The organism is Janthinobacterium sp. 64 (genome assembly GCF_002813325.1).
Classification (GTDB): Bacteria; Pseudomonadota; Gammaproteobacteria; order Burkholderiales; family Burkholderiaceae_D; genus Janthinobacterium.
Map to the genome: position 1 here is coordinate 4628497 of NZ_PHUG01000001.1, position 55283 is coordinate 4683779.

General features: G+C 62.5%; 60 protein-coding genes (2 of these 60 only partly in view). 33 read left to right on the forward strand and 27 right to left on the reverse strand.

Annotated features, from left to right (window positions below):
• Both CLU91_RS20365 and CLU91_RS20370 read left to right on the forward strand, forming a co-directional pair.
• Positions 1–3, forward strand: the 3' end of a protein-coding gene (locus CLU91_RS20365) for a TonB-dependent receptor plug domain-containing protein (protein WP_100875580.1). The gene continues 2550 nt to the left of window position 1, outside the view; 3 of the gene's 2553 nt are visible here — the last part of the coding sequence; its start codon lies off the left edge, out of view; its stop codon occupies positions 1–3.
• Between the two features lie 19 nt (positions 4–22).
• Positions 23–1177, forward strand: a complete 1155-nt coding sequence (locus CLU91_RS20370) for a cytochrome-c peroxidase (protein WP_232730816.1) — start codon at positions 23–25, stop codon at positions 1175–1177.
• Between the two features lie 45 nt (positions 1178–1222).
• Here the strand turns inward: CLU91_RS20370 and CLU91_RS20375 are convergent, their stop codons facing one another.
• The gene (locus CLU91_RS20375; RefSeq protein WP_070222612.1) at positions 1223–1777 is read right to left on the reverse strand and encodes a cob(I)yrinic acid a,c-diamide adenosyltransferase; all 555 of its coding nucleotides are present in this window, start codon (positions 1775–1777) and stop codon (positions 1223–1225) included.
• Between the two features lie 150 nt (positions 1778–1927).
• On the opposite strand from CLU91_RS20375, the gene CLU91_RS20380 reads away from it, so the two are divergent.
• The 3 genes from CLU91_RS20380 to glcF are packed head-to-tail and all read left to right on the forward strand — an operon-like array spanning position 1928 to position 5738.
• Positions 1928–3418: an FAD-linked oxidase C-terminal domain-containing protein gene (locus CLU91_RS20380; RefSeq protein WP_100875581.1), complete on the forward strand. Its 1491-nt coding sequence runs from the start codon at positions 1928–1930 to the stop codon at positions 3416–3418.
• Positions 3419–3433: 15 nt separating this feature from the next.
• Positions 3434–4504: a glycolate oxidase subunit GlcE gene (glcE, locus tag CLU91_RS20385; protein WP_100875582.1), complete on the forward strand. Its 1071-nt coding sequence runs from the start codon at positions 3434–3436 to the stop codon at positions 4502–4504.
• 4 nt (positions 4505–4508) lie between these two features.
• Positions 4509–5738: a glycolate oxidase subunit GlcF gene (gene glcF, locus CLU91_RS20390; protein WP_100875583.1), complete on the forward strand. Its 1230-nt coding sequence runs from the start codon at positions 4509–4511 to the stop codon at positions 5736–5738.
• On the opposite strand, the gene CLU91_RS20395 is transcribed toward glcF, so the two are convergent.
• From CLU91_RS20395 to CLU91_RS20410, 4 genes are all read right to left on the reverse strand, one after another.
• Positions 5731–7842 (reverse strand): putative bifunctional diguanylate cyclase/phosphodiesterase, encoded by a 2112-nt coding sequence (locus CLU91_RS20395; RefSeq protein WP_100875584.1) that lies wholly within the window; start codon positions 7840–7842, stop codon positions 5731–5733. The genes glcF and CLU91_RS20395 overlap by 8 nt on opposite strands.
• A 184-nt stretch (positions 7843–8026) precedes the next feature.
• Entirely contained in the window at positions 8027–8512 is a 486-nt protein-coding gene (locus CLU91_RS20400) for a glutathione peroxidase (RefSeq protein WP_100875585.1), read from the reverse strand.
• A gap of 1 nt (position 8513) precedes the next feature.
• A complete protein-coding gene (locus CLU91_RS20405) occupies positions 8514–9653 on the reverse strand; it encodes a PilT/PilU family type 4a pilus ATPase (RefSeq protein ID WP_198521372.1) in 1140 nt (379 codons plus the stop codon).
• Positions 9654–9657: 4 nt separating this feature from the next.
• Positions 9658–10701, reverse strand: coding sequence for a type IV pilus twitching motility protein PilT (locus CLU91_RS20410; protein ID WP_100875586.1), 1044 nt, complete (start codon positions 10699–10701; stop codon positions 9658–9660).
• Positions 10702–10771: 70 nt separating this feature from the next.
• Here CLU91_RS20410 and CLU91_RS20415 point away from each other — a divergent pair, with 70 nt between their 5' ends.
• Together CLU91_RS20415 and proC are read left to right on the forward strand one after the other, a co-directional pair.
• Positions 10772–11473 (forward strand): YggS family pyridoxal phosphate-dependent enzyme, encoded by a 702-nt coding sequence (locus CLU91_RS20415; RefSeq protein ID WP_100875587.1) that lies wholly within the window; start codon positions 10772–10774, stop codon positions 11471–11473.
• A 16-nt stretch (positions 11474–11489) separates the two neighbouring features.
• Positions 11490–12320: a pyrroline-5-carboxylate reductase gene (gene proC, locus CLU91_RS20420; protein ID WP_100875588.1), complete on the forward strand. Its 831-nt coding sequence runs from the start codon at positions 11490–11492 to the stop codon at positions 12318–12320.
• 3 nt (positions 12321–12323) lie between these two features.
• Here proC and CLU91_RS20425 read toward each other — a convergent pair whose 3' ends face one another.
• The 8 genes from CLU91_RS20425 to CLU91_RS20460 form a co-directional block, all read right to left on the reverse strand.
• On the reverse strand, positions 12324–13040 hold the full coding sequence (locus tag CLU91_RS20425) for an anti-sigma factor (RefSeq protein WP_100875589.1): 717 nt from the start codon (positions 13038–13040) through the stop codon (positions 12324–12326).
• Positions 13037–13594: a sigma-70 family RNA polymerase sigma factor gene (locus CLU91_RS20430; protein ID WP_198521373.1), complete on the reverse strand. Its 558-nt coding sequence runs from the start codon at positions 13592–13594 to the stop codon at positions 13037–13039. The genes CLU91_RS20425 and CLU91_RS20430 overlap by 4 nt, the downstream gene beginning before the upstream one ends.
• Positions 13595–13700: 106 nt before the next feature.
• Entirely contained in the window at positions 13701–14258 is a 558-nt protein-coding gene (locus CLU91_RS20435) for a DUF3455 domain-containing protein (protein WP_100875591.1), read from the reverse strand.
• 240 nt (positions 14259–14498) lie between these two features.
• Positions 14499–14846, reverse strand: coding sequence for a hypothetical protein (locus CLU91_RS20440; RefSeq protein WP_100875592.1), 348 nt, complete (start codon positions 14844–14846; stop codon positions 14499–14501).
• Positions 14843–15229, reverse strand: a complete 387-nt coding sequence (locus tag CLU91_RS20445) for a phage holin family protein (RefSeq protein WP_100875593.1) — start codon at positions 15227–15229, stop codon at positions 14843–14845. The genes CLU91_RS20440 and CLU91_RS20445 overlap by 4 nt, the downstream gene beginning before the upstream one ends.
• A gap of 56 nt (positions 15230–15285) precedes the next feature.
• Positions 15286–15642: a glycine zipper domain-containing protein gene (locus tag CLU91_RS20450; protein WP_046683402.1), complete on the reverse strand. Its 357-nt coding sequence runs from the start codon at positions 15640–15642 to the stop codon at positions 15286–15288.
• A 108-nt stretch (positions 15643–15750) separates the two neighbouring features.
• Complete coding sequence (ubiA, locus tag CLU91_RS20455; RefSeq protein WP_100875594.1) at positions 15751–16605, reverse strand: 4-hydroxybenzoate octaprenyltransferase; 855 nt, start codon at positions 16603–16605, stop codon at positions 15751–15753.
• A gap of 58 nt (positions 16606–16663) precedes the next feature.
• The gene (locus CLU91_RS20460) at positions 16664–17602 is read right to left on the reverse strand and encodes a hydrogen peroxide-inducible genes activator (RefSeq protein WP_100875595.1); all 939 of its coding nucleotides are present in this window, start codon (positions 17600–17602) and stop codon (positions 16664–16666) included.
• Between the two features lie 177 nt (positions 17603–17779).
• On the opposite strand from CLU91_RS20460, the gene rfaE2 reads away from it, so the two are divergent.
• The 7 genes from rfaE2 to CLU91_RS27945 all read left to right on the forward strand — a co-directional run bounded on the left by rfaE2 (position 17780) and on the right by CLU91_RS27945 (position 27568).
• On the forward strand, positions 17780–18262 hold the full coding sequence (gene rfaE2, locus CLU91_RS20465; RefSeq protein ID WP_100875596.1) for a D-glycero-beta-D-manno-heptose 1-phosphate adenylyltransferase: 483 nt from the start codon (positions 17780–17782) through the stop codon (positions 18260–18262).
• Between the two features lie 140 nt (positions 18263–18402).
• A complete protein-coding gene (locus CLU91_RS20470) occupies positions 18403–19911 on the forward strand; it encodes a hypothetical protein (RefSeq protein ID WP_157814746.1) in 1509 nt (502 codons plus the stop codon).
• Positions 19908–21377, forward strand: a complete 1470-nt coding sequence (locus CLU91_RS20475; protein WP_100875598.1) for a hypothetical protein — start codon at positions 19908–19910, stop codon at positions 21375–21377. Before CLU91_RS20470 ends, CLU91_RS20475 begins: the two co-directional genes overlap by 4 nt.
• Before the next feature lie 44 nt (positions 21378–21421).
• Positions 21422–21862: a hypothetical protein gene (locus tag CLU91_RS20480; protein ID WP_100875599.1), complete on the forward strand. Its 441-nt coding sequence runs from the start codon at positions 21422–21424 to the stop codon at positions 21860–21862.
• Positions 21863–21896: 34 nt separating this feature from the next.
• On the forward strand, positions 21897–25574 hold the full coding sequence (locus tag CLU91_RS20485; RefSeq protein ID WP_100875600.1) for a tubulin-like doman-containing protein: 3678 nt from the start codon (positions 21897–21899) through the stop codon (positions 25572–25574).
• Positions 25575–25607: 33 nt separating this feature from the next.
• On the forward strand, positions 25608–26804 hold the full coding sequence (locus tag CLU91_RS20495; protein ID WP_157814747.1) for a hypothetical protein: 1197 nt from the start codon (positions 25608–25610) through the stop codon (positions 26802–26804).
• A 17-nt stretch (positions 26805–26821) separates the two neighbouring features.
• Positions 26822–27568, forward strand: a complete 747-nt coding sequence (locus CLU91_RS27945) for a hypothetical protein (protein ID WP_157814748.1) — start codon at positions 26822–26824, stop codon at positions 27566–27568.
• Here the strand turns inward: CLU91_RS27945 and trmL are convergent, their stop codons facing one another.
• Entirely contained in the window at positions 27569–28039 is a 471-nt protein-coding gene (gene trmL / locus CLU91_RS20510; protein WP_034784868.1) for a tRNA (uridine(34)/cytosine(34)/5-carboxymethylaminomethyluridine(34)-2'-O)-methyltransferase TrmL, read from the reverse strand.
• Positions 28040–28063: 24 nt separating this feature from the next.
• Entirely contained in the window at positions 28064–28831 is a 768-nt protein-coding gene (locus tag CLU91_RS20515; RefSeq protein ID WP_100875604.1) for a ComF family protein, read from the reverse strand.
• 57 nt (positions 28832–28888) lie between these two features.
• Here CLU91_RS20515 and CLU91_RS20520 point away from each other — a divergent pair, with 57 nt between their 5' ends.
• The 7 genes from CLU91_RS20520 to CLU91_RS20545 all read left to right on the forward strand — a co-directional run bounded on the left by CLU91_RS20520 (position 28889) and on the right by CLU91_RS20545 (position 34954).
• The gene (locus tag CLU91_RS20520; RefSeq protein ID WP_232730817.1) at positions 28889–29812 is read left to right on the forward strand and encodes a methyltransferase domain-containing protein; all 924 of its coding nucleotides are present in this window, start codon (positions 28889–28891) and stop codon (positions 29810–29812) included.
• Positions 29813–30278: 466 nt separating this feature from the next.
• A complete protein-coding gene (coxB, locus tag CLU91_RS20525) occupies positions 30279–31487 on the forward strand; it encodes a cytochrome c oxidase subunit II (protein WP_100875606.1) in 1209 nt (402 codons plus the stop codon).
• A gap of 13 nt (positions 31488–31500) precedes the next feature.
• On the forward strand, positions 31501–33093 hold the full coding sequence (ctaD, locus tag CLU91_RS20530) for a cytochrome c oxidase subunit I (protein WP_071079424.1): 1593 nt from the start codon (positions 31501–31503) through the stop codon (positions 33091–33093).
• A gap of 53 nt (positions 33094–33146) precedes the next feature.
• Entirely contained in the window at positions 33147–33263 is a 117-nt protein-coding gene (locus CLU91_RS28545) for a cytochrome oxidase small assembly protein (protein WP_217494223.1), read from the forward strand.
• A gap of 1 nt (position 33264) precedes the next feature.
• On the forward strand, positions 33265–33837 hold the full coding sequence (locus CLU91_RS20535; RefSeq protein WP_099409817.1) for a cytochrome c oxidase assembly protein: 573 nt from the start codon (positions 33265–33267) through the stop codon (positions 33835–33837).
• 9 nt (positions 33838–33846) lie between these two features.
• The gene (locus CLU91_RS20540; RefSeq protein ID WP_071079423.1) at positions 33847–34053 is read left to right on the forward strand and encodes a DUF2970 domain-containing protein; all 207 of its coding nucleotides are present in this window, start codon (positions 33847–33849) and stop codon (positions 34051–34053) included.
• Positions 34054–34093: 40 nt separating this feature from the next.
• On the forward strand, positions 34094–34954 hold the full coding sequence (locus CLU91_RS20545; RefSeq protein ID WP_070305721.1) for a cytochrome c oxidase subunit 3: 861 nt from the start codon (positions 34094–34096) through the stop codon (positions 34952–34954).
• A gap of 123 nt (positions 34955–35077) precedes the next feature.
• Here the strand turns inward: CLU91_RS20545 and CLU91_RS20550 are convergent, their stop codons facing one another.
• A complete protein-coding gene (locus tag CLU91_RS20550) occupies positions 35078–35278 on the reverse strand; it encodes a twin transmembrane helix small protein (protein ID WP_034748996.1) in 201 nt (66 codons plus the stop codon).
• A 78-nt stretch (positions 35279–35356) separates the two neighbouring features.
• On the opposite strand from CLU91_RS20550, the gene CLU91_RS20555 reads away from it, so the two are divergent.
• The 6 genes from CLU91_RS20555 to CLU91_RS20580 are packed head-to-tail and all read left to right on the forward strand — an operon-like array spanning position 35357 to position 40480.
• Positions 35357–36064 (forward strand): SURF1 family protein, encoded by a 708-nt coding sequence (locus tag CLU91_RS20555; protein WP_332870896.1) that lies wholly within the window; start codon positions 35357–35359, stop codon positions 36062–36064.
• The gene (locus CLU91_RS20560) at positions 36045–36674 is read left to right on the forward strand and encodes an SCO family protein (RefSeq protein WP_100875608.1); all 630 of its coding nucleotides are present in this window, start codon (positions 36045–36047) and stop codon (positions 36672–36674) included. The genes CLU91_RS20555 and CLU91_RS20560 overlap by 20 nt, the downstream gene beginning before the upstream one ends.
• 18 nt (positions 36675–36692) lie before the next feature.
• Complete coding sequence (locus tag CLU91_RS20565; protein ID WP_100876835.1) at positions 36693–37868, forward strand: COX15/CtaA family protein; 1176 nt, start codon at positions 36693–36695, stop codon at positions 37866–37868.
• Positions 37869–38768 (forward strand): heme o synthase, encoded by a 900-nt coding sequence (gene cyoE / locus CLU91_RS20570; RefSeq protein ID WP_100875609.1) that lies wholly within the window; start codon positions 37869–37871, stop codon positions 38766–38768.
• Positions 38765–39358, forward strand: a complete 594-nt coding sequence (locus tag CLU91_RS20575) for an SCO family protein (protein ID WP_100875610.1) — start codon at positions 38765–38767, stop codon at positions 39356–39358. The genes cyoE and CLU91_RS20575 overlap by 4 nt, the downstream gene beginning before the upstream one ends.
• Before the next feature lie 42 nt (positions 39359–39400).
• Positions 39401–40480, forward strand: a complete 1080-nt coding sequence (locus tag CLU91_RS20580; RefSeq protein WP_100875611.1) for an AI-2E family transporter — start codon at positions 39401–39403, stop codon at positions 40478–40480.
• On the opposite strand, the gene CLU91_RS20585 is transcribed toward CLU91_RS20580, so the two are convergent.
• The 3 genes from CLU91_RS20585 to nhaR all read right to left on the reverse strand — a co-directional run bounded on the left by CLU91_RS20585 (position 40477) and on the right by nhaR (position 44321).
• Positions 40477–41817 carry a hemolysin family protein gene (locus tag CLU91_RS20585; RefSeq protein WP_100875612.1) on the reverse strand — a complete coding sequence of 447 codons (1341 nt, stop codon included), beginning with the start codon at positions 41815–41817 and terminating at the stop codon, positions 40477–40479. The two genes, CLU91_RS20580 and CLU91_RS20585, sit on opposite strands and share 4 nt — an antisense overlap.
• 130 nt (positions 41818–41947) lie before the next feature.
• Positions 41948–43282: an MFS transporter gene (locus CLU91_RS20590; RefSeq protein ID WP_100875613.1), complete on the reverse strand. Its 1335-nt coding sequence runs from the start codon at positions 43280–43282 to the stop codon at positions 41948–41950.
• A 124-nt stretch (positions 43283–43406) separates the two neighbouring features.
• The gene (gene nhaR / locus CLU91_RS20595; RefSeq protein WP_100875614.1) at positions 43407–44321 is read right to left on the reverse strand and encodes a transcriptional activator NhaR; all 915 of its coding nucleotides are present in this window, start codon (positions 44319–44321) and stop codon (positions 43407–43409) included.
• Positions 44322–44436: 115 nt separating this feature from the next.
• Here nhaR and CLU91_RS20600 point away from each other — a divergent pair, with 115 nt between their 5' ends.
• From CLU91_RS20600 to CLU91_RS20620, 5 genes are all read left to right on the forward strand, one after another.
• Entirely contained in the window at positions 44437–45510 is a 1074-nt protein-coding gene (locus CLU91_RS20600; RefSeq protein WP_100875615.1) for a DUF475 domain-containing protein, read from the forward strand.
• A 131-nt stretch (positions 45511–45641) separates the two neighbouring features.
• On the forward strand, positions 45642–46217 hold the full coding sequence (locus tag CLU91_RS20605) for a TerD family protein (RefSeq protein ID WP_100875616.1): 576 nt from the start codon (positions 45642–45644) through the stop codon (positions 46215–46217).
• Between the two features lie 72 nt (positions 46218–46289).
• The gene (locus CLU91_RS20610; RefSeq protein ID WP_100875617.1) at positions 46290–46997 is read left to right on the forward strand and encodes a TIGR00266 family protein; all 708 of its coding nucleotides are present in this window, start codon (positions 46290–46292) and stop codon (positions 46995–46997) included.
• A gap of 34 nt (positions 46998–47031) precedes the next feature.
• Entirely contained in the window at positions 47032–47613 is a 582-nt protein-coding gene (locus tag CLU91_RS20615; protein ID WP_035824768.1) for a TerD family protein, read from the forward strand.
• Between the two features lie 80 nt (positions 47614–47693).
• Positions 47694–47912, forward strand: coding sequence for a hypothetical protein (locus tag CLU91_RS20620; protein WP_010394888.1), 219 nt, complete (start codon positions 47694–47696; stop codon positions 47910–47912).
• Positions 47913–47982: 70 nt separating this feature from the next.
• Here CLU91_RS20620 and CLU91_RS20625 read toward each other — a convergent pair whose 3' ends face one another.
• Positions 47983–49635: a patatin-like phospholipase family protein gene (locus CLU91_RS20625; protein WP_100875618.1), complete on the reverse strand. Its 1653-nt coding sequence runs from the start codon at positions 49633–49635 to the stop codon at positions 47983–47985.
• 167 nt (positions 49636–49802) lie between these two features.
• Positions 49803–50255 carry a hypothetical protein gene (locus CLU91_RS20630; protein WP_100875619.1) on the reverse strand — a complete coding sequence of 151 codons (453 nt, stop codon included), beginning with the start codon at positions 50253–50255 and terminating at the stop codon, positions 49803–49805.
• Between the two features lie 177 nt (positions 50256–50432).
• Here CLU91_RS20630 and CLU91_RS20635 point away from each other — a divergent pair, with 177 nt between their 5' ends.
• The gene (locus CLU91_RS20635; RefSeq protein WP_100875620.1) at positions 50433–50696 is read left to right on the forward strand and encodes a hypothetical protein; all 264 of its coding nucleotides are present in this window, start codon (positions 50433–50435) and stop codon (positions 50694–50696) included.
• 28 nt (positions 50697–50724) lie between these two features.
• On the opposite strand, the gene CLU91_RS27950 is transcribed toward CLU91_RS20635, so the two are convergent.
• The 6 genes from CLU91_RS27950 to ftsY form a co-directional block, all read right to left on the reverse strand.
• Positions 50725–51027, reverse strand: a complete 303-nt coding sequence (locus tag CLU91_RS27950; RefSeq protein ID WP_157814749.1) for a hypothetical protein — start codon at positions 51025–51027, stop codon at positions 50725–50727.
• On the reverse strand, positions 51024–51686 hold the full coding sequence (locus CLU91_RS20640; protein ID WP_100875621.1) for a hypothetical protein: 663 nt from the start codon (positions 51684–51686) through the stop codon (positions 51024–51026). The genes CLU91_RS27950 and CLU91_RS20640 overlap by 4 nt, the downstream gene beginning before the upstream one ends.
• Before the next feature lie 86 nt (positions 51687–51772).
• A complete protein-coding gene (gene rpoH / locus CLU91_RS20645) occupies positions 51773–52666 on the reverse strand; it encodes an RNA polymerase sigma factor RpoH (protein WP_034784924.1) in 894 nt (297 codons plus the stop codon).
• 395 nt (positions 52667–53061) lie between these two features.
• The gene (gene ftsX, locus CLU91_RS20650) at positions 53062–53982 is read right to left on the reverse strand and encodes a permease-like cell division protein FtsX (RefSeq protein WP_100875622.1); all 921 of its coding nucleotides are present in this window, start codon (positions 53980–53982) and stop codon (positions 53062–53064) included.
• On the reverse strand, positions 53979–54722 hold the full coding sequence (locus CLU91_RS20655) for a cell division ATP-binding protein FtsE (protein WP_100875623.1): 744 nt from the start codon (positions 54720–54722) through the stop codon (positions 53979–53981). The genes ftsX and CLU91_RS20655 overlap by 4 nt, the downstream gene beginning before the upstream one ends.
• A gap of 8 nt (positions 54723–54730) precedes the next feature.
• Positions 54731–55283, reverse strand: the 3' portion of a protein-coding gene (ftsY, locus tag CLU91_RS20660) for a signal recognition particle-docking protein FtsY (protein WP_100875624.1). 506 nt of this gene lie beyond the right edge of the window; only the last 553 of its 1059 coding nucleotides appear in the window; its start codon lies off the right edge, out of view; its stop codon occupies positions 54731–54733.

Below are 55283 nucleotides of genomic sequence, written 5' to 3' on the forward strand. Positions count from 1 at the left end.
TAATCAACTCTTCGGCAGGCGCATGAATATGGCATCCCACCTGAAAAAAACCACCGTCGCCGTGGCCGCCTTGCTGGCGGGCGGCGCCTTGTTGCTCAGCCTCGATGGCCAGGCGCGCGAAGGCGCTCCATCCGCCGTTGAACCTTGCGTTGGCGCAAGCGGCTGGGACCTGGCCTGTCTGCGCCAGACGTATGCGCGGCCGATGGCCGGCTGGCCCCGGCCGCACCTGCCCGATGGCGTGACGGCTGCGGAAATGGCGCCCGTCTCCGCCATGCCCGTGCCCGTGCCGTCCTTGGCGCCGGCCGTCGTGGCGCTGGGGCAGCGCCTGTTCAACGACCCGCGATTGTCGCGTTCTAACGCTGTGGCTTGCCTCAGTTGCCACAGCCCCGCGCACAGCTTTGCCGACAGCAAGCCCGTTTCCGTCGGACACGAAGGGCGGCTGGGGCAGCGCAATACGCCGGGCTTGCTGGGCGTGGCGCAGATCAAGACGCTGTTCTGGGATGGCCGCGCCAGCACCCTGGAAGAGCAGGCGCTGGGGCCCTTGCAGCATGCCGACGAGATGGCCATGGACGTGCCGGCCCTGGCGGCCAAGCTGGCCGCGCTCGATGATTACACGGCGCAGTTCGATGCGGCTTTTGGCCAGGGCGCCGGCGTGACCCTGCCGCGCATCCTGACGGCGCTGGCCGATTATCAGCGCACGGTGCTGCCGCCCGTCACGCGTTTCGATACCTTCCTGGAGGGCGAGCGCACGGCCCTGAACGACCGTGAGCTGCTGGGCCTGCATCTGTTCCGCACCAAGGCGCGCTGCATGACGTGCCACAGCGGTGCCTTGCTGACGGACCAGCAATTCCATAACCTGGGGCTGACGTATTACGGCCGCAAGAAATATGAAGACCTGGGGCGCTATCTGGTGACGGGCAAGGATGGGGACGTGGGCAAGTTCCGCACGCCGGGCTTGCGCGGCGTGGCGCAATCGGGGCCGTGGATGCACAACGGCCTGTTTCCGCAGATGGTGGGCTTGCTGAACATGTATAACGCGGGCATGTCGCGCCCCGTGCCGCGCAACGCACAGCAGGCGGCCGATCCGAAGTTTCCCGTCACCTCGCCCCTGCTGCGACCGCTGCAGCTGACGTCGGACGAAATCATCGCCTTGAAGTCCTTCCTGGAAGTGCTGTAGGCGCGGCGCATCATGCCGGTCCGTGATCATCTGTCACTGCCTGTTTTATCCTCTGGTGCGGTCATGCCGCCACAGCACGTCGCTGCCGCCGGCAAAGCGGTTCAGCACGCGCGACAGCACGAACAACAGGTCCGACAGGCGGTTCACGTACTGGCGCGGATGCTCATGGAGGGGTTCCGCATTGGCCAGGGCGACGATGCTGCGCTCGGCGCGGCGGCACACGGTGCGGCATACATGCGCCAGCGAGGCGGCGCGCGAACCGGCCGGCAGGATGAATTCACTCAAGGCGGGCAAGTCCGCATTGTATTTCGCCAGTAAGTCATCGAGGCGCAGCACATGCTCTTCCTTGATCAGCTGGTAGCCGGGGATGCAGATTTCCCCGCCCAGGTCGAACAGATCGTGCTGGATGGCCACCAGTTCGTCGCGCAAGGCGTCGGGCATGGCTTCGCACAGCAGCAAGCCGATATTGGAATTGAGTTCGTCCACGTCGCCCATGGCGTGGATGCGGGCGCTGTCCTTGCTGGTGCGGCTGCCGTCGCCCAGGCCGGTGCTGCCATTGTCGCCCGTGCGCGTGGCGATTTTCGAGAGTCGGTTACCCATGATGTTGATCCTGTCAATGAAGAATGGGGGCAGCATACGACACTGCGTGCCGCCTGGCTGCGGATTTGGCTTCGAAATGGACAAAAAATGCGCTGCGCGCCACTTTTGTGCTTACAATCGTTGCACGCCCATGCCCTTTCCCCCCATCTTATGCTCAATGCTGCCCCTGAACCTGGATTGACCGCCGCGCGCCAGCAAGCCGTCGTCGCGGCCCTGCTGGCCGTGCTGCCGGCCCGCTGCGTGCTGTCCGACGCCGAAGATACGCGCCCGTACGAATGCGACGGCCTGGCCGCCTACCGCCAGCTGCCGATGGTGGTCACCCTGCCCGATACGGAAGAACAGGTCATCGCCATCCTCGGCGTCTGCCGGGAACTGAAGGTGCCGATCGTGCCGCGCGGCGCTGGCACGGGCTTGTCGGGTGGCGCCTTGCCGATTGCCGACGGCGTGGTGCTGTCGACGGCGCGCCTGAACCGCATCGTGCGCCTCGATGCGTATGCACGCATCGCCGTGGTGCAGCCGGGCGTGCGCAACCTGGCCATTTCCGAAGCGGCGGCGCCCCACGCGCTGTACTACGCGCCCGATCCATCGTCGCAGATCGCCTGCAGCATCGGCGGCAACGTGGCGGAAAACTCGGGCGGCGTGCATTGCCTGAAATACGGCCTGACCGTGCACAATGTGCTGCGCGTGCGCATCGTCACCATCGATGGCGACGTGCTGGAGCTGGGTGGCGAATGCCTCGACGCTCCGGGCCTCGACCTGCTGGCCGTCTTCATCGGCTCCGAAGGCATGCTGGGCATCGTCACGGAAGTGACCGTGAAACTGATCCCGAAACCGGCGACGGCCAGAGTCATCATGGCCTCCTTTGACGATGTCGTCACGGGCGGCAATGCCGTGGCCAACGTGATTGCCGCCGGCATCATCCCGGCCGGCCTGGAAATGATGGACCAGACCTCGTCGCGCATGGTCGAACCGTTCGTCAAGGCCGGCTATGACATCGATGCAGCCGCCATTTTGCTGTGCGAAGCGGACGGCACGCACGAGGAAGTGGAAGAGGAAATCGCCCGCATGACGGCCGTGCTGGAAGGGGCGGGCGCCAGCGCGATTGCCGTGTCGCAGTCGGAAGCTGAGCGCATGAAGTTCTGGTCCGGCCGCAAGAATGCGTTTCCCGCCGCCGGACGCATCTCGCCCGACTACTACTGCATGGACGGCACCATCCCGAGAAAAAAACTGGCGCAAGTCCTGACGGGCATCGCCGCCATGGAAACGACGCATGGCTTGCGCTGCGCGAATGTGTTCCACGCGGGCGACGGCAATCTGCATCCGCTGATCCTGTTCGATGCCAACAAGCCTGGTGAATTCGAGCGCGCCGAAGCGTTTGGCGCGGACATTTTGGCCCTGTGCGTGGCCGTCGGCGGCACCATCACGGGCGAGCATGGCGTGGGCATGGAAAAGATCAATTCCATGTGCGTGCAGTTTACGCGCGCCGAACTCGATGCCTTCTTTGCCGTCAAGCGCGCCTTTGACCCGCATACTCTGCTGAACCCGGACAAGGCGATCCCCACCTTGAACCGCTGCGCCGAATTCGGCAAGATGCATGTGACGGCAGGGCGCCTGCCATTCGCCAACCTGCCCCGTTTTTAACCACCGGAGACTCTTTTGCAAGCGATAGTGGAACAATTCAGGCAGGCCATCCTGGCAGCCAGTGCGGCGGGCAAACCCTTGCGCCTGCGCGGCGGCGGCACGAAAGACTGGTATGGCCAGCAGCTCGAAGGCGAGGTGCTCGACACGCGCGCCTATGCGGGCATCATCGACTATGAACCGACGGAGCTGGTGATCACGGCCCGCTGCGGCACGCCGCTCGCGGACGTCGAGGCGGCGCTGGCCGCGCGCAAGCAGATGCTGGCGTTCGAGCCGCCGCATTTCGGCGCTGGCGCCACCGTGGGCGGCGTCGTCGCCAGCGCCTTGTCCGGCCCGCGCCGCGCCAGCGCGGGTGCGCTGCGTGATTTCGTGCTGGGCGCCGTGCTGATGGACGGTCACGGCGAGCGCCTGGCCTTCGGCGGGCAAGTCATGAAAAACGTGGCCGGCTACGATGTCTCGCGCCTGCTGGCGGGGTCCCTGGGTACCCTGGGCCTGATCCTGGACGTGTCGCTGAAGGTATTGCCCTTGCCGCTGCGCGAAGCGACGTTGCGCGTGGCGTGCGCGGAAATCGCCGCCTTGCGCATGCTCAATGAGTGGGCGGGCAAGCCGCTGCCGATATCGGCCAGCTGCTGGCATGACGGCATCTTGAGCGTGCGCCTGTCCGGCGCCGAGGCGGCCGTGTCGGCGGCGCTGCAATCATTGAAAGGCGAACTGCTGGCAGACGATGAGGCGGCCGCCTTCTGGCTGGCCGTGCGCGAACAGACGCACGCTTTCTTTGCGGGCGCGGGCAGCTTGTGGCGATTATCTCTGCCGCCGCACGCCAGCGCCGTGATTTTGAAAGGGCGCCAGCTGATCGAGTGGGGCGGCGCGCAGCGCTGGCTCAAGCTCGATGGCGACGCCGATGCCGATGGCGCCCGGCACATCCGCCAGGCCGTGGCAGCGCTTGGGGGCCACGCCACCCTGTTCCGCGGCGGCGACAAGGCGGTGGGCGTGTTCCACCCGCTGGCGCCCGCCATCGCCACCATCCACCAGCGCCTGCGGCAGGCTTTCGACCCTGCCGGCATCTTCAACCCGCACAGAATGACTTGAGCGCATGCAAACCAATCTCGCCGATTTCATCAAGAATACGCCGGCAGGCGACGAAGCCGAAGCCATTCTGCGCGCCTGCGTGCATTGCGGCTTTTGCACGGCCACCTGTCCCACCTACCAGCTGCTGGGCGACGAGCTCGATGGCCCGCGCGGACGCATCTATTTGATCAAGCAAGTGCTCGAAGGCGCGCCCGTTACGGCCAAGACGCAGACGCACCTGGACCGCTGCCTGACCTGCCGCAACTGCGAGTCGACCTGTCCCTCGGGGGTGCAGTACGGGCGCCTGGTCGACATCGGCCGCAACGTCGTGGGACAGCGCGTGCAGCGCCCCTTGCGCGAACGCGCCTTGCGCTTCGCCCTGAAGGAAGCCTTGCCGCGCCGCTGGCTGTTTACGCCCGTGTACAAGGTGGGGCAGGCGCTGCGGCCCTTGCTGTCAAAAGGCTTGCAGGATAAATTGCGCCCCGGCGCCGCTGCCGGTGCCTGGCCCGCGCGCCAGCATGCGCGCAGCATGCTGCTGCTCGATGGCTGCGTGCAGCCGGCCATGTCGCCCAACATCAACGCGGCCACGGCGCGCGTGTTTGACGCGCTGGGCGTGCAATTGATCGTCGCGCCGAAGGCCGGTTGCTGCGGCGCGCTGCGCCATCACCTGAACGACCAGGACGCGGCGCTGGACGACATGCGCCGCAATATCGACGCCTGGTGGCCGTATGTCGACAGCGCCGAAGCCATCGTCATGACGGCCTCCGGCTGCGGCGCCACGGTGAAGGAATACGGCCACCTGCTGGCGCACGACGCGCAGTATGCGGACAAGGCGCGGCGCATCGCCGCACTGACGCGCGATCTGTCCGAGATCATGCCGGCGTTTGAAAACGAGCTGGTGGCGCTGCTGCAAGGGCGCATCGGCAAAAAAGTCGCGTATCACCCGCCGTGCACCCTGCAGCACGGCCAGCAAATCCGCGGCAAGGTGGAGCAGGTCTTGCGCGCCGTCGGCGTCGACGTGCGCCTGTGCGCCGACAGCCATTTGTGCTGCGGTTCGGCGGGCACGTATTCGATTTTGCAGCCGGCCCTGTCGCAGCAGCTGCGCGACAACAAGGTGGCCAACCTGGAAGCGTGCGAACCCGATGAAATTGTGTCGGCCAATATCGGCTGCCTGAGCCACCTGCAGTCGGGCACCGAGACGCCCGTGCGGCACTGGATCGAGCTGATCGACTCCGCTTTGCCCCAGGTCAGATAGACACTTCGCTATATTGCGCGGTTTTCCATTGCGGCGCCGGGATGAAATTGTTCGCCCACTCCAGCACGGCGTCGGCCGGCATGGGGCGGGCGATGCCGTAGCCTTGCGCCAGGTCGCAGCCCAGCTGGATCAGGCGCGCGCCATGTTCGACGCTTTCCACGCCTTCGGCAATCACCGTCAAGCTGAATGAACGGGCCAGGCCGATGACGGCGCGCACCAGGTGCAGGTCGTCGCGGTCGTTGAGCATGTTGCGCACGAAGCTTTGGTCGATCTTGACGATGTTCGCCGGCAGGCGCTTCAAATACGACATCGACGAGTAGCCGGTGCCGAAATCGTCGAGCGCGAACGTGATGCCCAGCGCCTGGCAGGCGCGGATGATGCGGCGCACGTCCTCGATGTCGTGCAGGGCCGACGATTCGAGGATTTCCAGTTCCAGCATGCTGGCGCGCACGCCGGGAAATTCGCCGAGGATGGTTTCCAGGCGCGAGACGAAATCGGCTTGCTGGAAGTGGCGCGCCGCGATGTTGACGCTGACCACCCAGTGCTTGCCGACTGCACTCCAGCGCTGCATCTGCCACAGGGCCTGGCGCAGCACCCATTCGCCGATGTCGATGATCAGATCCGTCTGCTCCACCAGCGGCAGGAATTGCGCCGGTGCCAGCACGCCGCGGCGCGGATGCTGCCAGCGCAGCAGCGCTTCCATGCCCACCACCGTGCCGGCGCGCATGTTCACCTTAGGCTGGTAGTACAGCCGCAGTTCGCCGTTGATCAGGGCGTGGCGCACTTCCGTGCGCTGGTTGTGGTGGGTGCGCACTTCTTCATCGAGGTTGGTGTCGAAGAAGTGATACTGGTTGCGCCCCGTCAGTTTCGCCTGGTAGACGGCGTGGTCGGCGTGGCGCAGCAGGCTTTCCGTATTCAAGTCCTTGCCCGCATAGACGGCGATACCGGCGCTGGCCGTCATGTGCAGCGCCTGCTGGTCGCACTGGTAGGGGCGGCTCAGTTCCTGCATCAATTGGGTGACGTTCTGTTCGATGCTGGCGATATTGGCCTGGCCGCACAGCAGCATGACGAATTCATCGCCGCCCAGGCGCGCCGCGTAGTGGACCTGGCCCGTAAAGCCGTGCAGACGGCCCGCCACCTGCTTGAGGATTTCATCGCCCGCTTCGGCGCCGTAGCGGTCGTTGATGGCCTGAAAGTGGTCGAGGTCGAACAGGCAGACGGCCAGCAGGCGCTGGCGTTCGCGCGCCAGGAACAGTTCCTGTTCGAAGCGGGCGGCCAGCGCGGCACGGTTGGGCAAGCCCGTCAGCACATCATTATAGTTTTGCCATGACAGTTTTTGCAGCGCCTGCTGCATGTGCACGGTTTCGTTCAGCTGCTCGCCCAGCTGGCGCTGGCTGGTCTTCAGCGAGGAAAACAGTTCTTCGACATCGCCGGCCATGCTGTTGAACGAGTGCGACACGGCTTGCGCTTCGGGTGTGGCGCCAGCGGCCAGGCGCACGGCGAAGTCGCCTTCGCGGAAGCGGTCGGTCGCTTGCACCAGCCGCCCCAGCAGCCGGCGGTGCATGGCCAGGATCAAGCCCAGCAAGAGGAAGACCAGCACGATATTGATGGTGCTGAGAACGGCCTGTTCGCGCACCCGCAGCCATACCTGCGCCAGGGGCAGTCCTGGCGTGTAGTGCAGGGCGAGGATGCCGTCGCCGCCGTCCGGCAGCGCCACCGTCAGTCGGCTGCGGATGGCCGTGATGCCGGCCAGGCGCCGGAACCACGCGGGCACGTCGTCGGCCACAGTATCGGCACGCTGCTGGTCGGCCTGCACCTCGACATGCCCGCCAGCCGTGTCCCAGCGCGCGGAAACGAGGCTGCGGTTCAGCGGCAGGGCGCCGCGCAGCACCTGGCGCACGCTGTCTTGCATCGCGTGACTGTCCGTGTGGACGGTCAGCGGCAGCACGCTATTGGCCAGGAACAGGTCGAGTTGCCGCGCATCGCTCTGGTAGCGCGCATTGGCCAGTGCCGTTTCCGTACCGAGCAGGGCGTGATAGCGAACGGCGGAAACGGCGAGTATCAGGAAGAAAATAGGAATGAAGAGGCGGGGATAAATGCCCATCCGCATCCATGAAGATATTATTTTCCCAAAGACTGGCATCGTTTTTTTGATCGATATCTGCGAATAATTATGTCAACATTATCACTCAAATTTGCTATTGGAAACACAATATTAATATCAAGCATGAAATAAATACGGATAGTTTGATTTCATCGTTTGTTGTTTTAAATCAAAGCGTCGCGTGCTATTCCTGTAGCAATTGCCGAATGTCGGCCGCCAGGCTGGCCGGTTTGCTGGCCGTCGCGTAGCGGCGAAATACGCTGCCATCCTTGCGCACCAAAAACTTGGTGAAATTCCATTTGATCGCTTGCGTGCCGAATATGCCGGGCGCCGCCTGTTTTAATTGCGCAAACAGGGGATGGGTATGCGGACCATTTACGTCGATCTTGGCAAACAGGGGAAAGGTGACGCCGAACTTTTTCTCGCAAAAGTCTTTGATTTCCCCATTCGAGCCCGGTTCCTGCTGGCGGAATTGATTGCAGGGAAATCCCAGCACGACCAGGCCCTGCTCGTGAAATGCGCGGTACAGCGCTTCGAGCCCCTGGTATTGCGGCGTGAAACCGCAGGCGCTGGCCGTGTTGACGATCAGCAACACCTTGCCCTTGTAGCGTGCCAGGTCGACCGGCGTGCCGTCCAGCGCCTCGGCCTGGAAAGCGTGGATGCTGGTCATGTCAGAGCAGCCCCAGCTTGGTGGTGCCCGTTTGCGGGGCCGGTTCCGGCGCCGTTGCGCCCTTGAGCTTGATCGTCAGGCGCAGGTCGTTGACGGAATCGGCATTGCGCAGCGCGTCTTCATAGCTGATGGCGCCCGCTTCGTGCAGGTCGAACAGGGCCTGGTCGAACGTCTGCATGCCAAGCTCGCGCGATTTTTTCATCAATTCCTTGATCTCGTGCACCTGGCCCTTGAAGATCAGGTCGCTCATCAGCGGTGAATTGAGCAGGATTTCCAGCGCCGCCTTGCGTCCGCCGCCTTCCTTGCTGGGGATCAGCCGCTGGGAAATCATGCCCTTCAAATTGAGCGACAGATCCATCAGCAGCTGCTGGCGCCGCTCTTCGGGGAAGAAATTGATGATGCGGTCCAGCGCCTGGTTGGCGTTGTTCGCGTGCAGGGTCGCCAGGCACAGATGGCCCGTCTCGGCGAATGCGATGGCGTGGTCCATGGTGTCGCGGTCGCGTATCTCTCCGATCTGGATCACGTCGGGCGCCTGGCGCAGGGTGTTTTTCAGGGCCGTGGCCCAGTCGTCCGTATCGACGCCCACTTCGCGCTGAGTGACGATGCAGTTGCCGTGCGGATGGATGAATTCCACGGGGTCTTCGATGGTGATGATGTGGCCATGGCTGTGCGCGTTGCGGTGGCCCACCATGGCCGCCAAGGTGGTCGACTTGCCGCAACCCGTGGCGCCCACCATGATGACGAGGCCTCGCTTGCTCATGACGATGTCTTGCAGGATGGCGGGCAAACCGAGCCCATCAAGGGTGGGGATGGCGGTATTGATCAATCGCAAGACCATGCCTGCCTGGCCCATCTGCACGAAGGCGGACACGCGGAAACGCCCGAGGCCGTCCGGGCTGATGGCGAAATTGGCTTCGCGGCTGGATGCGAATTCGGCTGCCTGGCGTTCGTTCATGACGGCGCGCACGTAGCCGGCCGCCTGCTGCGCATCGAGCGCGGCGGTCGCCAGCGGCGTCAGCTTGCCGTCGAGCTTGATGGCGGGCGGAAAGCCGGCCGTGATGAACAGGTCCGAGCCGCCGCGTGCGCGCATCTGCGCCAGCAGCGCGTGCATGGCGCCATAGTATTCGTGCGTCGTTTGCATGGGCTTATCCAGGGAAGTTTTCAGGCGATTTGGCGGCTGCGCGGGCCGCTTCGGCCGAGATCGTGCCGCGCCGCACCAGGTCGCTCAAGCACTGGTCCAGCGTCTGCATGCCGACATTGCTGCCCGTCTGGATGGCCGAATACATTTGCGCCACTTTCGCTTCGCGGATCAGGTTGCGCACGGCGGGCGTGGCCAGCATGATTTCATGCGCGGCGACGCGTCCCGCGCCGTCCTTGGTTTTCAGCAAGTTCTGCGAAATGACCGCTTGCAAGGATTCGGACAGCATGGCGCGCACCATTTCCTTTTCCTCGGCGGGGAAGACGTCGATGATGCGGTCGATCGACTTCGCCGCCGACGAGGTATGCAGGGTGCCGAACACCAGATGGCCCGTTTCGGCCGCCGTCAGCGCCAGGCGGATGGTTTCCAGGTCGCGCAATTCGCCCACTAAAATCACGTCCGGGTCTTCGCGCAAGGCCGAGCGCAGGGCGTTGCTGAACGAATGCGTGTGCGAACCGACTTCGCGCTGGTTGATCAGGCATTTCTTCGGTTCGTGCACGAATTCGATCGGGTCTTCGATGGTCAGAATATGGTGGTTCAGGCGCTCGTTGACGTGGTTCACCATGGCCGCCAGGGTGGTCGACTTGCCCGAACCGGTCGGCCCCGTCACCAGTACGAGGCCGCGCGGACGCATGGCCAGCTCGCCGAAGATGCGCGGGGCGTTGAGCTCTTCCAGGGTCAGCACTTTCGACGGAATCGTGCGCAGCACGGCCGAGGCACCCCTTTCCTGGTTGTAGGCGTTGACGCGGAAGCGGGCCAGGCCGGGAATCTCGAACGAGAAATCGCATTCCAGCGCTTCTTCATAGGCCTTGCGCTGGCTGTCGTTCATGATGTCGTAGATCATGCTGTGCACTTCCTTGTGCTCGAGCGGCGCCACGTTCAGGCGGCGCACGTCGCCATGGACCCGTATCATCGGCGGCAGGCCGGAAGACAGGTGCAAGTCGGAAGCCTTGTTGTTGACGGAGAAAGCGAGTAGTTCGGAGATGTCCATTTATAATCCCTGTGCCTGCATTGATGGGCTGGCGCACTGTGCCGCCGCCCCTATACACTAGAAAATGATTATGTCCACAATCGAACAGAACTTGCAAGCCGTGCGCGACAGTATTGCGCAGGCCGCCGTGGAGGCGCAGCGCGCCCCGACCGACGTGACCCTGCTGGCCGTGTCGAAAACCTTCGGCGCGGACGCCGTGCTGGACGCCATGCGCGCGGGCCAGGCGGCGTTTGGCGAAAACTATCTGCAGGAAGCGCTCGACAAGATCGCCTTTGTAAAAGCGGCCGCACCGCAGCACGTCCCGGCATGGCACTTCATCGGCCCCATCCAGAGCAACAAGACGCGCCCCATCGCCGAGCACTTCGATTGGGTGCACACGGTGGAACGGGAAAAGATCGCCGCGCGCCTGTCCGAGCAGCGCCCGGCCGGCTTGCCGGACCTGAATATCTGCCTGCAAGTCAATATCAGCGGCGAAGCGAGCAAGAGCGGTGTGACGCTCGCCGAACTGCCGGCGCTGGCGCGCGCCGTGGCGCAATTGCCCCGCTTGCGTTTGCGCGGCCTGATGGCGATTCCCGAACCGGAAACGGATGTCAACCTTCAGCGCGCTGCCTTTGCGCAATTGCGCGTGCTGTACCAACAATTGAAGGCGGACGGCCTGGCGCTCGATACCCTGTCGATGGGCATGTCGGCCGACTTGCGCGCCGCCGTGCTGGAAGGCGCCACCATCGTGCGCGTGGGCAGTGCCATTTTCGGTTCCCGCAACTATTCCTGATAAAGAGAGAACAAGCATGACGACAGAACTGAACATCGCCTTCGTAGGCGGCGGCAACATGGCGGCCGCCCTGATCGCCGGCCTGGCGGGCAAATTGACCCTGGGCGGCAACATCCACGTGATCGACCCGCATGCACCCGCGCTGGAAAAACTGCAGGCGCAATTCGGCGTCACCACGGCGACCTCCGCCAGCGACGCGCTGCGCGCCGTGGACGTGATCGTGCTGGCCGTGAAACCGCAAAGCATGCGCGAAGTGGCGGCGCAATTGCTGCCCTTCCTCGATGGGGAAAGGGCGCCATTGATCCTGTCGATCGCCGCCGGCATCCGCGCGCAAGACCTGTCGCGCTGGCTTGGCGATTATTCCGCCATCGTGCGCTGCATGCCGAACACGCCGGCCCTGATCGGCATGGGCATCACGGGCATGGTGGCCAGCAGCGGCGTCAGCGACGAGCAGAAAAAGACGGCGGACGCCATCCTGCGCGCCGTCGGCCAGACCGTCTGGCTCGACGACGAAGCCAAGATCGACCCCGTCACGGCCGTGTCCGGCAGCGGCCCGGCCTATGTGTTTTACTTTATCGAAGCGATGCAGCAGGCGGCCGCCGAGCTGGGCTTGACGCCGGAGCAGGGCACGCAGCTGGCCATTGCCACGTTTACGGGCGCGGCGCAGCTGGCGGCGAACTCCAGCGAACCCGTGTCGCTGCTGCGCGAGCGCGTCACGTCGAAAGGCGGCACGACGTATGCGGCCCTCACCAGCATGGAAGAGAGCGGCGTGAAGGCGGCCATCGTCAAGGGCATCAAGGCGGCCGCGCAGCGGGGGCGCGAGATGGGGGACGAGCTGGGCAAATAAACGCTACATCACTTTGACGGCGCGGCCGATATACAGGATCGGCCCCGTCGGCCGGCCCGTGGGCGAGCCTGTTTGCGGCTCCAAGGTGATTTCAAACAGTTGATCGGGCTGCAGCGGCGGCAGCTTGTCCAACGTCAACTTGAGGCTCTGGCCCGGCTTGACGAGGCCCAGCGAGACGGGTGCGCCCCAGTCCTTGCCCTTGGTCCAAAATTGCAGGGCTTTCTGCTGCGGCACGGTTGTTGGGCCCAGCGGGATCAGGCTCAGGTCGCGGTTCTTGCCGCCGCGTCCGCCCGCCTGCACGATCCAGCCCGGCGATTTATCCTGCGGCGCCACCAGCACCACCAGATAGCCGGGTCCGCTGGGCGCCTGCAGTTGCATAGTGACCAGCACGGCCAGCACGGCCGTGGCCGCCAGGCCGCCGCCGGCCAGCACTCGCCAGAAGGCCAGGCTGTTCCACCACGCCTGCCAGCCGCCCGCCTGCCGCACGGCTTTTGGCGTAAACAGGCTGGCGCCGATGCGCGGCCACAGTTGCGCCGAGGGCGTTTCGGGCGGCGCCAGCGTCGTCAAGGGCAGCAGACGCCGTTCCCAGGCATCGACGGCGTCGCGCAAGGCGGCGTCGCGCGGTAAACGCTGTTCCACGTCCGCCCGTTCGGCCAGGTCCAAGGTACCCAGCACGTATTCGCTGGCCAGCCTTTGCAAGTCTTCGTCGCTGTCGATCATCCCATGCACTCCCGCAAGGCGGCCAGGCCCCGCTTGACCCAGGCTTTGACGGTTCCCAGCGGCGCTTGCAGTCGCTGCGCGATTTCATTATGGGAACAGCCATCGACATAGGCGTACAGGATGCTGTTGCGTTTGGATTCGTCCAGATGACCGAGGCAATCGTGCAGCTTGCCCATGTTCGCCTGAAGCGCGTAGGCATCGCCGGCATCATGGCCTTGGCGTTCGTGCAGCAGGGTTTCCACGGTATCCTCGTCGGCCGAAATTTCATGGGCGCGGGCGCGCGCCACGTCCAGCGCCTGGTGCCGCACCACCACATAGATCCAGCCCTTGCCGCTGCCGCGCGTGGCGTCGAAGCTGCCGGCGCGGCGCCAGATATTCAGGAAGGCGTCGTGCAGTACGTCTTCGGCCAAGTCCCGCTGACGCACGATGCGCAGGGCTACGCCCAGCAGATAGCGGCTTTCCTGCTGGTACAGGCCGTGCAATGCCTGCTGCTCGCCCCTGGCGCAGGCGCGCAGGGCGGCATCGTAATCGAACGGAGTGGCTAGCGTTGGCAAGGTCGGTGCAATCGTTTGGACGCAATTGTCAGGAGTGAACGGTTAGCAAGTTTTCAAGACCGAGTATAGGCCAGAAACCAGCTTGCCAACCGTCACATCCATGGTTTTATAGTGATTTCCAGAAGATGTAGTCAGCCTGGTAAGGCACCCATTGTTTGGCGCCGATGGACTCCATGCCGCAGGGGCTGCTTGGCGCCACGCCGCCGCTGGTGGCCACGCGCTGGATGTAGCTGACGCCCTGCATGGCGCCGCTGCCCGTGGCCGGATTGGCTTTCACCAGCTGATACGGGATGTTGCCCGCGCCGGCCGGCGCCACGGCCACTTGCGTCGCCGTCACTTTCGAGCCGTCCAGGTTGGCCCAGGTGGCAGGCGGGCCGACATACGTGCCGACCTGCATGCCGCCGCGGTCGTTCAAGGCCGCGTCCGGTCCCACGAAGACCCATTCATGGCCCGTCATGTCTTTCTTGGCCTTGCATTCGTAGGCGATCTTGCCCACGCCCACCGTTTGCATGGCGACCTGGTGGCCATCGGGCACTTTCACGGCATTCGGCAATTGTTCCTGCGAATAGCGCGCGCTCATGGGGGCGCAGGCCGTCAGCAGCAGGGCGGCGCCCAGCAAAGTCAGTGCGGGAACGGTATGGCGTGGGGCGATGTTGGCATGCATGGCAAGCTCCTGGTAGTTGGCTCAACCGGCTGGTTGATGTCATTACTACGCATGGGGCAGCCATTTGGATGCAGCCAGGAAAAAATATTTTAGAACGCCTATCAAAACCTACTGCGCGTCGTAATTTGCGGCCTGCGATGCTCACTGCCTCGGCGGCCCCGTACTTCGTACAGTTGCGCTTCTCGAGCCAACGGGGGCGCCGAGCCTTCCTTCCGCTCGCTACGGTTTTGTTAGGCGTTGTTAGTCTGGTATGTCTTTCTTGCTGAAACGCTGCGCCAGTGCCAGCACGACGGGCATGGCGGTGGTGGCGTGCTTGAGCAGCGCGCCGCTGGCCCGCAGCAGCGGCAGGAAGCGGCGTGGGCGCACGAGCAGCAGGCCCAGCACGGCTCCCCCTAGCATCAGGGGAATTTTAAAACGCGTGGCCAGGGTGTGGCGCAGATTGCCGCCCGTGAGCGGTTCCAGCAATTGCCGCGTCTGCACGCCCAGGGCCAGGCGCTGCAGCGCGCATTCGGCCAGCAGCGCGTCGCGCCGCTGCGCCAGGCTGGCAGCCGTGTGCACATGCGATAACTTGGTGGGATGCGTGGTCATGGCCGCTCCGATCCCCGGCGCGCCAGCAATTGCAGCTCGTCCAGGTCTTTGTTCAGTTCGGAAAGTGTAAAGGACAGCAGTTTCGGCTTGCTGCGGAAACTGGCGCGCACGCCGAGCAGGGTGGCGATGGCGGCAGCGATGAAGACGGCGGCCGTGATGGCGATGGCGGCGATGCGGTGCGTGTCCCAGAACAGCACGATGACGAGGAACACGATCAATACGAGGCCGACAAACAGGCACAACAGTGCCAGCATGGCCAGCGCCAGATACGACAGGAAGCGCAGCGACTCTTCTTCCATTTCCACGGCCGCCAGGGCCAGACGGGTCTGGACGATGGCGGCGAGGGTCGCTGCGACTTGGGCGACTTGGTGCACGATAGCCATATGCTGCCTTTCGCGTCAGGAGACGGCCCAGGCCGTCGGTACTGCGTCGCTACGGTCTAGCGGCGTGACGAGGAAAGCAGCAGGCCGAACAGCACGCCGACGACGGCGCCGGCGCCCACGGCTTTCCATGGATTGTCTTGCACGTATTCGTCGGTGGCCTTGGCCGCCTTCTTGGTACGTTCGAGCAAGTCTTCTTCCAGCTTGATCAAGTCTTTCTTGGCCGTTTCCAGGGTGGCGATGAACTTGTCCTTGACGGCTTTGACATTCTCGCCCGTCTGATCCTTGGCGCCATCAAGCCAGCCTTCCGCTTCATTGATGACGGTTTTCAGGTCGCCGACCAGTTTGTCGCGCGCCTTGTCGGCGTCGGCGAGAATGCTGTCGCTGCTGGATTTTCCGGTATGTATCGAGCTCATGTATTACCTCATGGAAGTGAAACTGCACAGTGAAATACCAGTGTAGGCAGCTGCGGCCAGGCTAGTCTTGCGCCGCCTCAAAGGCTACCGCGGCGCAAAGATCATTGCTTAACGGAAAGCAAAGTCCAGCACCACGCCCGCAAACACCGCTGCTCCTAGCCAGTTATTATGCCGGAACGCCGCAAAACACGGCATGCGCTCGCGTGCGCGGATCAGGGTGTAGTGGTAAACGGCGCAGCCGGCCGCCACCAGCAAGCCCGCCACATACCAGTAGCGCAAGCCCAGGTGCCAGCCGCAGACCAGCCACAGCAGCAGGAAAGCCGCATAGCACAGCATGATGATGGCCACGTCGTAGCGGCCAAAGGTGATGGCCGAGGTCTTGATGCCGATCTTTAAGTCATCGTCGCGGTCGACCATCGCGTATTCCGTATCGTAGGCCACGGCCCAGAAGACATTGCCCAGCAACAGCAGCCAGGCGACGACAGGTACGCCATCCGTGATGGCGGCAAAGCCCATGGGAATGCCGAAGCCAAAGGCGATGCCCAGATACGCTTGCGGAATCGCAAAGAAGCGCTTGAAGTAGGGATAGGTGCCGGCGATGATGACGGCCGCCACGGACAGTTGCTTGGTCAGCGCGTTGAGGGGCAGGATCAGGCAAAAGGCCAGTACGGTCAGCACGCCGGCCACGGCCAGCGCTTCCTTGCCGCTGATGCGCCCGCTGGTGATGGGACGCTCGGCCGTGCGCTTGACGAATTTGTCGATATCCTGGTCGGCGTAGTCATTGATGGCGCAGCCGGCCGAGCGCATCAGGAAAGTGCCAAGAATAAAAATGAGCAGCAGCCGCCAGTCCGGCACGCCCTGCTGCGCCAGCCACAGCGCGCACAGGGTAGGCCACAGCAGCAATACGGTACCGATAGGCTTGTCCAGCCGTATCAGGCGGAAATACAGCGCCAGCTTGTTCATGGAAGACTCGATCTTGTTGAAGAGAAAGGTCGATTATCGCAAATAGTATGTAAATGTACTATTCGTCGTCTTCGCACAAGGGGGTGATGCCGGGCAAGTCGCAGCCAGCGATGGCTGCGCACAGGGCATCGATGGCGGCCTTGCGTGTAAAACTCTTGCGCCACAGCATGACCACCCGGCGCGATGGCACGGGGGCGGCGAAGGGCCGGTATGCGAGCATGCCCTCGGTCGCGTGCATATTGGCGACGGAAGCGCGCGGCAAGACCGTCAGGCCGATGCCGCTGGCCACCATGTGGCGGATGGTTTCCAGCGAAGAACCTTCAAAGGTGCGCTGCATGCCGTTGCCGGGCGAGGAAAAGCGCGCCATTTCGGGACACACTTCCAGCACCTGGTCGCGGAAGCAGTGGCCATTGCCCAGCAGCAGCATGGTTTCCGATTTCAAGTCTTGCGCGGCGATTTTTTCACGCGCCGCCCATGGATGCTGGCGCGGCATGGCGACGACGAACGGTTCGTCATACAGTTCCTGCATGGCCATGCCGTGGTCGGGCAGGGGCAGGGCCATGATGGCCACGTCCAGTTCGCCCTGGCGCAGCAATTCGAGCAGGCGAACCGTGAAGTTTTCCTGCAAAATCAAAGGCATTTGCGGCACCTGGTCTATCATGGCCTTGACCAGGGGCGGCAGCAGGTAGGGGCCGATCGTGTAGATCACGCCCAGGCGCAGGGGGCCGGCCAGCGGGTCCTTGTTTTGCTTGGCGAGTTCCTTGATGGCGGCCGTCTGTTCCAGCACGCGTTCGGCTTGCGCGATGATCTGCGCGCCCAGGGGCGTGACGGAGATTTCCGCGCCGCCCCGTTCGAACAGGACCACGCCCAATTCGTCTTCGAGTTTCTTGATGGCCACTGACAGGGTCGGCTGGGCAACGAAGCACGCTTCGGCGGCGTGGCCGAAGTGCTTCGCGCGCGCGACTGCAACGATATATTTCAGTTCAGTCAGTGTCATAGTTTGATTGAAACACAGGAAGTGCTTACTTGCAATGAATGAAAGGTGGCGCGCACGTGAAACTGTGGCGCCGATGGCGTATTGTAGCGGATCGCCCCCTATAATGCGGGGCCGGGCGGCGAAGGCAGAGGGTTGTCGGCGCTGGCGTGATCCTACTTAACACTACAAGAGATATCCATGCCTGATTTTGAAAACAAACTGTGCGGCCGTGACGAACTGCGCGCCCGCGCCGCAGCGCTGCCGAAACCGGTGGTGGTGACGAATGGCGTGTTCGACATTCTGCACCGCGGCCACGTGACGTACCTGGCGCAGGCGCGCGCGCTGGGCGCCTCGCTGGTGGTGGCCGTGAATACCGATGCCTCGGTAAAACGCCTGGGCAAGGGCGACGACCGTCCCCTGAACAGCTGCGAAGACCGCATGGCCGTGCTGGCCGCGCTGGAAGCGGTGAGCCTGGTGGTGCCATTCTCGGAAGACAGCGCCCTGGAAGTGGTGCAGGAGATCGAACCGGACATCTATGCCAAGGGCGGCGACTACGACATGGCGGCCATCCCTGAAGGCAAGGCCGTGCTGGCGTATGGCGGCCAGGCCGTGGCCATCGATTTCGCGCACGACCGCTCGACCACCAAGCTGCTGACGAAAGTGCGCGCGCAGCAGGGCTGAGGAACGCCGTCAATGCGCCGTCAATGTTTTCATACAGATAAAAAGACGTTACTATGAGAACTGCCAGGGTTGCGACCTCGTTGCGTCAGCCCCAGCACCCGTTACACCGCCTGATATGCATTGCTAGTCATAGAAAATACATGGATCTTAAAACTTCTGGGGATTGGGCCGTGCCCTCCGGCGTCTGGTACGTCGACGACGATGGTGCGTGGAGCATGCAGCGCAGCGCAGACGGCCAGAACGTCTCGCCCCTGCTGAGCCAGGCCGATATCGGCAAGCTGATGCACGCGCGGCGCCTGCCGGCTGCCGCCGGCGCGCCCGTGCGGCTGTTTCCGCCCGAATTTGCGTTCGATCCCGCCTCGGGCGCGGCCTTGCAGGTGCCGCCCGAGGCGGCCGCCACGCCGTCCGGGGTGCCGCCTTGGGTGCCCCCTTTCGGCGCACACCCCGTCAGCGACGTGCCGCCGGCCGGCGCGGCCGGCTTGCGCCAGGCCAGCGTGCCCCTGAAGCTGGCGGACCAGCGCGCGCGCGAAGAGCATGCGCAAGCCGATGCCTCGCTGCCCATGCCGCCACCGGGCGAATACGAATTCTTTTCCGCGCAGTTCGGCACCAGCGCGCCCGCGCTGCTGGCGCTCGACCCGCGCAAGGCCGTCTTGCACGCCTGGCTGCCCGCCTCGAAACGCTGGCTGGCGCTGGACCCCGACCATGGTGGCTTGCTGGCCGAATCGGACCTGGCCCACGGCGCCTGGCGCGCCGAGCTGGTGCCGGAGTTCAACAGCGTGCTGGTCTTGCCGACCAGCCATGGCCTCGCTTGCATCCGTCCCGACGTGCCGTCGCTCACTTACGTGGTCGAGCACGTGGGCGGCGCGCCGTGCGTGGCTGCGCCCGTCTGGTTCCAGAATCGTTTGTGGGCGCCTTTGCGCGACGACGATGGCCGCATCCGCTTCGTCAATCTTGACGCACAACAAAAGCCGGGCAGCGACGTGCTGCTCGACGGCATGATGGACCTCGGTGCCGTCGGCGCGCCCGTGGCCTACAACCGCATGGCCGTGTGGCCGTGCGCCAACGGCCAGCTGCGCTTGCAGCTGCAGCCCGATGGCAATGTGGCCGCCTCGTTCACGCCGTGGCCCGAAGGGCTGGTGCCGCACTTCGAATTCGGCAGCCCCTACCTGTCGCGCGACGGTGGCCTGTGGCAATTGTGCTTTGAAAGCCGGCGCGGCACTTATGTCTATGTGAAACTGGGCGCCCAGGTCGAGAAGGCCGACGCGCTGGCGCCGCGCCTGTGTTCGGGCAGCTTCAATTACCGCTTCGCCACCAAGCTGAAAACGGCGCCGTGGGAAGAGCCGGAACACGGCGACGATGGCGGCAAGAACCAGGCCGTCATGCCGCTGCTCGAATCGGGCGCCGAGTCCGGTGTCAGCAGCAGCGTCTTCGGCGTCAAGTTCGCCACCAGCGCCGGCCTGTCGAGCGTGCTGCGCTCGAACGAGCGCCTGGCGGCCCAGCTGGTGCAGGACGATGAATTGCGCGAAACCGTGTTCCATACGTTTGCCGTCAGCGAACCGTGGCGCTTGCGCCTGTTTGTCCATGAAGGCACGCTGTGGGCATATCACCGGCTGCTGTCGCGCATCGATGGCTGGGCCTTGCAGGCATGAAGGCGCGCTTACTGAGCGTGGCCTGCGCCGCGTTGTTCAGCGCTGCCGCCGCGCACGCGGCCGGCATCCAGCAAGCGTTTCTGGTGCAAAATTCGGGCTGGATGGAGCCGTTCTACACGGATGAACACTCGCAACTGAAAGCGCTGGTGGGCGCCGTGGCGCAGGCCGCTACAAACCCGTCCGATAAAGTCTATACCCTGGCCTTCAGCCAGAGCAGCGGCAGCAATGTGTCGCCCGCACTGATCGGGCAGGGGCAGGGCGGCGCCGGCGTGGCGGGCCAGCTGGCCAGTCTGGGCCTGGCGCGCAAGAGCGCCGGCGGCGCGCTGGCCGACACGGATTTCCAGGAAGCCGTGACCAAAACCATCACGGGGCCGTTCCAGTCCGCCTCCGGCATCGTGTGGATCTTTACGAATAACAAGAACAGCCCCAACAACGACAGCCAGACGGCCGAGCGCAACCGCGACTTTTACCGCTTGCTGCATCTGGAACCGTCGATCACCAAGACCTTGGTGTTTCCGCTGCGCATGCCCGTGCAGGGCAAGCTGTACAGCGCCAAGGGCTTGATGGTGTATGCGCTCGCATATGGCCAGCCCGCGTCCGAGGCGTTGACCCGCATCCTGGCCGAAGGGCGGCTGTCGCAAGTGCTGACGCGCCCGCCCGCGCGCTTGAAACCGGTAGACCAGGATGCCGTGCGCATCGTGCCCCAGTCCGTCAAGAACAGCGCCAACGTACACGCCAGCCTGGGCCGCGACGGGCGCACCATCGTGCTCGACGTCGATGCGGCCAAGCTGGTGCCGCAAGTGGTGCTGCAAGCGTCCTTGCAAAACATGTTTTTCCCGTACGTGATCGACAGCGCCAAAGTGCACGCGAGCCTGGCGGGCCAGAACGCGCCGCTGCACGTTGCGCCAGATCAAATCCGCCAGCTGCAGCCGGGTGCCAGCCAGGCCGTGCAGGTACAGTTTGCGTTGCCGATGGCGCAGATTCCGTCGCCGTGGTCGGCGCAGGCGATCGCCGCCATGGGCAAGCAAGTGATGCTGCCGATGCAGGCGCAAGTGGGCCTGTCGGAACAGCGGCTGGCGCTGGCGTCCAGCTTTGGCAAGGATTTGCAGGAACTGTTCCCCGGCGACCCGATTTCCAGCATGTTCACGCCGCCCGACAGCGTGCGCGCCTCGCAGGCAACGATCCCGCTGCTGGTGCGCATCCAGTATCCGCTCTTGCCCGTGCTGGTGATACTGGGCGGCGTGCTGGCGCTCGTGCTGGGTTTGCTGGCGCTGGGTTTGCTGGGCACGCGCGCCACGCGCTACAAGGTGATGGCCGACGGCGTGCAGCGGCAAGTGCTGTTGAAACCGTTCAAGAGCGTGCAGATCCGCGATGACGACGGCCGCGACATCGGCGAACTCAAGCGGGGCCTGGGCCAGCCCGCCGTCGTGCGCGTAGCCGAAGGCCATACCCTGAGCCTGGCCTGAACAATCACTCCCTAAAAATTCCTTCCATTCAACAGAGGCATACCATGGCGCAAGACACCCCAAAAGACAATGCAGGTTTCACCTTGCCAGCACCGGCGTCCGCGCCGCCCGCCGCCGATGCACCGGCTGCCGGCGCTGCGGCTACCACGGCCACGACCGAAGCTGCACCCGCGTTGGACCCTGCCAGCACGACCGACACCTCGTCGCGCGACACCCTGGTCGGCGGCGTGGTGCTGTTGCTGCTGTTCATCGCCTTTTTCTTTGCCAAGAATGCCTATGCAAATGGCCTGGTGGCCAAGCGCGTGCCGCCGAACAAGGCCAATGCCTCGGGCTGGTGGCTGTTCATCTTCCTGGCCAGCCTGGCGACCGGTGTCGTGCTGGCCGCCGTAAACGCGCATAAATTCCTCGCGCCACTGTTCATGGGACCGCTGGTGCTGGTGGGCTTGGTCGCCCTGTTGCTGACTTTTACTTCCAGCCGCCGTTAAGCACGCCGTAACACGCATCATCGAAGGAATCACCATGGCAGAGAACCTGAACCAAACCATCACCGGCGGCGCCAGCGAGCGCAAGCAGGACAAGATCATCGAACTGCGCCCGACCCTGTTCATCGGCATCGGCGGCACGGGCATGCAGGTGCTGATGCGCGTGCGCCGGCGCATCCTCAACACCCTGTGGGGCGGCGCGGGCAACCGCACGCGCATCGAGGGCCTGGCCGACTTTCCCATCGCGCAATTCATCCATTTCGACCTCGACAATGGCGCAGTGATCGAGAGCGGCGAGTCGCAGGCGAAGGACTTGCAGTTCGACCAGGTGAAGTTCACGGACGATGACAAGGTGGTCGAATCGTTCGACATGGACAAGTACAGCCGCGATGAAGACTCGCTGGAAAAATATCCGCACATCAAGGAATGGCTGCCGCTGACGCCGCAGCGCATCCGCGAATTGCGTTTCGACATGAGTAGCGGCGCCGGCCAGATCCGCGCCGTCTCGCGCCTGTATTTCTTCGATAAATATGCAAAGATCCGCGACAAGATCCGCTTGAAGCTGAAAGCGCTGAAGACGGGCCTGTCGCACGATCGCCAGCTGGCCGAACTGGGTTTGCGCATGGAAACGAACCGTTTCCGCATCGTCATCGTCGGTTCCGTCGCCGGTGGCACGGGGTCCGGTTCCTTCCTCGACATGGGCTTGCTGGCGCGCTGGCTGGCGCGCAGCGAAGTGGGCGCGGCCGACGTCGAGCTGATGCTGTTCTTGCCGACCGGCTACACCAAGGCCAACAAGGACCGGGTCGAGGCCAATGGCTATGCGGCGCTGATGGAGCTGGAATCGGCGATGATGGGCAATAAAGGCTATGTGGGACGCTGGGATGCGTATGACCGCCCGGAACTGACGCGCGAGCCGTACAGCGAGGTCTACCTGATCGATTCGGGCAACCTGGCCCAGCAGCACACCAAGGATGTCAGCGACGTCTACCACATGGTGGCCGATTCGCTGTTCGAGGATTTCGCCTCGGCCGACTTCGCGCGCGCCAAGCGCTCGATCGCCGTCAACCAGGCGCAGCACAAGAACTCGCTGTACAACGCGCCCGTGCCGCAAGACCGCTTCGGCGACATGCGCCTGTATTTCTCGAAGCGCTTTTCCTCGTTCGGCATGGCCGTGCTCGATACGCGCCAGGAAGCGGCGCGCGATGAGCGGGCTCACCGCTGGGCCGGCGCCATGCTGCAAGCGTTCTTTGGCGTGGGCGGCACGGATGCGGGCGCCAACCGGGCCACGGATACGCAGCGCGACAATTTCCTCGCCGCCAATATGTTCCTGAAAGGCACGCCGTTCAGCGACTTCCCCGAGTTTTCCGACAAGAGCATCGAACTGAAGCGCTCCAGCGGCGACTTCATCGATTTCCGCGTCGTCGACGAATTGCTGGAAGACCGCCACGGCCACTTGCTGGCCGGCGTGGAAAACCGGGTCAACACGCGCATCAACGATATCCGCACGGGTTTTGACCGCAGCGAATGGCCGGCGCAGGTGCGCGACGCCATGAAGCATCTGGAACGCGACGCCGTGCGCGACCAGGATTCCACGGCCGACACGACGGAAGACCGCATCAGCAAGCGCCGCCGCGAAGTGCTGGAAGACGTCAAGAAAGTCGTGCGCGACCAGTTGTATGGTTATCTTGATAATAAAGAATTCGGCGGCCTCGAATACGTGCTGTCGCTGGTGGAACAGATCAAGGACCGCATCGAGGCGCCGGGCAGCGGCTTGACGGCGCAGATCGGCAACAATGCCGAGCGCTACCGCGAAATCAAGGAAGCCGTGCGTTCGCGCGAATACGAGCGCCTGCTGAACAACCTGGAACAGACGCGCAGCACCTTCGGTTTCCTCAGCAATGGTGAAAAGCAGGCGGGCGTGGTGATGGACCATTTGCGCACGGAAATGGCGAATGCCCTGAAATTCCATCTGCGCGCCAAGGCAGCGGACGAGTCCGTCATCCTGCTGGGCGAACTGTCGCGCTGGCTGGGCAACCGGGTCGGCGTCGACGCGCAAGGCCGCGCGCAGTGGAATGGCCTCGTGGGCGAACTGCAAACGGGCCGCGAAGGCGTGCTGGCCATGCTGGCGGAACTCAAAACAGCCAATACGATTTTGCAAAAGGACCTGGACAAGGAACACGCGACCCTGATCGTCATTCCCGTCACGGAAAAAGACATCGCGCTGCCATCGGCGGCCACCTTGCGCCAGTGGGCCGATGAAGCGTTCAAGGACATGGGCGGCTCGAAAGCGCTGTTCCCCATGCTGGGCGAACCGGCGCAACGGGGCTTGATCCTGGCCAAAGTCACGCGCATGGCCGAAAACATGATCGCCACGGCGGGCCTGGTGGAAGGGGCGACGAGCACGCCCGACCCCCTGTTCGAGGCGCTCGAACAGATGGACGTGTCCGAACGCCTGGACCGTTTCCGCAAGCTTCTGGCCTGCTCCATGCCGTGGATCGACGCCAATATGGCGGGCGACTTCACGGTCGTGTCGGACCAGTTCAAGTGCGTGATCGGCGTGGCCAACGCGGCCGCCTTCAAGGCGAAATTCGGCGCCGAGCTCGAATCGTGCGTGCCGACCCAGGTGGGCATCACGGTGAGCCAGCTGGAAATCGTCGAGACGGGTATCCGCGGGCGCGCCGTCTGCTATTGCGAACTGGCCGGCGTGCCGATGACGGTGCTGCGGGGCCTGGAAGGCTGGCGCACCAGTTACCGCAAGGAAGGCGACAACGACAAGGCGCCGACCCACACGCACATCGATCCGACGCAATTCACGCACCCGATCGCGCCCAATACGGACGAGATGAAGCGACTGGCGGAAGATTTTGGTGAGTTCCTGCAAGCCATCATGCTGGGCATACTGACGCGCCACACGGGCCGCGTCGTGCCGCCGGGCCAGTACCAGTTTGCCGTCGAACCGGGCGACTTGCGCCGCATCGGCAACGAACGGGCCATCCGCCAGAACGGCATGCCTGCCTCGTACGAGAAAAATATCGCGCTGCGCATCGAGGAAAAATTGACGGCGCTTGACGCCGTGCAGACGGCAGCCTTGGCGGCGCTGGCAAAATACTATGAACGGGGCGTGTATGCACCGAAGCTGGTGGCGCAGGCCGATGGCTCGCAGCTGCCGTATATCGGTTTTGGCAGCGCCATTTCCGCCGAGGTGGGCGCGCGCCTGCGCGAATCGGCGCGCCGCAAGGGCATGGCCAGCGATGAGCTCGACCGCACGGTGCAAGCCTTGCTGGGCCGGCTGAAGGAATGGGCGAACGTCATCGGCGACTCCGACAGCGATGCCTACGACTGGGAAGTGCGCGAGCCGGAAGCGGATGGACCGCCGCGGTTAAAGTATGCGATCAAGGCGGAAATGCTGGAAGCGGGGCGCCTGGAGCAATTGTTGCGCCCGGCCAGTGCGGCCGCCGTTCCCGCTGCGCCGGTGTTCGGCACGGCGCCGCCACCGCTGGTGGAATACCAGTATTTCCTGGGCATCAATGGCCAGCAGCAGGGACCGTTCACGGCCCAGCAGATCGTGCAATACGTGCAGGCGGGACAGGTTGCACCAGGCACCACCAAGGTGTGGCGCGCCGGCTTGCCGGCCTGGGCCGACCTGGCCCAGTTCCCCGAACTGGCGCCCCTGTTCCTCAGCGCGCCGCCACCGTTGATGCCGCCGCCCCTGTGAATGCTGGAATGACGCTGGAATGAAGGATTAGTTTTGGATATCTGCAACAAATGCAAGACGGGCCTGTGGACCGTTGTCAGCCATTGCCCCTACTGCGGTCACGCGGTGGCGGGCGCGGCCAGGCCAGCTGCGGCCGTGCCGCCGCCGCTGCCAGTAACGCCCAAGCCGCCGCCCGTGCCGGTAACGCCTGCGCCTGCGCCGAAAGCGCCACCGAAACCGGCACCGGCATCCGTGCCGCCACCGGCGCCAGCGCCAGCGAAACAGGCCCAGCCGGCCCAGCCGAAAGCCGTGCCCAAGCCCGTGCCGGTAGCGTCACCGGCGTCAACCGAACCGCCAGCACCGCCGCGCAAGTGGCTGCGCTGGGTGGGCGGCATCGCCGTGCTGGCCTTGGTGATCGTCTACATGAATGGCAAGCCGGGCGGCAAGAGTGAATCGGCTTGCAACGACGCCATCGACAGTGGCTTGAAGCTGGTAGCGGATGGCAGCCTGGACGGCGCCCGCCAGAAGCTGGCGACGGCGAAAAATGTCTGTACGGGCAAGTCCAGCGCCAAGGCAGACGATTTGCAGGCGGCGATCGGCAAGGCCGGCGCCGCATCGGGCAGTTGCCAGCGCAGTGTGCGTTCCATCGAGCGCAATATTGATGGCCATCAGTTGCAAAGCGCGGCCAAGGGCATCGCCGCGCTCGACGTCGATTGCGCAGGCGCATCGAGCGTCGATTCCCTGCGCAAGCAGCTGGCGCGCCAGCAGGCGGCAGCCGCGTCCGTGCTGGTGGGCGTGCGCCAGGCGCTCGACGGCAAGGATGCGACGGCGGCAAGAAATGGCATCGCCCGGCTGGAAGCGATCGATGGCGAAGCGGTGGAATTGCCGCAGTTGAAGGCCGACGTGCAGGCGCTGTCGTCGCCCGCGCCTGTTTCAGCCCCGGCCCCCGTGTTGGCGCCGGCACAGCAGGAACCTGCGCCCGCGCGCGCGGTCGAACGTTCGGCGGTGGCAGAACGCCGTCCGCTGGAAACGTCGCCCGTCGATAGCGGCGCGGCGATGCGCAACGAGATGGCGCAATCGTTCCTGCGCGATGCCGAGCGCTCTTTACTGGAAGGCAAGTTCGATGCGGCCAAGACGTATCTGGAAAGCGCGCGCCGCGTCGATCCCGGCAATGCGCGCATCGATAACCTGTCGCGCCGCATCCGCGAACGCGAACGGCAAGTGCTGCAGACGGAAACAACGATCAATTAGCAATCCTGGGAGTTAACATGCTGAATCACACCACTGTGCGCGCGGCTGCCGCGCTGACCATCGCGGCCATGCTGGCCGGCTGCGCCACGGCGCCGATGAATCCGAACGGCGTGCGCCAGGACGGTTCCTACCCGCAAGGTGGAAGCCAGGCGGCCACGGATGAAGACCCCTGCAGCATGGGCGCGACGGCCGCCGCCGGCGCGGCCGTGGGGGCATTGCTGGGCGCGCTGGCGGGCGGCAAGAATGCGGCGCTGAAGGGCGCGGCCATCGGCGGCGGCCTGGCGGCGGCAGGTTGCCTGGCCATCAATGTCAATTCGCGCCAGACCAAGACGGCGGCGCAGGCGGACCGCGACTACATCCGCGCACGCGGCGCGCTGCCGCGCGAGCCGCAAGTGGTGTCGTACACGCCGCAGCTGAGCGCGTCGACCGTCAAGCGCGGCCAGCCGTTCAAGGTCAATTCGGTAGTGGAGCTGGTCAACGGCAGCGCGCAAAGCGTCAACGACGTGCGCGAAGAGCTGGTGGTGCTCGATCCGCAAGGCCAGCCATTCAAGTCCGGCTCGAAGGCCCTGGCCAGCAACAACAAGTCGGGCGGGCGCTTTGAAAACTCGTTCCAGCTGACCTTTCCGGAAGGCGTGTCGCAAGGCGTGTATGGCGTCAGGACGAATCTGTACGTGAACGGCAAGCTGGCCGCCACGCGCGACTTGCGCACGCAACTGGTGATGCTGGACACGGACGGCGCCGCGCCGCAATTGGCGCTGCGTTAGTTAAGCTCCGCCCTGATATCCGTGCTGGCGCCAGGCCTCGTACACGACCACGGCCACCGTATTCGATAAATTCAAACTGCGGTTGTCCGGGCGCATCGGCAGGCGGATGCGTTGCTCGGCGGGAAAACCGTCGCGCAGGGCCGGGTCCAGGCCTTTCGTTTCCGAACCGAACACGAACACGTCGCCCGGCAGGAAGGCCACGTCGCCGAACGGGCGCGAGCCGCGCGTGGTCATGGCGAACATGCGGGCCGGGTCGGGCTGGGTGTCGGCCAGGAACGCTGCCCAATTCTTGTGCACCTTCATCTTGGCGTAGTCGTGGTAATCGAGGCCGGCGCGCTTCATCTTGGCATCGTCGAGCGGAAAGCCCAGCGGTTCGACCAGATGCAGCTGCGCGCCCGTGTTCGCGCACAGGCGGATGACGTTGCCCGTGTTGGGCGGGATTTCAGGTTCTACCAAAACAACGTGAAACAAAATGCTCTCCTTATATAAGTGATGCTAGCGTGGCGGCGTGCGCGCCACCACCAGTATGCTGACCCTGGCCGCGCCTGCGCTCTTGCAGGCGGTGGCCAGGGCGTTGACGGTATGGCCGCTGCTCATCACGTCGTCGACGATGCCCACATGACACCCTTGCAATAACGCCCCGTGTTCCGGCGCGATGGCGAACGCGTGCGCCAGGTTGGCTCGCCGTTCCTGCGGCGCCACCGCGCTTTGCGCCCGCGTGTCGCGCACCCGCAGCGCCAGGCGGGGCTGTAAAGGCACGTCCAGCAGGCGCGCCAGCGGACGGGCGATTTCCAGCGCCTGGTTAAAGCCCCGTTCGGTCAGCCGGGCCGGGCCCAAGGGCACCGGGCACAGCAGTTGCGGCGCTTGCCATGCTGGTTGTTGCTGAATGGCAACATGCAGCAATTCCGCCAACAGGGGCGCCAGCGCCAGGCGCGCGCCGAATTTCAGCTGCAGCAGCAACTGGTCGACGGGCGCCGCATAATCAAACGCCGTGACGGTAGCGTCATACGCGGGCCGCTGGCGCAAACAGCGTCCGCACAGCAGCGCCACCTCGATGTCCGCGAGCGGATTGGCGCACTGGCGGCAGCGGGGGCGAAGTTGTCCCCGTCCCTGCCCCAGATACTGCGCGCGGCAGGGCGGGCACAGCACTTGCGGGCAGCCGATGCCGCACAGCGCGCATTGCGCCGGCAGCACCGTGTCGCCCAGCCACAGCCGCAGGGCCTGCCAGGCGGCCTCAAGACGGTGCCGGGTGGCGGTCCGCATCGCGATGGCGTCGTTCCATGTACACTGCCGACATTATCTCACCTCACCGGTTTCAACATGCCTGTTCCCGCCAATCCACCCAAAATGAGTGCGCCCATCGATGCGGTGCAAGTACGCGATTTCTTTTCCCGTCCCGCGCGCGTCGCGCCGTCGGACTTCCTGCGCCGCGAAGTGTCGGCACGCATGCACGAGCGCCTGGAGCTGGTGAAAATCACGCCCTTGCGCGTGCTCGACGCCGGCTGCGGCCCGGGCGCGGACCTGGCGCAGTTGCACAAGGATTATCCCGCCGCGCAGATTATCGGCCTCGATGCAGCGCAAGCGATGATGCAGGCGGCGCGCGCGCCCGCGTCGAAACTGGCCAGTTTGAACCAGTTCCTCAGCAAACTCTTGCCGGCCAAGGCGGGCGTGGATTTGCTGTGCGGCGACCTCGGTGACTTGCCGCTGGCGCAGGGCAGCATCGACCTCGTGTGGTCGAATCTGGCGCTGCACTGGCACGCGCAACCCGACCGCGTGTTTGCCGAATGGCGGCGCGCGCTGCGCCTCGATGGCTTGCTGATGTTTTCCTGTTTCGGTCCCGACACCTTCCGCGAAGTGCGCGACGCCTTTGCCGAGGCCGATTTATATTCGCACGCCTTGCCCTTTGTCGACATGCACGACTTCGGCGACATGCTCGTCGAGACGGGTTTTTCCACGCCCGTGCTGGACATGGAAATCATTACGGTGACCTACGACACGGCGGAAAAACTGCTGGCCGACGTGCGCGCCTTTGGCGGCAACCCGCTGACCACGCGCCGGCGCGGCCTGATGGGCAAGGCGGCCTGGCAGCGCATGCTGGCTGCGCTGGAAAAGACGCGCCGTCCCGACGGCAAGCTGGGCCTGAGTTTCGAGGTCATCTATGGCCATGCCTTCCGTCCCGCGCCGCGCGTGACGCGCAACGGGGAAGCCATCATCCGCTTCGATTTGCCGCGCAAACCCAAATAAAACGGCAAAGAAACCGATACTTGGTCGCCATCCGCGCATGGATGTTGCAGCAACCGTTGCAAAGCGCGCGGCGGCCGGGAGAAGGACGCGCACAAAGCCGATTATTGCTTGATGGATTCAAGTTTACTTGACTATAATCGTTGACTGTTTGTCAGCTTGATAATTGAAAAAAACAAGGGCTGCATACAAAATAAAAAAAACAAAGCAAGACTAATTCGAAGTTACTGCATTAGTATAGTAACCATCTTCCACACGAGGCCATTTCAAGGTGGGGAAGAAAAACAGGGTTCCAGCATGGTTGTCCGTCAGGGTTTTGGCGTCGGCAGCCAGCATGGAATTCGCTGGTGCTTGACGCACATGGCCGCATTCCGGCCGTGGTGCTTTCATGGAGGAGCGGCAGCGGTCCAGTACGGAGAAGTCCGCAGCCGTTTAAAATATCATTATTTTTTGGGTGGTTGGGGAAAACATGACACATGCAAAGCGACTTCAATCGTTGCTGCTCGGGCTGTCTTTGACAGCGTTTGGCATCGGGCGATGGGCCACGGCGGCACCGGCTGCCAGCACCTATCCCGGCACCGGCGGTCCCGTGCCGTTCGAAATGAATCTGCAACCGCCGGCGACGCAGATCGCCCACGAAATCTACGATTTGCACACCCTGATGATGATCATCTGCCTGGTGATCTTCGTGGCCGTGTTCGGCGTCATGTTCTATTCCATCTTCAAGCACCGCAAGTCCCTGGGCCACAAGCCGGCCACCTTCCACGAAAGCACCACCGTCGAGATCGCCTGGACCGTCGTGCCTTTCCTGATCGTCATCGGCATGGCCCTGCCTGCCACGCGCACCGTCGTGGGCATGAAGGACACCTCGAACGCCGACATCACCATCAAGGCCACGGGCATGCAGTGGAAATGGGGCTATGACTACCTGAAAGGCGAGGGTGAAGGCATTTCCTTCCTCTCCAACCTGGCCACGCCGCGCTCGCAAGTGGGTGCGCCTGGCATGCCGCCGACGGAAAAACGCGGTGAAAACTATCTGATCGAAGTCGATAACGAAGTCGTCGTGCCGGTCAACAAAAAGATCCGCGTGGTGCTGACGGCCAACGATGTCATCCACGCCTGGTCCGTGCCCGCCTTTGGCGTCAAGCAAGATGCAATTCCCGGCTTCGTGCGCGACACCTGGTTCAAGGCCGACCATATCGGCACCTTCCGCGGCAATTGCGCCGAGCTGTGCGGCAAGGAACACGCGTTCATGCCCATCGTCGTCAAGGTCGTGTCCAACGAAGACTACAAGGCCTGGGTTGATGTAAAACAAAAGGAAATGGCGGCATTGGCTGATGATCCAAGCAAGGTGTGGACCATCGACGAATTGAAGGTCAAGGGCGAGAAAGTGTATGCGGCCAACTGCGTGCTCTGCCACCAGGCGACGGGCAAGGGCGTGCCGGGTGCGTTCGCGCCGCTGGACGGCTCGGCCGTGGTGAACGGTCCGAAAGCGGATCAGATCCACGTCTTGCTGAACGGGCAAAAGAGCGGCAAGTATCCCGCTGAAATGCCAGCCTGGAAACAGCTGTCCGACACGGAAATTGCCGCAGTGATCACTTACACGCGCAATTCCTGGTCGAACAAGGCCGCAGAGAACATCGTTCAACCAGCCGAAATCGTGGCTGCACGCAAGTAATTAGGAGCCGCACATGAGTACTAGCACGAGCACCTTGGACCACGCCGGTCACGATCACGCCCACGACCACCCGACTGGCTACCGCCGCTGGCTGTTTGCCACCAACCACAAGGATATCGGTACCCTGTACCTGTGGTTTTCGTTCATCATGCTGCTGTCGGGCGGCGTGCTGGCCCTGATGATACGCACGGAACTGTTTCATCCAGGCTTGCAATTCTTTCACCCCGAATTTTTCAACCAGCTGACCACCATGCACGGCCTGGTGATGGTGTTTGGCGCCATCATGCCGGCCTTCGTCGGCTACGCCAACTGGATGATCCCGCTGCAAGTGGGCGCATCCGACATGGCGTTTGCCCGCATGAACAACTTCTCGTTCTGGCTGCTGCCACCGGCCGCGCTGCTGCTGGCCACGTCCTTCCTCGTGCCGGGCGGCGCCACGGCTGCCGGCTGGACCCTGTACGCGCCGCTGTCGACGCAGATGGGCCCTGGCATGGACATGGCCATTTTTGCCATGCACCTGATGGGCGCCTCGTCCATCATGGGCTCGATCAACATCATCGTCACCATCCTGAACATGCGCGCCCCTGGCATGACCCTGATGAAAATGCCGATGTTCTGCTGGACCTGGCTCATTACCGCGTATCTGCTGATCGCCGTCATGCCCGTGCTGGCCGGCGCCATCACCATGACCCTGACGGACCGCCATTTCGGCACATCCTTCTTTAACGCGGCAGGTGGCGGCGACCCCGTCATGTACCAGCACATCTTCTGGTTCTTCGGCCATCCCGAGGTCTACATCATGATTCTGCCGGCCTTCGGCATCGTCTCGCAGATCCTGCCCGCGTTTGCCCGCAAACCTTTGTTTGGCTACGCCTCGATGGTCTACGCCACGGCCTCGATCGCGATCCTGTCCTTCATCGTCTGGGCGCACCACATGTTTACCACCGGCATGCCGGTGACGAGCCAGCTGTTCTTCATGTACGCGACCATGCTGATCGCCGTACCGACGGGCGTGAAGGTATTCAACTGGATCGCCACGATGTGGAAGGGTTCCATGACGTTCGAGACGCCGATGCTGTTCTCGGTCGGCTTCATCTTCGTGTTTACCATGGGCGGCTTCACGGGCCTGATCCTGGCCGTCACGCCGATCGACATCCAGCTGCAGGATACCTATTATGTGGTGGCGCACTTCCACTACGTGCTGGTGGCCGGTTCGCTGTTTGCCCTGTTCGCCGGCTTCTACTACTGGTCGCCGAAATGGACGGGCCATATGTACAACGAGACGCGCGGCAAGATTCACTTCTGGCTGTCGCTGATCACGTTCAACGTGACCTTCTTCCCGATGCACTTCCTGGGCCTGGCCGGCATGCCACGCCGCTACGCCGACTATCCGGCGCAGTTCACGGACTTTAATATGATCGCCTCGATCGGCGGCTTCGGCTTTGGCCTGATGCAGGTGTACTTCCTGTTCTTCGTGGTCTTGCCGACCATCCGCGGCGGCAAGGCTGCTCCAGCGAAACCATGGGAAGGCGCGGAAGGCCTGGAATGGACCGTGCCGAGCCCGGCACCATTCCACACGTTTGAAACGCCGCCGACCGTGAAATAATGGGTATCCCGGGCCGGCGTGTTGCGCGGCCCGTCTTGAATAAAGTGCCTGTCATGACCGAAGTGAAAACTGAGCGTAAAAAACCGAACAACCTGCGTACCGGGCTGATCCTGGCCGCCCTGGCGGCCTTCTTCTTCCTGTCCGTGTTCGTCAAGCGCATGTGGCTCTGACGTGACGACGCCCCACCAACAGGAGACACGCGGCCTGAACCGCAAGATGCTGGGCAAGCTGCTCGTCATTGCCGTGCTGATGTTTGGCTTTGGCTATGCCCTGATTCCCGTCTACAAGCAGATTTGCGAAGTGATGGGCATCAACGTGCTGACGCAAAAAGATGGCACGGTGGCGTACGACAACAATACGCAAGTCGACACCACGCGCAGCATTACCGTCGAGTTCGACGGCAATGCGCAGGGGCCATGGCGCTTCCGCCCGACCGTGTCGAGCATGCAAGTGCATCCGGGCGAACTGGTGACCGTCATGTATGAAGTGGTCAACACGCAAAACCGCGTCGTCAATGCGCAAGCGATCCCCAGCTATGCGCCGCAGAGCGCCACGCCGCATTTCAAGAAGGTCGAGTGCTTCTGCTTCAAGCAGCAGACCTTGAAACCGAAGGAAGCGCGGCAGATGCCGGTGGTGTTCTTCCTCGATCCGGCCCTGCCGAAAGAGGTCAAAACCATCACCCTGTCGTACACGTTTTTCGAGATTGCCGGTCTGAGCCAGGCTCAGACGCCGGCCGTCCAATAGGAGAGTGCCATGGCCAAGCCAGACCAGCCGGAAAAAGCGTCGTTCCTGTATTCGCTGCGCGCCGTCGTGTGGTCATTCACGGGCTTGCGCCGCAAGAGCGATTTCGACACGGATTCGGCCAAGCTCAATCCCGTGCACATCGTCATCGCCGGCTTCCTGGTGGTCGCCTGCCTGATCGGCATCCTGATTTCAATTGTTAAATTCGTCGTTTTATAAATTATAAAAAACCACCCTATAAGTTTTTGAGGAGATGATGATGAGTTCCAACCACGCCGCCGTACCTTATTATTTCGTGCCCGGCCCGTCGCGCTGGCCCATGCTGGGCGGCGCCAGCCTGCTGCTGACCATGATCGGCGCCTCGGCCTGGGTCAACGACGTCTCCTGGGGCCCGTACGTCAATTACCTGGGCTTGGCCGGCATCTTGCTGGTGCTGTATTTCTGGTTCGGCGACGCCATCAGCGAATCGGAGCAGGGCCTGTACAGCGAGCGCATCGACCACTCATTCCGCTGGAGCATGAGCTGGTTCATCTTTTCGGAAGTCATGTTCTTCGCCGCTTTCTTCGGCGCCCTGTTCTATGCGCGCAGCATTTCCATGCCGTGGCTGGCCGACCTCGACCACAAGGTGATCTGGCCTGACTTCGCCGCTCAGTGGGGCAATACGGGCCCGGCCGGCACGGTGCAGGAATTCACCACCATGACGCCGTTCTGGATTCCGACCATCAACACGGCCTTGCTGCTGCTGTCTGGCGTCACGTTGACCATCTCGCACCACGCGCTGCGCGCCGGCCACCGCGGCATGACGGCCCTGTTTCTGTTCGCCACGATCTTGCTGGGCGCCATCTTCATGGGCTTCCAGGTGTACGAGTACATGCACGCCTACAGCGAACTGAACTTGAAATTGACGTCCGGCATCTACGGCGCCACCTTCTTCATGCTGACGGGCTTCCACGGCTTCCACGTGACCCTGGGCGCCATCATGCTGTCCGTCATCCTGTACCGCGTGCTGAAAGGCCACTTTACGCCCGAGCACCACTTCGGCTTCGAAGGCGCCGCCTGGTACTGGCACTTTGTCGACGTCGTCTGGCTGGGTCTGTACGTGGTCGTGTATTGGTTATAATGGCGGGGCAGGGCGCGCGCGGTTGATGCGTGCGCCGGCACCATAAAAAAAGCCGTACCGGGAGATCCTGGGTACGGCTTTTTTCTTAGTGTGAAGAATTTGCCAATCAGGCAATGTCGGGCCTTAATGAATTCCCGTCGGCTGGATATAGCCGAGCTTGTGCGCCAGCAGGATCAGCAGGAATAGGGTGATCGACAAGCCCACGCGCAGGGCCAGCGCCTGCACGGTGCGGTTGCTCTTGCCCTTGTCGCGCATGAGGAAGAACAGGGCCGAGCCCAGGCTGCCCAGGATCAGGATGAAGGCGATGGCAACGAGGATTTTCATGGATGGTAGCGCCAGGCTTGAGGAGGTTTCATTGTAATGCGTATCCGCTTCCATTTTAGATGGATTCCATTTGTTGTAATGCTGCTACTGGTGGCCCTGGGCGTGTCCTTGGCGCAATGGCAGCAGCGCCGTGGCGATGAAAAACTCGCGCGCGCCGCCCGGCTGGAAGCGGGCAACCTGGCTGCGCCCTTGGCATTGACGGCCGCGCCCATGCTGCCGAGCGATGCGCAAGCGATTGAGTATCGCAGGATCACCGTCACGGGCCATTTCGTGCCCGCCTGGACGGTGTACCTGGACAACCGTCCTTACAAAGGCCAGGCCGGCTTTCACGTACTCACGCCGTTCCGCATCGACGGTTCAGCCATGCACGTGCTGGTGGCGCAGGGCTGGCTGCCGCGCAACAATGCCGAGCGCACGCGCATTCCCGATTACACCACGCCCACGGGCACGGTGACGATTGCCGGCATCGCGCGCCTGAACGCGGGCCATGTGATGGAACTGGGCACGGCGCCGCCCCTGGCGCCGCACGCCATCGTGCAAAATGCCGATATCGGCCAGCTGGCCCAGGCCAGCGGCCTGGCCTTGCAACCATTTATTCTCGAACAAACAGTTGATTCGACAGCAACGGCGCCAGCGTCCAGCCAGCTTCCCGTGCGCGATTGGCCGGCGCCGGACCTGGGCGCCGACAAGCACCGCGGCTATGCATTCCAGTGGTACGCACTGGCACTGATGGCTTTTCTATTTTTTGTCTTTACAGGATGTCGACGTGCAAACAAACAACCCTGAAGCAACGCAAGACAGCAGCAATAAACAGGCACAAACTACGGGACGCTGGAAACTGCTGGCCGTCGTGGCCGTGTGCGCGTTTCCCATCATCGCTTCGTATTTCACGTATTACATCATCAAGCCCACGGGCCGCAACAACTACGGCGCGCTGATCGACCCGCGTTTGTACCCGATTCCCGAGGCAGCGCTGCACGTGACGGAACTCGATGGCAAGGCGTCGCCGCTGGCGCAATTCAAGGGCAAGTGGGTGCTGCTGCAAACGGGGCCGTCCGATTGCCAGGAGGCATGCAAGAAGCAATTGTTTGACATGCAACAACTGCGCCTGATGCAAGGCAAGGAACGCGAACGCCTGGAAAGAGTCTGGCTGGTGACGGATGGCCAGCCGCTCGACACGCTCGTGATGCGCGAATTCGACGGCACCAGCATGCTGCGCGTCAATAGCGACGCCTTGACGGCGTGGCTGCCCGTGGAGCCGGGCGGCAAGACCAGCGACCATTTGTATTTGATCGATCCGCTGGGCAATCTGATGATGCGCTTCCCGAAAGACGCGGACCCGAACAAGATCAAGAAAGACATCGCCAAGCTGCTCAAAGCTTCGGCGATCGGTTGAGGAGTCTGCATGCCGACGATGCATCTCTCCGCGCTGGCCCAGCTGGGCTTGACGGGCCTGCTGGTGGCGCTGCTGCCTTTGAGCATGGTCTGGGTGTCCGCGGACGCCAATAAATACCGCAAGCTCGTGTGGATCGCCGTCTTCTTGACGGTCGACCTGATCATGTTTGGCGGTTTTACGCGCCTGTCCGATTCCGGCCTCGGCTGCCCCGACTGGCCAGGCTGCTATGGCTCGGCCAATCCATTTCTCGCGCACGAGCACATCGTGGCGGCGGAAACGCTGATGCCGACGGGCCCCGTCACGGTGGTGAAAGCGTGGATCGAAATGACGCACCGCTACCTGGCCATGGCCATCGGCGTCTTGATCGTGGCGATGATGGTGCAGGCGTGGCGCCAGTGGAAGAAAAGCAAACGGCAGGAATTCGCCCCCGCGCTGCCGACGGCGCTGTTTTTGTTCGTCTGCCTGCAGGGAGCGTTCGGTGCCTGGACCGTGACATTAAAACTGCAACCGGTGATCGTCACCATCCACTTGCTGCTGGGCATGGGTTTACTGGCCATGCTGACGTGGCTGGGCGGGCGCCAGGACCATGCCGTCAAACCCCTGCTGCGCGCCGATGCGGATGCGTCCGTGCTGCGCCCCGTGCGCGCGCTGGCCGTCATGTCGCTCGTGCTGCTCACCGTGCAGATCGCGCTGGGCGGCTGGGTGAGCACCAACTACGCCACCCTGGCCTGCACCGATTTTCCCCTGTGCGGCGGCAAGGTCATTCCGGAGATGGATTTCGAGCATGGTTTCCATCTGTGGCGCGAGCTGGGCAAGACGGCCGCCGGCCACTATTTGCCGTTTTCCGCGCTGACGGCCATCCACTGGGTGCACCGCAATTTCGCCTTCATCGTGGCAGCCGGCATCGGCTATACGGTGTTGCGCGCATGGAAGCTGCCGTCCTTGCGCGGCACGGCACGCTGGGTGGCGCTGGTGCTGGCCCTGCAGGTGGCCACGGGCCTGGCGACGATTTACCTGAGCTGGCCATTGTCGATTGCCGTGCTGCATAACGGCGGGGCGGCGCTGCTCGTGTTATTGCTGACCATGTTAAACTACAAGGCTAAATTCCAACTCGATGTTGCGCGCAATGTTCAGCGCGCTTGCGCCTCCGCGCCAGTGCCCTCGGCACCAGCCAGTCCTTCCCGTACCGCATAAATGACTACTCAGACCATCAGCCGTAAACCATCCCCCCGCATCGCCCAGTATTGGGCGCTGACCAAGCCCCGCGTGACGCAACTGGCCGTGTTTTGCGCCGTCATCGGCATGTTCCTGGCCAGCGAGGAGTTGCCCGACTGGCGCGCGGTGGTGTTCGGCACCCTCGGCATCTGGCTGCTGGCCGGCGCCGCGTTTGCCGTCAATTGCCTGGCCGAGCGCGAAATCGATGCGCGCATGGCCCGCACGGCGCGCCGTCCGATGGCCATGGGCGACATCACCGTCAAGCAAACGGTGGTGTTCGCGCTGGTGATCGGCGGCCTGGGCATGGCGATTCTGTACCACCTCGTCAATCCGCTGACCATGTGGCTGACCTTTGTCACCTTTGTCGGCTATGCGCTGATCTACACCATGGTGCTCAAACCCGCTACGCCGCAAAACATCGTCATCGGCGGCTTGTCCGGCGCCATGCCGCCCGCGCTGGGCTGGGCCGCCGTCGCCAACGACGTGCCGATGCAGGCGTGGCTGCTGGTGCTGATCATTTTCGTCTGGACGCCGCCGCACTTCTGGGCGCTGGCCATGTACCGGCGCGACGATTACGCGCGCTCGGGCTTGCCCATGCTGCCCGTCACGCACGGCATGCAATTCACGCAATTTCACGTCTGGCTGTACTCGATCGCGCTGGCCGCCACCACCTTGCTGCCATTTGCCGTGCGCATGAGCGGCCTGATCTACCTGGCCTCGGCCGTGGTGCTCAATGCCGGCTTCCTGTACTACGCGTGGAAGATGTACCGCCACTACACGGACCTGATCGCGCGCAAGGCGTTTACGTTCTCCATCATCTACCTGGCATTGCTGTTCGCGGCTTTGCTGGTCGACCACTACATTCCCCTCGGAACATGAAAAAAACCCTGACCCTGTTGCTGGCGACCGTCCTGGTCGCCGTCCTCGCCGGCTGCGGCAAGCCTGCCGCACCGAAGCTGGCCTTCAAGAACACGGACGTGACGGGCCTCGGCTACGCGCGCGAGTTCGCGCTGACCGACCACACGGGCCATCCGCGCACCCTGGCCGACTACAAGGGCAAGCTGGTGCTGGTATTTTTCGGCTACACGCAATGCCCGGACGTGTGTCCCACCACCATGGCCGACATGGCGCAGGTGATGCAGGAAATGGGTCCGCAGGCGGACCAGGTGCAAGTGCTGTTCGTCACGGTCGACCCCGAGCGCGACACGCAGCAATTGCTGGCGCAATACGTGCCCGCCTTCGACAAGCGTTTCGTGGGCCTGTATGGCGACGCGGCCGCGACGGCCAGGGTGGCCAAGGAATTCAAGGTGTATTACGCCAAGGTCGAGGGCGAAACGGATAGCAGCTACACGGTCGACCATACGGCCGGCACCTATGTGTTCGACCGCGAAGGCAAGATCCGCCTGTTCGTGCGCCACGGCGAAAAGCCGGCCGCCATCGCGCACGATCTTAAACTTCTGCTATCCTGATCCGGTCGCGCCGCAGGGCGCCATCTTCAGGATTTGCAGTACATGGATAAACGTTTCGAGCCCCACGCCCGCCTGGCAGCCATCATCTTCTTGCTGATTGGCTGCTTTTTCGTCTTGCGGCCCTTCCTCGCCGCCATGCTGTTTGCCGCCTGCGTGGGCATTTCCAGCTGGCCTTTGTACCTGCTGCTGCTCGAACGCCTGAAAGGCCGGCGCAACTGGGCAGCGGCCATCATGACCGTGTCGCTGATCCTCGTCATCGTGCTGCCGCTGGCCCTCGTCACCTACAACCTGGCCGACAATGTGTCGCGCATCTATGAACAGTTGCGCGCTGCGCTGGAGTCGGGCGGCCTGCACCCGCCGGCGTGGCTGGCCAGCATTCCCGTGGTGGGTGAAACCATCGCCGGCTACGTGGACCGCCTGCTGGCCGACCGCGAGGAACTATTGAATTTGGGTAAAACCATGCTGGAGCCGGCGCGCCATTTCCTCGCTTCCGGCGGCATCCTGCTGGGCACGGGCCTGGCGCAGACCAGCCTGGCCGTGTTCGTCAGCTTCTTTCTCTACCGCGATGGGCAGCAGCTGAGCCGCGCCCTGATGACGGGGGCCGGGCGCATCATCGGCGACAGCGCGCCGGGCGTGGGCCTGACCATCAGCCGCACCGTGCGCGGCGTCATGTATGGCTTGCTGGGGACGGCGCTGGCGCAGGCATTGGTAGCCGTGGTGGGTTTTCTGATCGCCGGCGTGCCGGCCGTGGCGCTCCTGGGCGTGGCCACTTTCATCTTTTCGCTGATTCCTGTCGGGCCACCGCTGATCTGGGGCGGCGCCGCCATCTGGCTGTTTACGGAAGGGCGGACGGGCTGGGGCATTTTCATGCTGGTGTGGGGCGCGCTGCTGATCAGCGGCGTGGATAACGTCGTGAAACCCATGCTGATCAGCCGCGGCAGCAGCTTGCCGTTTTTGCTGGTGCTGCTCGGCGTGCTGGGCGGCGTACTGGCCTTCGGCTTCGTCGGCATCTTTATCGGGCCAACCCTGCTGGCGGTGCTGTACAGCCTGCTGCAAACGTGGACGGTGGGCGAGACCACCGTGCCGCAGGGTAAAGATACGCTGACCTTGAAGAAAGACTAATCGCGTAAGTCCGCATCCAGGTCGCGTTCCTGCTTCGGGATCACTTTGATCAGCACGATGCGGGGCCCGTTCATCTTCTTGACGACGATGTCGAAGTCGACAAAGGTGATGCGCTGGCCCTGCTTCGGAATGTCACCGAGCTTGACCATGATCAAGCCGCCCACCGATTCCACGTCATCGAGTCCCAGTTCCTCGTTTTCGATATCGATGCCGAGGATGCGTTCGAGCGAGAAGATGGGCAGGCTGGCCTTGCCGATCAGGGTGCCGTCGCTTTGCTTGAGCCAGTCATTTTCATTGCGGCGGAATTCATCGCGGATTTCGCCGACCATGGCGCCGAGCAAGTTATCGAGCGTGATGAAACCCAGCGGGCGCTTGCCCTTCTCGCCGATCAGGGCGAAGTGGGGCGCGCCGTCGCGGAAGCGGCGGAACAGTTCCAGCGCCGGCGTGCGCGCGGAAATGATGTCGACGGGACGCAAAAACGGCGTGAGCGAGGTGATGGGCTTGCCCGCCTGCTGGGCAAAGAACAGGTCTTTCAGGTGCACGACACCGAGCACGTCGTCTTCATTCATGTCGAAATACGGGTAGCGGCTGAAGCGGTTGCGCAGCACCGTGTCGAGGTTTTCTTCCAGGGTGTTTGACGCGTACAGGGCGATCACTTCATTGATCGGACGCATCAGGTCCGACACCGTCATCTGTTCGAAATCGAGCGATTGCGCCAGGATGTTGCGCTCGTCGCGCGTAAATTTTTCGCCGGGCTGGCTGGTGCGCAGGATCAGTTTCAATTCTTCCGACGAGTAATGCGCATCGTGGCCGCCCTTGCCGGACAGGCCCGCCATGCGCAGCACCCAGTTGGCGCTGGCGTTGAGCAGGTAGATGGCCGGATACATGGCCCAATAGAAACCATACAGGGGAATCGCGCTCCACAGGCCGACGGCTTCCGGGTTGCGGATGGCCATCGATTTTGGGGCCAGTTCGCCCACGACAATGTGCAGGAAGGAAATCACGCTGAAGGCCAGCACGAAGGAAATGCCGTGTATCAGTTCTTGCGAGGTGAGGCCGATGGCGCTAAACAGCGGTTCGAGCAGGCCGGCAAAGGCCGGTTCGCCGACCCAGCCCAGTCCCAGCGATGCGAGGGTAATACCCAGCTGGCAGGCGGACAGGTAGGCGTCCAGCTGGCCATGCACCTTGGCCAGGATGCGGCCCCGTAGTCCCTGCGTCTTGGCGATGGCGCGGATGCGCGTGCGGCGCAAGGTGACGATGCCAAATTCGGCGGCAACAAAAAAACCATTGAGCGCGACCAGGAAAAAGGCTAGCAGGACAAGCAAGACATTGTGCATGGGGTGCAAAAAGATGGGCTGTTAAAACGTCATCTTAAACGACGAAGGGCGCCATAGCCTAATTTAGCCGCGCACGCCGCCCGCGCAGGCGTGCGCGCGCAGCGGTTTTTTCACGCTTTGTCAGCGATTTTCAGCCCTTGGCCGCCGTTTGCGGCCCGCCGCGCATGGCAAAGACCATGACGGCCGAGACGATGGCGGGGATGGCGACGACGAGGAAAATCGTGCTGTTGGGCCAGTTCAGGCGGATCAGTTCGCCACCGAGCACGGGGCCGATGATGGAGCCGATGCGCCCGATGCCCAGGCTCCAGCCGATGCCCGTCGAGCGCAGGGTGGTCGGGTAGTAGCTGGCCGCCAGGGCATTGACGGCCGGCTGGCCGCCCACCACGCAAAAGCCGGCGATGAAGATCGTGATGAACAGGAAGGCCAGCGACACGTCGGGACGGCCGATCAGGGCGATGGCGACGGCGGCAACGAGGAAGCACGGCAGCAGGATGCGGCGGAAGCTGGAGCGGTCGATCAGCTGGCCCATGACGAGCGTGCCGATGGTGCCGCCCACTTGCAGGGCCGTGCCGGCCAGCACGGCGTTGGCCGTGGACAGGCCCGCTTCCTTGGCGATGGTGGGCAGCCAGTTCGACAGGAAATACAAGTTCAGCAAGTTCATGAAATTGATGACCCACAGCAGTATCGTCATCTTCGCGCGGCCGCCTGTAAACAATTGCAGCACGGGCGCGCCCTTGTGTTCCTTTTCATGCACGACGTATTGCGTGTCGGCCGTGATGTTGACGGTAGGATCGATGCGTTTGAGCCACTGCGCCACCTTGTCCAGCTTGCGTTTCTTGAGCACCAGGAATTGCATCGATTCCGGCAGCAGGAAAAACATCAGCACGCCGATCACCAGCGGCACCACGCCGCCCACGTAAAACACGGATTGCCAGCCGAAGGCGGGAATCAGCGCGGCCGACAATAACCCACCCAGCACGGCGCCCAGGGTAAAGCCGCACGAGACCAGCATCATCAGGGTGACTTTCTTGCGCAGGGGGCTGTATTCGCCGGCCAGCGCCATGGCGTTCGGCATCACGGCACCGAGGCCCAGGCCCGTGATAAAACGGATCAGCTGCAATTGCTCGATGTTCGTCGCCAGCGGCGTGACCAGCATGCACAGCGAAAAGAAGATGGTCGAGCCGATCAGCACGGGGCGGCGGCCGAACTTGTCGGCCGTGATGCTGAAGACGAGCGAGCCGACCAGCATGCCCAGCAAGCCCGCGCCGAACACGGGGCCCAGGTTGGCCTTGCTGACATGCCAATCGGCAATGATGGCGGGCGCCACATAGCCCATCGCCTGCACGTCGAAGCCATCCATGATGACGCACAGCCCGCACAGGATCAGCATGCCGATCTGGAAGGAGCCGATCTTGTTGTTATTGATGAGATCGGGAATATCGATCGTCTTGCCTGCCGTGGACATGGTGCCGCTCCTGTTTTCTTATCGTGGTCGCGCCTTTCCGGCGAGGGACAGGCGCGTGTTTGTCTCAGGCTTCATTACAATCGCTTTTGATTGATTATTCAAACGTTATTTTCGAATGGATTTATCAGGTTTCCTTGTGAATCTTCGGGTGACTCTGGATGGCGGCCAGGATCACGTCGAGCGCCGGGTGCATGATCTTGCGCTCGTTCGAAATCACATAAAACTGTTCGCGCAGGGACGAGGCGTCACCGACCAGCACGGCGCCGAATTGTTCCTCGATCTCGCCGGCCAGGCTGGCCGAGGCGAAGAACAGGCCCAGGCCCTTGCGGCCGAACGCGTTGAGCATGGCGTTGTCTTCGAACTCACCGACCACGTCGGGACGCACGCCTTGCTGCACCATCCATTCGTCGATGCGCCCGCGCAAGGCGTTGTTGCGCGCGGGCAGTAAAAATGGGGCGCCGTGCAGGCTGTGCGGGAAATTCTCGCGGTATTGTTCCGCCAGCGCGGGGATGCCGAACAGCTTCATGGCGCTCTCGCCCCACAGGTGGCTGGAGACGCGCAGGCTGGCACCGGCCGGCACGGCGCGGTCCGTCAACACCAGATCGAGCTTGTGCAGGGCCAGGTCGGCCAGCAAGGACTCGAATTCATCTTCCAGGCACACGAGCTTGACGGGCTTGTCCAGGCTGCGCGTGGCGTCGAGCATGCGGTACGCCATCAGTTTCGGCAAGGAATCGGAAATGCCCACCGTCAGGCGCATTTTTTCCACGTCCGTGTCGGCCAGCGCTTCCTGCATCTGTTCGCCCAGCAAAAAAATCTGGTCCGCATAGCCGAGCGCCAGGCGGCCCGCTTCCGTCGGCACCAGACGCCGCCCCTGCGGCTGCAGCAGGGACTTGCCCAGTTCCTTTTCCAGCAGGGCCAGCTGGGTGCTGATGGTTTGCACGGCCAGTCCCAGGCGCTCGGCCGCGCGCGTCACCCCGCCTTCCTTGGCGACTACCCAAAAGAAGTACAAATGGCGGTAATTGAAACCGGTCGTTTTCATCGTGTGGGCCTATCTTCTGTTTTTACGAAGTAATACTTCCATTATCTTCCATTTTTAAATGTGTCACATGTCCTTATACTACGATCCATTGAATTTGGATAAAAGGGAACTATCGATGAAACATTTCAGAGTGTCATTTTTAGTGACATTTATCTGCCTGGGCATTTCCGCCTGGTGGGGTTACACGCACGGTGGCGTGTCGACCATGCTGTCGGCATTGGGCATTGCGGTGATCCTGGGCGTGATGGAAGTATCGCTGTCGTTTGATAACGCGGTGGTCAATGCCTCGGTGCTGAAGAATTGGGACAAGTTCTGGCAGAACCTGTTCCTGGGCGTGGGCATCATCATCGCCGTGTTCGGCATGCGTTTGCTGTTCCCGCTCGTCATCGTGGCGCAAGCGGCGGACCTGGGCTTGCTGGAAGTATGGAATCTGGCCCTGAGCAATCCGGAACAGTATTCGATGCACCTGACGAATCACCACGCGGAAGTGGCCGCTTTCGGCGGTATCTTCCTGCTGCTGGTGTTCCTGAACTTCCTGCTGGACTCGGAAAAAGAAACGCACTGGCTGGGCCGTATTGAAGAAAAACTGGGCGCGCTGGGCAAGATCTCGTCGATTTCCGTGATGATCGCGCTGGGCACCTTGATGGTCAGCCTGTCGATGATCGAAGAAGGCCAGAAGCTGGTGGTCCTGACGGCCGGCCTGTGGGGTATTTTGACCTACGTGGGCGTCGACGTGATCAGTGGCTTGCTGGAAGGCGATAACGGCGACGGCAACATGGGCGACATCATCAAGCGCGGCGGTATCGGCGGCTTCCTGTACCTGGAAGTGCTCGATGCATCGTTCAGCTTTGACGGCGTGATCGGCGCGTTTGCCATCACCAAGGATGTCGTGATCATCATGCTGGGCCTGGCAATCGGCGCGATGTTCGTGCGTTCGATGACGGTGTTCCTGGTGCGCAAGGGCACGCTCGACGAGTTCGTTTATCTGGAGCACGGCGCGCACTATGCGATCGGTATCCTGGCCGTGATCATGTTGGTCAGCATGAAGTTCCACATTCCCGAGATCTTCACGGGTCTGATTGGGGTGGCCTTCATTCTCGCCTCGCTGTGGTCGTCGATCCGCCACAAGCGCAGGATGGCCCTCGAAGAAGACAAGACGGAAGTGCTGGAAGCGGTCAAGGCAGTGTAAAGAATGCGCGGCAAACGACTACACCCGTTTGTCGGCAAGTTGTAGCAAGCGTCGCCGCCGGCCTGGGGAGTCAGGCCGGTGGAGGACGCCAGGTGTTTGGTCATACACAACCCACATAGGAGAAATACATCATGGCAATCAGTCTGCAAAAAGGCGGCAACGTCAACCTGAGCAAAGAAGCCCCTGGCATTTCGAAGATGATCATCGGCCTGGGCTGGGATGCCCGCGCCACCGACGGCGCCGCATTCGACATCGACGGTTCGATCTTCCTGCTGAAGGCCGACGGCAAGGTTCGCGCCGACGTCGACATGATTTTCTACAACAACTTGAAGTCGAGCGACGGTTCCGTCACCCACTCGGGCGACAACACCACGGGCGCCGGCGATGGCGATGATGAAACCGTCATCGTCGACCTAGCCACGGTGCCGGCCGAGATCGACAAGATCGCCGTCTGCGTGACGATTCACGATGCCGAAGCGCGCAAGCAAAACTTTGGTATGGTGTCGAAGGCGTACGTGCGTTGCGTGAACGCCAACGGCAACACGGAAATCGCCCGCTTCGACCTGTCGGAAGACGGTTCGGCCGAAACGGCCATGGTCTTCGGTGAAATCTACCGCAATGGCGGCGATTGGAAATTCAAGGCCATCGGCCAGGGTTACAAGGGCGGTTTAGGTCCATTAGCCGCTTCTTTTGGTGTAGGTGTTTAAGTTGTAAGCAGTCAAGGTGGTCCGCAGTGTGGACCGCCCCCATCATTACCGAGTTGAGGAAGGAATCGTCAGATGCCAGTGTTTACTATTACCGGGGACGTCGACCCGTTCCTGCATGTGTCGCTTGCCAAGGGCGAGAAGATTTATTGCGAATCCAATGCAATGGTGATGATGGAAACCAATCTTGAGTTGAAAGGCAAGATGACTGGCGGCATAGGTGCTGCGCTGATGCGCACCTTTGCCAACGGGGAATCGTTCTTTCAGCAGCATATCGAGGCCATGCGGGGCGACGGCGATTGTCTGCTGTCACCCACCTTGCCCGGCGCGATGCGGGTGCTTAATGTGGGCAATGAGGTGGGCACCCAGCAATACATGATCAGCGACGGCGCCTTCGTGGCGGCCAGTGCTGGCGTGGAATTGAAGGTGCGCACGCAAGGCCTTGGCAATGCGCTGTTTGCCCAGAGCGGTGGTTTTTTCATCACCGAGACGGCCGGCAGCGGCCAGTTGGCGGTGTCCGGTTTTGGCGCGATGTCGATACTGGAAGTGACGCCTGGCAAGGACGTGGTGATCGATAACTCGCACGTCGTGTGCTGGGATAACCGCCTGCAATACGAAATTTCCATGACGACCGGCAGCAGCGGCGGCTTTCTGGGCAATTTCATCAATAGCCAGACCAGTGGCGAGGGCGTAGTACTGAAATTTTCAGGCACGGGAAAAATCCTCGTGTGCTCGCGCAACCGCGCGGCCTTCCTCGCCTGGACCCAAAGCAAGCCGGCGTAATCAAGCAGTAACCAACCTAACAGGAGCTATGCGTATGTCTGTCAATTTGAGCAAAGGCCAGAAGATTTCTCTGGACAAAGAAGCTGGTACCACCCTGACCCGTATCACCATGGGCCTGGGCTGGGATGCGGCCAAGACCAAGGGTTTCCTCGGTTTCGGTTCGAAGACGGAAGCCGTCGACCTGGACGCCTCGTGCGTCATGTTCGATGAGAACAAGAGCACGTCCGACATCGTCTGGTTCCGCCAGCTGAAAAGCAAGGACGGCAGTATCGTTCACACGGGCGACAACCGCACGGGCGCGGGCGATGGCGACGACGAACAGATCAATGTTGATCTGTCGAAAGTGCCGGCAAACGTGAAAAGCCTGGTCTTCACCGTCAACAGCTTTACTGGCCAGAACTTCTCGCAGGTGGAAAACGCCTATTGCCGCATCTTGAATGCCAGCAATAATCAGGAAGTTGCGCGTTTCAACCTGTCTGTGCAAGGTAGCCACACGGCACAGATCATGGCCAAGCTGTACCGCCATAACGGCGAATGGAAGATGCACGCCATCGGAGAAAACGGCAACGGTCGCACGTTTGACGACTTGATGCCGCAGATCGCCGTGCATCTATAAGGAGCAGTACGCAGCGGGCGGGGGACGGACCGGATACCGGCCCTTGTCCGCTGCTCTATTTTGAAGGAGAGTATGTCGTGATGCGATTGCTGATAGCCTTGCTACTTCCGTGTCTCACGTTTTTCATGCTGGGGCGCCCGCTGGCCGGTGCCGCCGCCTTGATTCTGCAGTGCACTGTGATCGGCTGGGTGCCGGCGGCCCTGTGGGCCCTGTACACGGTGAACCAGCATAAAACGGAGCAGGAACTGGAAGGTGCGTTAAGCCGCAGCTACATGCGCAGGCGCAGTCGGTTGATCTAAATCAGCCGGGCGCCAGGAATCCTTGCGCTAAAGCCCGCACGAGCGATCGTGCGGGCTTTTTTGTGGGCGCTCACTTCTTGCAGCGTATCGGCACGTTCACGGAATTACCGTCCGAACTCAGGTTGCGGTACTGCAAGTCTTCGCTTTCGATGGCGAAGCGGGGCACGGCGTGCACGTAGCGCTGCTTGCAGACGGTGTCGTCATTGATCAACTGGCCCGCCAGCATGTAGTCGCACAGGGCGAAGCGCGATTCCTCGTCGTCGAGGATCAGCACGCGCGCGGCGCTGTACAGGGCCGATTGCAAGACGTCCGGGCTGCAATTTTCCGGGCCCGTCAGCTTCAGATGGGTTTTCGTTTGCGTCGCCAGGCGTTGCAGCTTGACGAGGGCGGCGCGCTCTTCCTTGCGCGCGCCATCGACTTGCGCATCGCCGCTGGACAGGCGCAGTGCCAGCGAGGCGATCTGGTCGATGGAAATATGCCAGGCAAAGCCTTCCAGCCGCGTGCGGATCTGGCCCGGCAAGGGATCGGCCGCATCGACTTCGCAGCGGTACTGGCCCAGATGGGGCCGGCACAGCACGGGGATGGCAAAGGCCGAGGTGCGCTTGCCCTTGACGAATTTCTGGCTCAGGTCGCCGAAGTTTTCATGCGTGATGGTATCGAAGCGGGCTTGCCCAAAGCCCATCTTGACGAGGTTTTCCTTGCGCTGGCGCGAGAACAGGGCGTCGACGGCGTCGTAGATATTCTTGTTGAAGATGCGGTCCAGCGGCTGGCGCTCGTCCGACATCTTTTCGAACACGGCACTGGAATTGGGCGCGTTGGCGTCGATGGCAATGAGGATGAAGGGCTTGCTGTTCAGGCGCGGCGGCACGACGGCCATGTCGTTGCCGTACAGCTGCGTCAGAGCCACGTCCCACAGGGTTTCCACGCCCAGGTTGTCGGCCGCGCCGCCGTCGAACAGGTGGACATACGATGGCGATTCGCGCGATTCGGAACCGAGTTCCGGCACGAAACTGTTTTTCGGGCGGAAGCGCTCGAAGGTGACGGAATCGAAGACGCCGGGAAAGGCGGCCGAGGTGGCCACGGCCGTGGCCAGGCGGATATCCTGGATCGGCGAATGCAGGGTGCCGTAAAAATACTCGTAGGAAAACACCACGCGCTTGCCGCCATCGGTGGCGTCCGTTGCGTTGGCCAGGAAAATGGGGCCGTCGTGCGGCAAGTCCTGGTAGGTTTTCTTGTCGTACAGCACATCGTCGAACACGTCGGACAGGAAGGAGGTGCGCGTCTTGTTCGTCAACAACATCGTCGTCAGGTTGGCCGGTTTCAAGATGGTCTGGCCAAAGAAATCCGTTTTGAGTTTGCTGCGCAGCAAGGGCCAGTCCGTCTGCTTGCCATGCAGCGCATAGTAGCCGCCCGCGATGGCGCCGCCCGAGACGCCGGAAATGGCCGAGGCGCCGCTGACGAGGCCGAACTCTTCCAGTTGCTCCAGCGAGGCGGCCGAGAAATTGGCGGCGCGGCTGCCCCCGCCGGACAAGGCGATGCCGATGAAGTGGTCGCTGGGCATCGGGTTCTGGATGCGCGCCTTGGGCGCGTCGATGCGCAGGCGCGGGGTTTCCTGCACGGCAAACGTGCGGTTTTCGACGCCGCTGTTGGGACGCAGGGCGAGTACCGTGCAGCCGCTCAGCAGCGCAGCGAGGACAAATGGGACGAACAAGCGTGGATGCATGCGTGATCTGTGCGTAGTCAGGGGTTGGGATACGGACGGAAACGTGTGCGATTCTAGCAAACTCGGCAACAATCACCTATCCAGCTGGTAGCCGAGCGCGGCGGCGATGCCGATTGCCTGCGCCGTTCAGCGGCCGCCGAAAGCGGCCAGCACCACGATGCCTGGCGTTAGCGTTCCAGCGCGCCCTGCGTAATCTTGACCTTGACGCGGTACGCGGGCGCGGCCGCGTTCAGGGCCGGCGGCGTGGCCGGGTCGACGTCGAGCAAAGTAAACGTCAGGTGGTTGACGCTGACGGAGCTGGAAGCGCCGGGCATGGAGTCGGACAGGACGATGTCGGTGGCGCCCGCGCTGTTGAGCAAACTGAAACTGTAGCTGACGTAGCCTTTCCACACGCACACGGCGCCCTTGCGGCAGCGGCTGTCGTTGACACGCTCCAGTTTCAGGGTATCGGTGGCCGTGATGGCGACCTGTTCTCCCGGCGAGAGCACGTGGGTGACGCTGCGCGGCGTGTTTTCCGCGTCGCCGGCGCTGCCGGCCGCGCCGCAGCCAGCCAGCACGGCCAGGCAGGCGATGAGCAGGGGCAACAGCACGGTACGATAAGAGCGGGTCAGGTAAGGCATGTTTTTCCTTTCAGGTAAAGCGTCCCGGGCGTGCCAGTGCACGCATGGGATAAATGATGGTAACAAAATGATATTTTTCCGGCGCACTATTGGCGTGCTGCCGATGAATTGACGTGCCGGCCACGCGGCGCGCCGATTACTGCGTAAAATGGCTGTTTTGAAAATCAGGAAACAACCATGAAAAAAACCGACCTGGCCAAAAGCGATGCCAAGAAACTGATGGGAAAGATGAATGTTCCCGGCGCCGGTGCATTCGGTAAGGAAGCGGTGGTCGTCGACCGCCGCGAGCAGCGCAAGCGCGATCAGGCCCTGGGCCTGGTGCCATTCGCCGTCAAGCTGAACAGCGATCTGGTGTTGCAATTGCAGAACCTGGCCAAGGAGCGCGGCGCGGATCTGAATGAATTGGTTGCCGAAGTCCTCGTCAAGGGCCTGGCTGCCTAAGCGACGGTTTGGCCGTCACCCCCGTACATCAAACGGTTTTTGCCCGTTTCGTACGGGGCTTGGCAGGTAGCGCTGCAAGACCGCCGGGCGTCACCGTCGTGCGCGGCGGTAACTTTTTGATGGCATCAAGCAAACGCTTTTTTAATGCATCCTTCGGCATCCCAGGCAGGGCAACGTTGAACTGCTCTGGTGAGTTGCGCCTGAGTGCGGCAATGCGCGGTGCTCCTGCTGGCCGACGGGTTTGCATGTCTGCGAGCCGCGCTTGTATCTCTTCATCGGTTTTTGGCCGAAGAATCTCATTGAGATTGATGATTTTCTTGGTGGTAGTCATATGATCACCCCTTTTTCAGCCAGATACAGATTCAGTATATCCCAATGGGCACTTGCAGGCGCGAGGTCAAACTCGACTTGGCGTCCCCGTCCATGGCTGCGCCACCAGTTGACGCCTTCCTGCGTGCGCATCAAGTCGTGCAAGGTCTGGGCCGTGCGCAGCGCAGGCGCGGCTTCCCTGGCAAGCAGCGCGCGTTCGGCGGCGTCCAGGTCCGCCTGGAAGCCGGCCCTGACCCACAGATACCAGCCACTGAATTCGTCGCCGACTTTCCCCGCCGCCAGGGCCTTGATTTTAGCGATACCCAGGCGTTGCGCTTCCCTTGCTTCTATCGCAAAACTTCGGATGGCGATGCCCAGGCCTCTGAACTCTTTCTTGATGACTAAAATATCATTACTGACAAGCTGAAAGCCGTTTGCGCCTTGCTGTACCGTCCGTTGCATCGTTTCAATAATAGCGTCATGGGCAACTTCGATTTCAAGATCGCCGCCTGGCGTGATGACGGGCAGCATGTAGCTGCCGTCGGGCGCTCCGGTCAGTTTGGCAAACGCAGCAGTATCGAGCACATGTCCATTTAACAGGAATTGAGTTGCCGTGCTCTCGTGCAGGACTTTCACTTGGCAATTAAATAATGCTGCGGTAAGTGCATCTCGCTTGCTCATCGTCACGCCCCTGGAGCAAAGCGTTCATAAAAAAATGCCGCGTCTTGTATGCAGCGGCATTTTGAGATTGAGACGGCGGACGCCGCTCAGACATACGCCGCCAGGGCGCCCTTCATTTTTTTCAGCGCCGCCACTTCGATCTGGCGGATGCGCTCGGCCGATACGCCGAACTCTTCTGCCAGCGCGTGCAGGGTGGCGCCGGAGCCGTCGTCGTTGGCCAGCCAGCGTGCTTCGATGATGCGGCGCGAACGGGCGTCGAGCTTGCTCAAGGCCGTTTCCAGGCCTTCCGATTGCAAACGCGTCACTTGTTCCGCTTCCAGCACCTTGGTCGGTTCGCTTTGCTCCGACGACAGGTAGGCGATCGGCGAAAACTTGTCGTCTTCATCGTCGGTCGGCGATTCCAGGGCGATGTCGCGGCCGCTCAAGCGCGTTTCCATTTCGATCACTTCTTCGCGCTTCACGTCAAGCAGCTTGGCCAGCGCATCGATCTGCTTCGGCGTCATCGCATCGAGGCCCGTCTTGTGGCTGCGCAGGTTGAAGAACAGCTTGCGCTGCGCCTTCGTCGTCGCGACCTTGACCAGGCGCCAGTTTTTCAGGATGTACTCGTGCATCTCGGCTTTCACCCAGTGCATGGCGTACGACACCAGGCGCACGCCCTGGTCCGGATCGAAACGTTTCACGGCTTTCATCAAGCCGATATTGCCTTCCTGAATCAGGTCGGCGTGCGGCAAGCCATAGCCCAGGTAGCCGCGGGCAATCGAGACCACCAGGCGCAGGTGCGACAGCACCAGTTCTTGCGCGGCGGCCAGGTCATTTTTTTCGCGCAAGCGTGTTGCCAGCGAAATTTCTTCATCGTGGGTCAACATGGGCAGGCGGTTCACGGCCGAGATATAGGCGTCAATATTGCCCAGATTGCCAGTGAACCCGAGGCCCAGCGCATTACTTTTGGTCGGAACCAATGCGGATGTTGCGGACATCATAGTCATGTTTTCTCCCTCGTAGTCTTGCTTTGTTCCAGTTGGCCATGTCACGCGACATGGCCCGATTATCTGTTCGTTTTGCGTATGCGGTCTTGCACTTGCAGATCGCGGCACCATCTTCATCTGGCGTCCATGGCGGTTCTGCTGTTGGTATGTCCCTATATTAGCACTCTCTGCTTGAGAGTGCCAATCAGCACATTTAATCGTCCTGATAGCCTAAATACTATGACGATTTAATGCTTGATATATATCTCTGAACAGTGATTTGAACACGTATTAGTCTACGGCCTCTGGCTGAAGCGAACCTTAAGAATACTTGCTAAATATCAAGATAACAGCAGATGGGGAAGGTGAGGCGCATGGCGGCACCGCAGGCGCCGCCATGGGAGGCAAGCTCAGTTCAGGCGCGCCAGGTGGCGCTGCACGCAGAGGAAGGCGCCGATCAGGCCCAGGCCGGCGCTGACGGCCAGCAAGCCGGCCATCGGCAGCGGCGCCAGCGGCACGAGCTGGAATTCGGACGCATACAGGCGGGCAAATTCGGCAATCGCGGTATTGAGCGGCTGCAAGGCCAGCGCCACGGCGCCCAGGGCCAGCGCACCGGCGCACAGGCCCAGCAGGGCGCCCGTGTAATAGAAGGGGCGGTGGATGAAGGTGTCCGTGGCGCCGATCAGTTTGGAGATGCTGATTTCATCGCGCTGCTGCATTACCTGCAGGCGAATGGTGTTGAAGACCACGGCGATGACGGCCACGCCCAAAGTAATGGCCAGCAGCAGCAGCACCAGGCGCAGCACGCCCAGCAGGGCCGCCAGGCGCTTGACCCAGGCCGAATCGACTTGCGCCGATTCCACGCCTGGCAAGTGGCGCAGCTGTTCCGCCACCGCATCGACGTCCTGCGCTTCGCTGGCGCTGCTGAAGGCGTCGAGTTTCAGCACATAACTGTCGGGCAAGGGATTGTCGCCCAGTGTGCTGAGCACGTCGGCCAGGCCGTTCTTGTTTTTCAGGGTGTCGAGCGCCTGTTCACGCGCAATGAAGACGATCTTCGCCTTTTGTGCGCCGACGATCTTGCGCATGGAACTGGCCAGGGCCACGGCTTGCTCGCGCGGCGTGTCGATCTTCAGGAAAACGCTGATTTCCGGGTCGACCGACATCTGTTCCGACATGGGCCGCACATTGTCGAGCATGGTCAAGCCGGCGAACGGCAGCGACAGGGCGATGGCGACGACGAGCACGTTCAACAGGAAGCCGCCTGGCGACTTGCGCAAATGGATCAGCGCCGAACCGAGCGCGAAGCGGTGTTGACGGAACCAGCCTCTCATGGCTGTTCTCCCTGCGCGTCGTCCTGATCGGGCGATGGCGCAAAATCGGGATCGGGCGGCGCGAAGACGGGCGCCTGCGTGGCTTTGTCGATGGCGACCAACTGGCCGTTTTTCAGGTGGATCACGCGGGCGGCGGCGTCGAGCATCTGTTCGTCATGGCTGGAAATGAGGCAAGTCACGCCCACCGAGTGAAACGCTTTCAGGGCGTCGAGCACCTTGTTGGCGCTGGCGCGGTCCAGGTTGGCCGTCGGTTCGTCGGCCAGGATGATCTGCGGCCGGTTGACGATGGCGCGCGCGATCGATACGCGCTGCTGTTCGCCGCCCGACAGCGACAGCGGTCGCGCCAGGGCGCGGTCCAGCAATCCCACTTTGTCGAGCGCGGCGCGTGCGCGCTGCTCGGCGGCAACTTTATGCGCGCCGACGACGAGCAGCGGCAGCATGACGTTGGCCAGGATCGAGCGGTCGTTCAATAACTTTTGCTGCTGGAAGATCAGACCCATGTTGCGGCGCAGAAATGGCACGCCGGCCGGCTTGATTTTTGCCATGTCCTGGCCGTTGACGATCAGCTTGCCCGAGCTGGGGCGCTCCATGGCGGCGATCATTTTCAGCAGGGTGGACTTGCCGGCGCCGGACGGGCCGGCCAGAAAGACCAGCTCGCCCTTGGCAATACTGAGCGAAATGTCGCTGAGCGCCACGGCATCGGGGGAGTATTGCTTGGAGACGTGCTGAAATTCAATCATGTATAGGCTTATCCGAGCAGCGCTTCGACAAATTCGGCAGCCACGAAAGGCTGCAAGTCTTCAATTTTCTCACCGATGCCGATGAAATACACGGGTACGGGGCGTACGCGGGCAATCGCCGCCAGCACGCCGCCCTTGGCGGTACCATCGAGCTTGGTGATCACCAGGCCGCTCAACTGCAGCGCATCGTCAAACGCTTTTACTTGCGTGAGGGCGTTCTGGCCCGTGTTGCCGTCGATGACGAGCAGGGTTTCATGCGGTGCGCCCTCCATGCCCTTGCCGATCACGCGCTTGATTTTCTTTAATTCTTCCATCAGGTGCAGCTGCGTCGGCAAGCGGCCCGCCGTGTCGACCATCACCACGTCGATGCCGCGCGCTTTTGCCGATTGCACGGAGTCGTAGGCCACGGCGGCCGGGTCGCCCGATTCTTGTGAAATCACGGTGACGTTGTTGCGCTCGCCCCAGACCATCAATTGCTCGCGCGCGGCGGCGCGGAAGGTGTCGCCCGCAGCCAGCAAGACCGACTGATTGTTCGACTGCATGTGCTTGGCCAGCTTGCCG

Bases quoted from the DNA above. Each gene is read 5' to 3' on its own strand.
- CLU91_RS20370 (WP_232730816.1), top strand. From the start codon at position 23: ATGAATATGGCATCCCACCTGAAAAAAACCACCGTCGCCGTGGCCGCC.
- CLU91_RS20375 (WP_070222612.1), bottom strand. From the start codon at position 1,777: ATGGGTAACCGACTCTCGAAAATCGCCACGCGCACGGGCGACAATGGC.
- CLU91_RS20380 (WP_100875581.1), top strand. From the start codon at position 1,928: ATGCTCAATGCTGCCCCTGAACCTGGATTGACCGCCGCGCGCCAGCAA.
- glcF (WP_100875583.1), top strand. From the start codon at position 4,509: ATGCAAACCAATCTCGCCGATTTCATCAAGAATACGCCGGCAGGCGAC.
- CLU91_RS20395 (WP_100875584.1), bottom strand. From the start codon at position 7,842: ATGGGCATTTATCCCCGCCTCTTCATTCCTATTTTCTTCCTGATACTC.
- CLU91_RS20400 (WP_100875585.1), bottom strand. From the start codon at position 8,512: ATGACCAGCATCCACGCTTTCCAGGCCGAGGCGCTGGACGGCACGCCG.
- CLU91_RS20405 (WP_198521372.1), bottom strand. From the start codon at position 9,653: ATGCAAACGACGCACGAATACTATGGCGCCATGCACGCGCTGCTGGCG.
- CLU91_RS20410 (WP_100875586.1), bottom strand. From the start codon at position 10,701: ATGGACATCTCCGAACTACTCGCTTTCTCCGTCAACAACAAGGCTTCC.
- CLU91_RS20415 (WP_100875587.1), top strand. From the start codon at position 10,772: ATGTCCACAATCGAACAGAACTTGCAAGCCGTGCGCGACAGTATTGCG.
- proC (WP_100875588.1), top strand. From the start codon at position 11,490: ATGACGACAGAACTGAACATCGCCTTCGTAGGCGGCGGCAACATGGCG.
- CLU91_RS20425 (WP_100875589.1), bottom strand. From the start codon at position 13,040: ATGATCGACAGCGACGAAGACTTGCAAAGGCTGGCCAGCGAATACGTG.
- CLU91_RS20435 (WP_100875591.1), bottom strand. From the start codon at position 14,258: ATGCATGCCAACATCGCCCCACGCCATACCGTTCCCGCACTGACTTTG.
- CLU91_RS20440 (WP_100875592.1), bottom strand. From the start codon at position 14,846: ATGACCACGCATCCCACCAAGTTATCGCATGTGCACACGGCTGCCAGC.
- CLU91_RS20445 (WP_100875593.1), bottom strand. From the start codon at position 15,229: ATGGCTATCGTGCACCAAGTCGCCCAAGTCGCAGCGACCCTCGCCGCC.
- CLU91_RS20450 (WP_046683402.1), bottom strand. From the start codon at position 15,642: ATGAGCTCGATACATACCGGAAAATCCAGCAGCGACAGCATTCTCGCC.
- ubiA (WP_100875594.1), bottom strand. From the start codon at position 16,605: ATGAACAAGCTGGCGCTGTATTTCCGCCTGATACGGCTGGACAAGCCT.
- CLU91_RS20460 (WP_100875595.1), bottom strand. From the start codon at position 17,602: ATGACACTGACTGAACTGAAATATATCGTTGCAGTCGCGCGCGCGAAG.
- rfaE2 (WP_100875596.1), top strand. From the start codon at position 17,780: ATGCCTGATTTTGAAAACAAACTGTGCGGCCGTGACGAACTGCGCGCC.
- CLU91_RS20470 (WP_157814746.1), top strand. From the start codon at position 18,403: ATGGATCTTAAAACTTCTGGGGATTGGGCCGTGCCCTCCGGCGTCTGG.
- CLU91_RS20475 (WP_100875598.1), top strand. From the start codon at position 19,908: ATGAAGGCGCGCTTACTGAGCGTGGCCTGCGCCGCGTTGTTCAGCGCT.
- CLU91_RS20480 (WP_100875599.1), top strand. From the start codon at position 21,422: ATGGCGCAAGACACCCCAAAAGACAATGCAGGTTTCACCTTGCCAGCA.
- CLU91_RS20485 (WP_100875600.1), top strand. From the start codon at position 21,897: ATGGCAGAGAACCTGAACCAAACCATCACCGGCGGCGCCAGCGAGCGC.
- CLU91_RS27945 (WP_157814748.1), top strand. From the start codon at position 26,822: ATGCTGAATCACACCACTGTGCGCGCGGCTGCCGCGCTGACCATCGCG.
- CLU91_RS20515 (WP_100875604.1), bottom strand. From the start codon at position 28,831: ATGCGGACCGCCACCCGGCACCGTCTTGAGGCCGCCTGGCAGGCCCTG.
- CLU91_RS20520 (WP_232730817.1), top strand. From the start codon at position 28,889: ATGCCTGTTCCCGCCAATCCACCCAAAATGAGTGCGCCCATCGATGCG.
- coxB (WP_100875606.1), top strand. From the start codon at position 30,279: ATGACACATGCAAAGCGACTTCAATCGTTGCTGCTCGGGCTGTCTTTG.
- ctaD (WP_071079424.1), top strand. From the start codon at position 31,501: ATGAGTACTAGCACGAGCACCTTGGACCACGCCGGTCACGATCACGCC.
- CLU91_RS28545 (WP_217494223.1), top strand. From the start codon at position 33,147: ATGACCGAAGTGAAAACTGAGCGTAAAAAACCGAACAACCTGCGTACC.
- CLU91_RS20540 (WP_071079423.1), top strand. From the start codon at position 33,847: ATGGCCAAGCCAGACCAGCCGGAAAAAGCGTCGTTCCTGTATTCGCTG.
- CLU91_RS20545 (WP_070305721.1), top strand. From the start codon at position 34,094: ATGAGTTCCAACCACGCCGCCGTACCTTATTATTTCGTGCCCGGCCCG.
- CLU91_RS20550 (WP_034748996.1), bottom strand. From the start codon at position 35,278: ATGAAAATCCTCGTTGCCATCGCCTTCATCCTGATCCTGGGCAGCCTG.
- CLU91_RS20555 (WP_332870896.1), top strand. From the start codon at position 35,357: ATGCTGCTACTGGTGGCCCTGGGCGTGTCCTTGGCGCAATGGCAGCAG.
- CLU91_RS20565 (WP_100876835.1), top strand. From the start codon at position 36,693: ATGCATCTCTCCGCGCTGGCCCAGCTGGGCTTGACGGGCCTGCTGGTG.
- cyoE (WP_100875609.1), top strand. From the start codon at position 37,869: ATGACTACTCAGACCATCAGCCGTAAACCATCCCCCCGCATCGCCCAG.
- CLU91_RS20575 (WP_100875610.1), top strand. From the start codon at position 38,765: ATGAAAAAAACCCTGACCCTGTTGCTGGCGACCGTCCTGGTCGCCGTC.
- CLU91_RS20580 (WP_100875611.1), top strand. From the start codon at position 39,401: ATGGATAAACGTTTCGAGCCCCACGCCCGCCTGGCAGCCATCATCTTC.
- CLU91_RS20585 (WP_100875612.1), bottom strand. From the start codon at position 41,817: ATGCACAATGTCTTGCTTGTCCTGCTAGCCTTTTTCCTGGTCGCGCTC.
- CLU91_RS20590 (WP_100875613.1), bottom strand. From the start codon at position 43,282: ATGTCCACGGCAGGCAAGACGATCGATATTCCCGATCTCATCAATAAC.
- nhaR (WP_100875614.1), bottom strand. From the start codon at position 44,321: ATGAAAACGACCGGTTTCAATTACCGCCATTTGTACTTCTTTTGGGTA.
- CLU91_RS20600 (WP_100875615.1), top strand. From the start codon at position 44,437: ATGAAACATTTCAGAGTGTCATTTTTAGTGACATTTATCTGCCTGGGC.
- CLU91_RS20605 (WP_100875616.1), top strand. From the start codon at position 45,642: ATGGCAATCAGTCTGCAAAAAGGCGGCAACGTCAACCTGAGCAAAGAA.
- CLU91_RS20610 (WP_100875617.1), top strand. From the start codon at position 46,290: ATGCCAGTGTTTACTATTACCGGGGACGTCGACCCGTTCCTGCATGTG.
- CLU91_RS20615 (WP_035824768.1), top strand. From the start codon at position 47,032: ATGTCTGTCAATTTGAGCAAAGGCCAGAAGATTTCTCTGGACAAAGAA.
- CLU91_RS20620 (WP_010394888.1), top strand. From the start codon at position 47,694: ATGCGATTGCTGATAGCCTTGCTACTTCCGTGTCTCACGTTTTTCATG.
- CLU91_RS20625 (WP_100875618.1), bottom strand. From the start codon at position 49,635: ATGCATCCACGCTTGTTCGTCCCATTTGTCCTCGCTGCGCTGCTGAGC.
- CLU91_RS20630 (WP_100875619.1), bottom strand. From the start codon at position 50,255: ATGCCTTACCTGACCCGCTCTTATCGTACCGTGCTGTTGCCCCTGCTC.
- CLU91_RS20635 (WP_100875620.1), top strand. From the start codon at position 50,433: ATGAAAAAAACCGACCTGGCCAAAAGCGATGCCAAGAAACTGATGGGA.
- CLU91_RS27950 (WP_157814749.1), bottom strand. From the start codon at position 51,027: ATGACTACCACCAAGAAAATCATCAATCTCAATGAGATTCTTCGGCCA.
- CLU91_RS20640 (WP_100875621.1), bottom strand. From the start codon at position 51,686: ATGAGCAAGCGAGATGCACTTACCGCAGCATTATTTAATTGCCAAGTG.
- rpoH (WP_034784924.1), bottom strand. From the start codon at position 52,666: ATGATGTCCGCAACATCCGCATTGGTTCCGACCAAAAGTAATGCGCTG.
- ftsX (WP_100875622.1), bottom strand. From the start codon at position 53,982: ATGAGAGGCTGGTTCCGTCAACACCGCTTCGCGCTCGGTTCGGCGCTG.
- CLU91_RS20655 (WP_100875623.1), bottom strand. From the start codon at position 54,722: ATGATTGAATTTCAGCACGTCTCCAAGCAATACTCCCCCGATGCCGTG.